This is a genomic window from Xanthomonas arboricola, assembly GCF_002940665.1.
Taxonomy (GTDB): domain Bacteria; phylum Pseudomonadota; class Gammaproteobacteria; order Xanthomonadales; family Xanthomonadaceae; genus Xanthomonas; species Xanthomonas arboricola_B.
This window is the reverse complement of sequence record NZ_MIGY01000003.1, coordinates 392625-450295: the sequence shown is the minus strand read 5'-3', so window position 1 is coordinate 450295 and position 57671 is coordinate 392625. Positions and strand designations below refer to the sequence as shown.

The following is a 57671-nucleotide window of genomic DNA, read 5'->3' as shown; positions in this document are numbered from 1 at the left end:
CGTTCTCCAAGGGCGTCACCGTCATCGTGATCTCGCTGATGGCCGCGGTGCAGATGCTGGTGCACATGGTGTACTTCCTGCACATGGATCGCTCGCCCGAGCAGCGCTCCAACGTGCAGGTGGGCCTGTTCTCGCTGCTGATCATCGGCATCGTGATTGTCGGTTCGCTGTGGGTGCTGCACAACATGAACGTCAACATGATGCATTGAGATGGCGCTGTGCCGGATCACGGCACGCCGGATCGACGCATGCTGGACAAAAAGCCGCCGGGTCACCGGCGGCTTTTTTGTGTGTGAATCGCTGCGCAGCATGACCTATGGCATACGGGGAAGCGCGGGCAGGCGCTTAGCATCGTGGGCTTGCCTGTTCCAGGTCCCTGCGGAGTTGCGATGAAGATCCCCACCTTGTTGTCCGTGTCGTTGCTGGCGGCACTGTCGTTGCCTGCGGCCGCACAAACCGCCGCGCCGCAGGACGTGCCGTTCGACGGCACCTTGAAGATCGACGTCGATGCCACCGATCTGGCCCATCGCATCTTCAAGGTCAAAACCACCATGCCGGCCCGGCCGGGCCCGATGACGCTGCTGTATCCGCAGTGGATTCCCGGCAATCACTCCCCGACCGGGCCGATCGACAAACTCGCCGGTCTGGTGATCAAGGTCGACGGCAAGGTGGTGCCGTGGAAGCGCGACCAGTTCGACGTGTACGCCTTCACCGTGGACGTGCCGCAAGGCGCCACCGAGCTGGTGGCCGAGTTCAAGTTCCTCTCGCCGCAGGCCCCCAACCAGGGCCGGGTGATGATGACCCCGGAGATGCTCAACCTGCAGTGGAACACCACGGCGCTGTATCCGGCCGGCGTGTTCGCGCGCAACATCAAGGCCCAGGCCAGCGTCACGTTGCCGGCCGGCTGGAGCTATGCCACGGCGCTGGAGACCGACCGCCGGGTTGGCGACACGGTGACCTTCAAGCCGATCGATTTCGACGACCTGGTCGACTCGCCGATGTTCGCCGGCAAGTACTACAAGCGCGTGGAGCTGAGCGGCGGCAAGCAGCCGGTCTACCTCAACGTGTTCGCCGATGAGGCCAAGTCGCTGGAGGCCAAGCCCGAGCAAATCAAGGCGCATGCGTCGCTGGTGCAGCAGATGGACAAGCTCTACGGCGCGCGGCACTTCGATCACTACGAATTCCTGCTGGCGCTGACCAAGAAGCTGGGCGGCATCGGCCTGGAGCACCATCGCTCCAGCGAAAACAGCGGCGTGCCGACCTACTTCACCGAGTGGGACAAAAGCTGGACCGGGCGCGACCTGCTTGCGCACGAGTTCAACCATTCCTGGAACGGCAAGTACCGCCGTGGCGCCGACCTGGCCACGCCCAATTTCAATGTGCCGATGGGCGACAGCCTGCTGTGGCTGTACGAGGGCCAGACCCAGTTCTGGGGCGAAGTGATGGCTGCGCGTTCGGGCCTGTGGACGCAGGATCAGGCACGCGAGATGCTGGCCGGCGTGGCGGCGAACTACGAGCGCGGTCGCCCCGGCATGGCCTGGCGCACCGTGCAGGACACCACCAACGACCCGACCATGTCGATGCGCCGGCCCAAGGCCTACCGTAGCTATCAGATGGCCGAAGACTATTACTCCGGCGGCCAGATGATGTGGCTGGAAGTGGACAGCAAGCTGCGCGAGCTGACCAACAACAAGCGTTCCATCGACGATTTCGGCAAGGCCTTCTTCGGCATGAAGAACGGCGATTGGGACGTCAACCCGTACACCTTCGACGACATCGTCGCCACGCTCAATGGCGTGGCCCCCCACGATTGGGCGAGCCTGTTGCGCAGCCGCATGGACGGGCATGGTTCCTTGAACGGCGGTATCGAAGCCAACGGCTGGAAGCTGGTCTACAACGAGGAGCCGAATCTGGCTACCAAGGCCGACGAGAGCGACGACAAGGACGCCAGCCTGACCTATTCGCTTGGCGTGTCCCTGAAGGCCTCTGGCGAGGTCAGCGATGTGCTGTGGGACGGCCCGGCCTTCAATGCCGGCCTGATCGCCGGAAACACCATCGTGGCGGTCAACGGCCGCGCCTTCAGCAGCGAGGTGATCAAGGACGCGATCAAGGCGGCCAAGGGCACCACTGCGCCGATCGAACTGCTGGTCAAGCGCCTGGACCGCTACGACACCGTGCGCATCGACTATCACGGCGGCTTGCTGTATCCGCATCTGGAACGCATCGCCGGCAAGCCGGATCGCCTGAGCGAGTTGTACAAGCCGCGCTGAGTGGCGGCTGCCCGCTCGCAGCTGTTGGAGCGGGCAATGGAAAGACCTGGAGCTGCATGACCGGCGGCGATCGATCACGCCGCTCCAGACGCTGATTTTTGTCGGTACCGATGTCGGTGCCGACCGACCAAAGGACATCGCGCCGGCCAAACGCTCGGCGCCATCGATATCCCAGTGAAAACGCAGCAGCAGGAATGCGCGGTTGCATCCATTCCTGCGACGCCGCAGCCTGGCCGATTCCCGATTCCCGATTCCCGAATCCCGAATCCCGAATCCCGAATCCCGAATCCCGAATCCCGAATCCCGAATCCCGAATCCCGAGCCGGCGTCGCGCATCCTGAGACCGACGCCGACTATCCTGTCGCTCCAGAAGCGATTGGTTAACTGACGATGGCGAAGGCGAAAACAGCCTATGTCTGCGGCGAGTGCGGCGCCGAATACAACAAGTGGCAGGGGCAATGCACCGAGTGCGGGGTGTGGAACACGCTCAGCGAGATCGTGCTCGAAAGCGCCACGCCTGGCGGCAAGGCCTCGCCTGCGGCATCGCGGCGTAGCGGCTGGGCCGGCAAGGCCGAGGCGCCCAAGATCACCGCGCTCAAGGACGTGCAGCAATCCGAGCAGGCGCGCGTGTCCACCGGCATTGGCGAGTTCGATCGGGTGCTGGGCGGCGGCCTGGTCGAAGGCGCGGTGGTGTTGATCGGTGGCGACCCCGGCATCGGCAAGTCGACGCTGTTGCTGCAGGCGCTGGCGAGCATGGCCAGCACGCTGCCGGTGCTGTACGTCACCGGCGAGGAATCGCTGGCGCAGGTGGCCGGGCGCGCGGTGCGGCTGGATCTGCCGTTGGAGGGCCTGAACGCGCTGGCCGAAACCGGCATCGAAAACATCCTGCAGCATGCCAGCGTGGCGCGGCCGAAGCTGATCGTGGCCGACTCGGTACAGACGTTGTGGACCGAGTCGCTGACCGCAGCGCCGGGCTCGGTCAGCCAGGTACGCGAGAGTGCGGCGCGGCTGGTGCGCTATGCCAAGGAGACCGGTACCGCAGTGTTCCTGGTCGGCCATGTGACCAAGGAAGGCGGCATCGCCGGCCCGCGCGTGCTGGAGCATATGGTCGATGCGGTGCTGTACTTCGAAGGTGAGAGTGGCAGCCGGTTCCGGCTGTTGCGCGCGTTCAAGAACCGCTTCGGTGCGGTCAACGAGCTGGGCGTGTTCGCGATGGGCGAGAAGGGCCTCAAGGAGGTCTCCAACCCGTCGGCGATCTTCTTGTCCGGCGGCAGCACCCAGCAGCCGGGCAGCTGCGTGATGGTCACCCGCGAAGGCACCCGGCCGCTGATGGTGGAGGTGCAGGCGCTGGTGGACGCCTCGCCGCTGTCCAATCCGCGGCGCGTGGCGGTAGGTCTGGAGCAGAACCGGCTGGCGATGCTGCTGGCGGTGCTGCACCGCCATGGCGGCATCGTGGTGGGCGACCAGGACGTGTTCGTCAACGTGGTCGGCGGCATCCGTGTGCAGGAAACCGCCGCCGACCTGCCGGTGCTGCTGGCAGTGCTGTCCTCGCTGCGTGACCGGCCGCTGTCCGAGAAGACCATCGCCTTTGGCGAAGTGGGGCTGTCCGGCGAGATCCGGCCGGTGCCCAACGGCGAGGATCGTCTGAAGGAAGCCGCCACCCATGGCTTCAAGCGCGCGATCGTGCCCAAGGCCAACGCGCCCAAGACCACCAGCATCAAGGGTATGGAGATCGTTGCGGTGGAGCGACTGAGCCAGGCACTGGAAGCGGCGGCCGAATGATGCCGGCGGGGTAGCGCGACTGCCTGCACAGGGCAGCGCCCTGCACGCGATGAGCCAATCGCGCGCACCTGCGCAGGGCGGCATCCAGCGCGCTGCACCCTGCCGGAATTTCTTGGGCTGGCCCGCCGCCGGTTCCGGCGACCGTCCGTCGGCCAGCGGGTCGCGATATGCCGCGAGCCGGTAAGAAACCGTTTTCAGCACGAGGCGGCTATGGCACCATGCGCGGCCCGTTGCACTGTGCAGCGGCTCACAGACTCCGCTCACTGCGCGTCACCAGGAGAAACACGATGGAATGGATGTTGCTGCCACTCAAGCGCTATGCCGACTTCAATGGCCGTTCGCGCCGCAAGGAATACTGGATGTTCATGCTGTTGCAGGCGATCGTCCTGCTGGTATTGGGTGGCCTGTTCGGCGTCGCCGCTGCACTGATGGGTGGCGAGAACGGTCCAGGTGCATTGGCGTGGCTGATCGCTGCCATCATGGTGATCGTCGTGCTGGCATTCATTGTGCCCAGCATTGCGGTGACCGTGCGTCGCTTGCATGACCAGGGCAAGTCTGGCTGGTTCTATCTGATCAGCCTTGTGCCTTACGTCGGCGGGTTCATCGTGCTGGTCTTCATGTGCCTGGAAGGCACGCCCGGTGCGAACGAGTACGGCGAAAATCCCAAGCAGTAACTGCGTGCAACGCCTGATCGAACAGTGGCGCGGGGAGTCCTCCGCGCCATTGTCGTTTGTGGAGATCGCCTGCCGGCGGAGGCTGGCCAACGACATGCGCGCGTTCGAGTGCCGAATCGGGCTTGACTGGTGCGTTCTTTAATTGTCGCCAAAAACCTTAGACGTCCTGCCACGGCGTAGGAAGCAGTCGGCCGGCAATGCGCCAGCGGCCGGATTGTGTGGTCACGACATTATTGAACTCTTGAGTGGGTATGTTTCCATCCGACCAGCGCTGGCGAAAAGCTCCGCCAGTCACTGCCTGACCAGATCAACGCGTGGCAGCGGCTGACGTACTGCAACGCGGGCGCCGGTAGCAGGCAGCAAGCGCGGGTCAGATAGCCGCTGCCGCCCTTGCAGGGCTGCATCGGTCAACAGGCCGCAGCACGATGGGCGGTGCCGGGGCTGACCGCCTTGCCGGGCGTCGGTGCGTTGCTGTCCTGCAGGGCGAGTTCCAGCTTGTAGCCGTGCGAATACACGGTTCTGATGCGCACCGCGCCGCTGTGATTGCATAGCTGCAGCTTCTTGCGCAGCTTGTAGATGTGCTGCTCCATCGTGCGGTCGGTGAACTCGGTGTGGCTGCCCCACACCGCCTTGGCCAACTGGCAGCGGCGGAAACACACGCCTGGGCTGGAAAACAACAGCCAGGCGATCGAGAACTCGCGTGCGGTCAACACGATCGGCTTGCCGTGCAGATACACGGTATTTTCGTCGCGGATCAGGTGATAGGGACCAACACTGAGCTGCTGGCTTTCGGAGCACGCCTCGGCCACCGGCGAAAGCGCCAACGCTGCGCGCACATGCAGTTCGTGAGCATTGAACGGCAGGGCGAGCACATCGTGTGCGCCGGCGCGGTACCAGGCCAGAATGTCGTGGGTACAGTCGAACCGCCCCAGCACGATCAGCGGCGTGGGATGACTGCTGTGGCAGCGTTGCCAGGCCAGCAGCGAGCTGTCGTCCGACGCGACGCAAGTCGCGTCGAAGACCAGCAGCTCGCAAGGGGAATGCCGCAGCGAGCGCAGAAGTTCGAGTTCGTCGGAAAACACCGCAAAACTCGGGGCGAGCGGTGCGAGGCTCGCATTGACCTGCGATGCCAGACGCGCGTCCTGCGTCAACAGGAACGCCGGTCCTCGCTTGCAGGAAGGGTTGCCGTGCATCAGCCGGCCTTCCCATGTCTGCATCCGTACCCGTCGTGTCTTCGACGCCTGTTGCGGAGAGCAGGCGCCAATACGAAACCCACGTGTAGAGATAGGTGCATCGTCATCGCCTTCTGCGAGGGGGCCCGATCTGGGGTCGGATCAATGGTATGTACCATTGCCGAGGCAGAAATTTTCACTGCTGCACACTTTCCTTCGGCTTTGAGCAGGCCGGCTTTAACGTACGCTCATCTAAGCGTAACGTCGCTCTTACATTCAGGGCATGGGTGGTCGGTAACTAACAAAATTCCGACGTCGAGCAATGCGCAGGCCGGTCGATGCGGCGAGGCAACAGGCGGAATCGCCGAGCCCTTCAAACGCGCGTCCAGGTCTATACCACGGCATTGCGATCTGCATGCGCTCGAAGTCCATGGGAACTATGTGGCCATCCGTCGATGCAGTAAAACACGGCGGCAGTAATTTGAATCACGGCTTTCATTTGCTGAAAACGCCGCGCACGTAGTCATTGCCACGTCATACCAGGACAACGTTCAAGCCGTGCAGAGGCGGATGTCTGAGTGGTCCTGCAATGCTCTCTGGCTACCGCCCTGTCTTCAACACGGCTTCGCATGACGTGCAATGTCTTATGCACGACAGCGTCGGCGGTATGCAAAAAGTGCCCTTCATCTGCATGCCGCATAACTGGGTTGCCAGGAGACAGAGTGAGGTTTTTTGATTTTCTTCGGGTCTTCTAGTGAGAGATTCCATTGGATCCGCTGCATACAATCGGTTGCGCCAGCCAGACTGGCGCATTGTTGTTTTTGCTCATCCCCCTATGAGAGAGCCCGGCATGATCCTTTCAACCTACTTCGCGGCGATCTCTGCGTTGTCGTACGCAGACCGTTTTCCTACCTATACAAGCAGGATGCTGGTGGGTGCCTGGCCGCAAGGTCTGCAACATCTTCAACAACGCCGCGACGGCCAGGCCACCGCGGATGGTGCCGACGATGAAGTCAGCCTGCTCGGCGCCAGTGGCGATGCCTTGTTGATCCTTGAATACCGGGAGGAAGCCGAAGATGCCTACCGCCACGCCTTGAAGGCGATGCGCGGGCATCAGCGCCAACTACGGCTGCTGTCCTGCCGCAATACCGCCTGGTTGATGCTGAGCCAGCGCCGCCTGAGCGCTGCATTGAACTGCTTCGCGCAGCTGGCGATGGACCGCCAGACGCCGGCCTGCCTGTATGGGGAGAGTCTGCTGGGCAAGGCGCTGATCCACTTCCATCTGGGCCAGAGCACGCTGGCGCTGCAGACGCTGGAGCGTGCCAACGACGTGCTGGCGGAACTGGACAGCGGTGCAGCCGAATGGTTGCGCATCGCCAACGCGCTGCGCCTGGATATGGTTGCGCAGTTGCGCATCCGTCGCGCGGACCGGATGAGCGACCACGTGTTCTGGCAGGCCACGCTGCGCCAGGAGGATGCGGCGCACGCGATCGAACCCAATGAGCTGCGCGCCTGCATCGCCGAGCTGGCCGAGAGCATGCCGGTGCTCGCACAGCGCATGCGTCACGTGCGCAATCTGCTGCGCATTGCCGGTGGCGATACCTTCGGTTTCGATGCGCAGATCGATGCGCTGCCGGCCGCCGCCACCGGCTGCCCGCCCGGCGCCCGGCAGGATGCGCAGGTGGAACTGGCGCTTGCCGCATTGGCGGTGGGGCGTGCCGATCTGGCGGAGCGTGCCCTGGCCGGTGCCGGCAGGCACCACGCGCCGCGCTGGAATCTGGAGTTCGAGTATTGCCAGGCCAAGATCAGCCAGGCGCTGGGCAAGACCGAGCAGGCGCTGTTGCTGTACAACCGCTATGCGCTGGGCGCGGTGCAGTGCCTGCGCAGCGAGGTGCAGGCGCCGCGGCTGCTGGAAAGCGGCACGCCGGCACATGTCAGCGACGACATCTCGGCGCGGCTGCCGTCCAAGTATCGGCGCGCCTACGCCTACATGATCACCAATGCGCATCGCTCGGATCTGTCGATCAACGAGGTGGCCGCGCAAATCGGTGTCACCGGGCGCGCCTTGCAGCAGGCGTTCAAGTCTGCCACCGGGCTGTCGCCGACCCAGGTGCTGCGTCGCTACCGGATGCAGAGCATTCGCGACGAACTGCTGGCCGAAGGCGGCTGCGGCAGCGTGCTGCAGGCGGCGAGCCGCTGGGGCGTGGGCAGCCGCTCGGCCTTGGCCAAGGGCTATCGTCAGCATTTCAACGAGGCACCGATGGAAACCCTGCAGCGGTAAGCCGCTGCGCGCCACGGCCGTGCGTCGACGCGGCCGTGGCGGGTCGCTTCCGAAGGGTGTGCTGCAGTGACGACCGAACGCTAGCCAGGCGCTGGAAGCAGTCAGCGTGTGGCGCGCGTGCGTACGGCGTGGCTTGCGGCTATCCTGTTCGGCTCGCACTGCCACCCAGGAAGGCGCGTCCGAGGATGGGCGTGGCCGCCAAGGAAACGACGAACGATCATGCAAGATCACATCTCCGAGGCGACGGACGCCTCCCAGATCCGCCGCGCAGGCGTCGATCTCAACGGGCTGATGTCCGTCCTCAGCAAGCATCTGTATTCCACGCCGGTGGTCGCGCTGCGCGAACTGGTGCAGAACGCGCACGACTCGATCCTGCGTCGCCGGCTGGAGCAACCCGACTGGCAAGGCCAATCGCGCATCGAAGTGCATGCCGACGCTGCCCAGGGCATCGTGCGCATCATCGACACCGGCGCCGGGCTGACCCAGCAGGAAATCCATGATTATCTGGCCACGGTCGGCGTGGGGTATACGCGCGGCCTGCGTCAGGGCGGGCATGAGGACAGCGGCCTGATCGGCATGTTCGGGCTGGGCTTTCTGTCGGCCTTCGTGCTGGCGCGCCGCGTCACCGTGCGCACCACCTCCTACCAGAGCCCGGCGCTGGGGCATTGCTACATCTCCAGCAATGCCGAGCAATACACGGTGAGTCCGATCCCGGCGCGTGCGCAGGTCGGAACCGAAGTGGTGCTGGAGCTGCACCAGGACTATCTGCCGTTGGCCCAGGAAGCACGGCTGCGCGAGATCCTGTCGCGCTACTGCGCGCTGTTGCGCGAGCCGATCTGGATCGGTGGCGATACCCAGGCGATCAACCCGGAGCCGCCGCCATGGCGCATGCACGATGCGGTGCCGTTGCATCCGGTGCAGGCCTGGCGGCGTCAACGCGAGTTTGCCGCGCGTTTCGAGCGCAACTTCGAACCCTTGTGCTGCATGCCGGTGCGCTCGGAGGAGGGCAGCGATGCGGTCGGTCTGCTGTGGGTGCAGGACGGAGCCACGTATGGCACCAGCGACAACCGCAATCTGTCGGTGTTCCTGCGCGGCATGCTGCTGGACGACAACGCGCGCGAACTGCTGCCGCCATGGGCGGGCTTTATCGGCGGTGTGATCGAATCCAACCGTTTGACGCCCACCGCCAGCCGCGAGGATCTGCAGCGCGATGCCACCTACGCGGCCGTACAGCACGCGCTGTCCGAGGCGCTGGTGCAGGGCCTGGCCGATGTGGCGCGTCAGCAGCCGGAAGCCTGGCGGCGCATTCTGCTGCGGCACAACGAGGCATTGCTGGGCGCGGCGCTGTGCGACGAGCGTTTGTTCGAGTTGCTGATGGAACACGTGCGGGTGCCGACCTCGCAGGGCGATCTGGCGGCGCAGCAGTTGCCGGCGCGTGGCGCGGTGCACGTGATCCTGGACAGCGACAGTGGCTTCGAAGAAATGTTGTTCCGCGCGATGGGCGTGCCGGTGGCCTACGGAAATCGCTATGCGGTGGTGCCGTTCCTGCGGCGCTGGGCGCAGGCCAAGGGCGTGCGCCTGGTCGAGCTGGGTACCGAGCAGGGCAACCGGCAGTTGTTCCAGCTGGACACGCTGCCGGCCGACGAACTGGCCTGGCTGGAACAGCATCTGGGCGATGGCGAAGCACTGGTGCCCGCACGCTTCAGCCCCGAGGCATTGCCGTTGGTGGTGGTGCCCGACCGCGAGGCCGAACTGAAACGCCGCCTGGAGCAGGACGAGAACGACAAGCGCGTGTCCACCGCTGCGTTGCGGCTGGCCCGGCAATTTACTGCGGGGATCCAGGCGCGGCAGACCCAGCGGCTGTATCTGAATCTCGACAATCCGGCGTTGCAGGCGCTGCTGGCGGCGCAGCGCGCCGGCAATCCGCAGGCGGCGGTGGCCGCGCGGCTGCTGCGCTCGCTGAAGGTGATCGTGTCGGCGCAAGGGCGCAGCCAACCGCAGTCCGGTGCCAACGCATCTGGCGGATCGGACTTGAATCGGGCCTTCGGTGATCTTGCCGAGGCCGTGACCCAATTGCTGGCACGCTGAGCGCCGCATCGAAGGAGCACCACGATGGAAATCTGGAACTGGGTAGAAAAGCTGCAGGACGATCTGGGCGAAGCCGGGCAGCCGCAGAATGCGCAGCTGCTGACGCGCCTGACCGACCATGTCTGTGATCTGCAGATCGAACGCGCAGAAGCGCTGTTGCCCGAGGCGCGTGCGCTAGGCAAGACGCTGGCCAATCCGTGGCTGGAGGTGTTCGTCGGGCATTGGGAAATGCGCAACCGGGTCGGCAATCTGTGCGAAGGCGAACGTGCGTTGAGCGATGCGGTGACGTTGTTCGAACGCGCACACCGCGCCGACGCGGTGGAGTGCCCGCAGTCGGTGTGCGTGACCCAGGATCTGGCCGCGTGCTACGCCAATATCGATGGCCCGGGCTGGGTGCAAGAGCGCATCGAGGTGTGCGAGGAAACGCTGGGCCGCATCGATCCGAGCTGGTCGTGCTACCAGTGCCTGAGCTGCGAAAAAGCCGACGCCTTGCTCGACGACGGACGCGGCGAGGCGGCGCTGAGTTATCTGGAAGGGCAGTCGCAGACCATTCTTGCGCATGGCGGGCAGATCTACGACGGCGTGCCGGACATGCGTATCTCGATCCTGCTCTCGCTGGGCCGCGCGGAAGACGCGCTGGCACTGATCGAGCAGCGCGAGCGCGAAGCCGCGCGCGAAGGGGCGGAGTGGGCCAACTGCAGTCAGCCGCGGCGTTTGCAGAAAGCCCGTGCCCTGGCACTGTTGCATCGCGATGACGAAGCACTGGAGGCGTTTCTGCCGTGGCGCGAGGTCGCGCCGCGCTACCGCCTGCACTGGTTGCGTGCGGCGGTGGTGCTGGTATCGCGCCAGCCCGAGCGCAATACCTGGGATCTGGGCAGCCGCCTGCAGGTGATGCTCGACCATTACGCGCAGGTCGGTGCGCATCGCATGCTGATCGAGGCGGCCGAGATGGCGATCGGGCTGGCCTTGCAGCGTGGCGCGGTGTGGACTGCGCGCCGACATCTGGCGCTTGCGCGTGCGCACGTGCCCAAGTTGCGCCAGGACCGTGGCGCCACGCAGCTGCTGGACGGTCTGGCCGTGCACATCGAAACCGCACCGGCCGGCGAGCCGGCGCCGGTGCCCGCCGAACAGTTGCTGGCATGGCTGGATGCGCAGGCCGAAGACGTGGCGCGTAACCCCGAGCGCGAGGCGCAGTGGTTGCTGCAGGCGGTGGCCGAGCGACCCGACGATGCCGAGTTGGTGGACACCACGGCGTCGGCATTGAGCGCGTGTGCGGCCGACGATGAGGCGATCGCGCTGCTGTGGGCATTCGTGCAGCGGCATGCCGATCGCGAAACCAGCCCGACCTTCCGGCTGATGAATCTGCTGCTGGGCCGTGGCGACGAGGCCGGCCTGCGCCGGCTGGCGCAGCTGTACCGCCCGCTGGTGCCGGTGGCGGCGCTGTGGTGCGAGGCGCAGCTGGCCCAGCGACTGGCCGATTGGCCGGCGCTGGAGCAGGCCTGCACCGCGTTGCTGGCACTGTCGCCTGGCTCGCACGGTGCGCGCGGGTTGCTGGGGCGCATGTATCTCAACACCGGCCGCTTCGCCGAAGCGACCGAGGTGTATCGACAGCTGACCGAGTTGATGGAAGAACCGCGCTCCGCGCATTGGGATCACATGACCGCGGCCAGCGCGGCGCAGCAGTGGGACGCGGTGCGCGCCTCGGCGCTGGCGCTCGGCATGGAGCTGAGCAGCACCAGTGGCGTGGTCGAAGAGACCTGGGGTTGGGTGATCGTGCGTTGCGTGGATGACGGCGAGGTAGCCGAGTACTACGCCCGGCGCACCGGCCCGGTCACCGCGCGTATCGTCGAAAATGCACCGGCGCATCGGCGCCAGCATGTCGGCGACTGGGTGGTGTTCGATGCGGAGCTGCTGTATCCGCCGCCGGAGGACGAGGCCGAACGCGAGCGCTTCGTGCCGACCTATGCGCAGGTGCATGTGCTGCAGGCGGGCGGGTACGGCAGCAGCTGGCTGGTGGATGGCGTGCATCCTGGCGAGCAGGCGATCGAGGCCTTGCGCCAGGACATCGAGGCGCGTAGCTGGAAACTGTGGCTGCACAGCCGCGACGAGTATCGCGTGGTCGATCCGGAACACGCGGAGGCGTTCGACCCGGAAGATGCGAACACGGGTCTGCAGGGCGTGCTGTTCACCGTGGCGGTGCCGGAAGCGGTGCTGCCGCTGGAACTGCATCGCGTCCTGCTGGCCACAACCGCGCACTGGGCGCACCCGATGTGCTGGCTGCGCCTGGCCGAGGCCTGCGATCAGGACCCGCGCCCGCATCTGGATGCAGTGGAGCGTTACGGGCTGTAGGGCGGCGATCAAGCTCGTCGCGTAGCCGCTGCTGATGCCGCCGCCGCCGGGATTGGGGATTGGGCATTCGGGATTGGCATGCGTGGTTTGCGTGCCAATTGCTGGCATGTCGTCAGGAATGGTGACGTTCCGAAGGATGGGCCCCCCAATTGCCCATCGGCATTTCTTTCAGCCACCGGCAGCGACTGATGGTGCTTGCGCGGGTGCCGGCGTGGGACCTTGAGCGGCATGGATGCCGCGCCAGAGCCTACAGGGACGTACTTGCGGCGTGTCCCACACCGGCACGCGTGTAAGCGCCCGCAAAAGACCGGAGCATTCGCGTGGAACTCTAGATGTCGTGCACAAGATTGATCGGTGTGCGGAGCTGGTCGGCAGCGCGGCGCCGCATCCGGTGTCGGGACACGCCGTGAATCCGTCCGTGGAGGCTCGGTGGCGGCATCCATGCCGCCACACGGTCCCGCCCCCGGACGCGGCACCACGCTCCCAAGAGTGCTACTGCTGATCGGCAAGCAATGCTTCAAGCAGGTGTTGATGCTTGCGGACTTCGTGGCCGATGTAATCGGTAAGTCATCCATCTGCTGTCACGCCGCCAGGAATGGATGCCCGGAAGAACGTGCAGCTCATCTCGCTGTTCGCATTTCTTTCCGCAACCGACAACAACCGGTGGTGCTTGCGCGGGTGCCGGCGTGGGACCTTGAGCGGCATGGATGCCGCGCCAGAGCCTACATGGACGTACTTGCGGCGTGTCCCACACCGGCACGCGTGCAAGCGCCCGCAGCAGACCGGAGCATTCGCGTGGAACCGGCAGAGGTCTTGCACAAGATTGCCAGGTGTGCGGAGTCGGTCGGCAGCGTGGCGCCGCATCTGGTGTCGGGACACGCCGAGAGTCCATCCCTGGAAACTCGGTGGAAGCGCCCGCAGCAGACCTAGGCATGCACGTCCCGCAATCTCGCAGTGCATCGCATCTGTGCGATCAGCTGCGCTTGCCGTAACGCTCCAGCCAGTGCGCGTACGAGGGCGGCAGCACCCACGATGGGCGTTCTTCGTCCAGTGCCAACGCGGCATGATACGGCCAATGCGGGTTGGCCAGGTGCGCGCGGCCGACCATCACCAGCTCCATCTGCCCGGCGCCGACGACGCGGTCGGCTTCCAGCGGATCGTCGATGTTCCAGGACGAGGCAACCGGCAGCTGCGCCTCGCGGCTGACCCGCTCGGAGTAAGGCGCCAGCAAGGCCGGCCCCCACGGAATCTGCGCAGTCGGGGTGCTGAAGCCGATGCTGACGTTGAGCAGATCCAGGCCGCCTTGCTTGAAGTTGCGCGTCAGTGCGATGGCTTCCTGCAGGGTCTGTTCGTCGCGGCCATCGAATTCGATCACGCCAAAGCGTGCGGTGAGCGGCAGCTGTTCCGGCCAGACTGCCCGCACGGCTTGCAGCGTTTCCAGCAGGAACCGCGCGCGGTTTTCGGCGCTGCCGCCGTAGTGATCCTGGCGATGATTGGCGTGTACCGAGAAGAAGCTCTGCGCCAAATAGCCATGCGCAAAATGCAGCTCCAGCCACTGGAAGCCGGCATCGCGCGCGCGCTGTGCGGCGGCGACAAAATCGCCGCGCACGCGGGCGATGTCGTCCAGCGTCATCTCGCGCGGCACTTTGGGCAGGCCGCCGCCGAAGGCGATGGCCGAGGGCGAGATGGTGTCCCAGCCACGCGGGTCGCCGTCGGCGATGTGGTCGTCACCTTCCCACGGCAGGTTGGCACTGGCCTTGCGGCCGGCGTGGCCGATCTGGATGCCCGGCACGGCGCCGGCAGCGCTGATCGATGCCGCGATGCGTGCCAGCCCCTCGGCCTGGGCGTCGTTCCACAGGCCCAGGCAACCGGGGGTGATGCGTCCTTCCGGCGACACGCCGGTGGCTTCGACGATCACCAGGCCCGCGCCGCCGCGCGCCATGCTGGCGTAATGCACCTGATGCCACGCGTTGCTGAGGCCGTCGACGGCGGTGTACTGGCACATGGGCGGCACCGCGATGCGGTTGCGCAGCGTGACGTCCTTGAGTTGATACGGAGAGAACAGCGATGACATGGAGAGCGACCACCTGAGAAAAAGCAGGCTGCGATCAGACCACGCGCGACCACCGCGCAGACACCCTGCCAATGGCACAGCGCGTTGCATGCGCTGCCAGGTGTGCGGATGCGTACCTAGTCCGGCGTGCGGTCGTGACCGGCGCAGGCGTGGTGGGTGCCGTCACGACATGGACGCCGGGTCAGGGCGGCGCAGCCAGGGCAGGCCAGGTACCGGTCGGAGCGGCCGCTGGACCCTGCGGTGCCGGCCTCGCCGGCCACCATGCCACCGCCAGTGCCGACGCGCCGCACCGGCGCCGGACCCGCGCAGCCGTGCGGCCGCCCTGCACGGTCGCCTGTGCGGCTGCGGCGCGTGCCGCGACCGCCGTTGTCCAGGCGTGGCCGCGCTCACGTTTGCCGCCCACCTTGCGATGTCAAACTGTGTCGGGCACCGCGCATGACCGCTACAGGTTGGTCGCTGGTTGCCGAAACTGAATTGCTTTACTCTGCAGCGCTTCGGCGTTGGGGGCGCCGCGTCGGTCAGGGCGCAGTGCCGCCCGTACGCCCAGCCCTTTCTTCTTCATTCCGGCGGGTGATCTCATGGTGGCATTGCAGCAGCGCTCGATCGATGCGATTCGTGGCCAGGAAACTGCGTTGTTGGCTGCATGGCTGGGCTCCAGCCTGGGCAGCGATGGACGCATTTCCCGGCAGGACGTCGAAACACAAAGTGCAGACTTCTTGCATCTGTTGGTCGCCTCCCTGAAGGACGGCGGCAGTACCCTGGACAGCGCCGACTGGAGCGAGGTGCGTCGCTTCCTGGAAAACCTCTCGCGCGACCGCGCCACCCGCGGCTTCGATTCGCAGGAAACCGCCAACTTCATCTTCTCGCTCAAGCGGGTGCTGTTTGCGCTGATGCAGCGCGAGTATGCCGATACGCCAGAGGAACTGGGCCAGCAGCTGTGGGCGCTGTCCGAGCTGCTGGACCGTCTGGGCCTGTATACCGTCAAGGCGTTCCAGAAGACCCGCGAAGACATCATCGTGCGCCAGCAGGAAGAGATGCTGGAGCTGTCCACCCCGGTGGTCAAATTGTGGGACGGCGTGCTGGCACTGCCGATGATCGGCACGCTGGATTCGCAGCGCACCCAGGTGGTGATGGAGTCGCTGCTGCAGCGCATCGTCGATACCGGCTCGGAAATCGCCATCATCGACATTACCGGCGTGCCCACCGTGGACACGCTGGTGGCGCAGCACCTGCTCAAGACCGTCACTGCGATCCGCTTGATGGGCGCCGATGCCATCATCAGCGGCGTGCGCCCGCAGATTGCGCAGACCATTGTGCACCTGGGGCTGGACCTGCAGGGTATCGTCACCAAGGCCAACCTGTCCGACGCGCTGGCCCTGGCGCTCAAGCGCATCGGCGTGACCGTGAACAAGGCAGGCTGACATGGAGCGCATCCCGATCCTGCGGATGGGCGACCTGCTGCTGGTCACCATCCAGGTGGACATGCACGATCAATTGGCGATGACGTTGCAGGAGGACCTGTCGGAAAAGATCAGCGCCACCTCCGCGCGTGGCGTGCTGATCGACATTTCCGCACTGGACATCGTCGACTCCTTCATCGGCCGCATGATCAGCACCATCTCCGGGCTGGCGGCGATCATGGATGCCAGGACCGTGGTGGTGGGCATGCAGCCGGCCGTGGCGATCACACTGGTCGAGCTGGGGCTGACCCTGCCATCGGTGCGCACCGCGCTCGATGTCGAACGCGGCATGCGCCTGCTGCAGCAGCCCGATCGCACTTCATGACGACCGGTTCGCAATCGGTGCGTACCGAACAGGATGTGGTGCTGGCCCGGCAGACGGTACGCAAGCTGGTGGTGCAGTGCGGCCTGCGTCTGGTCGACCAGACCAAGCTGGTCACCGCAGCCAGCGAACTGGCGCGCAACACCGTGATCTATGGCGGTGGCGGCGAGATGGATTGGGCCCTGGTGGAAAGCGGCATCCGCAAGGGCGTGCAGCTGACCTTCCGCGACGAAGGTCCCGGCATTCCCGACCTGGACCTGGCGCTCACCGATGGCTGGACCTCCGGCAGCGGGCTGGGACTGGGCCTGTCCGGCAGCCGGCGGCTGGTGGATGACTTCGTCCTGGATACCGCAGCCGGCAAGGGCACGCGCATCACCATCACCAAATGGAAGTGACGCTCGCTGGCGAGGTCACGCGCGCGTTTCGTGTCGACGAGACCAGCCAGGTCGGGCAGGCACGCCGCGAGGCAGCGGCATTGGCACAGACGCTGGGCTTCGATGAGGCCGCCTGCGGGCGCGTGGCGCTGGTGGCCACCGAGCTTGCCACCAATATGGTCAAGCACGGACGTGGCGGCTGCCTGCAGTTGTCCACGGTGGCCGCACGCCAGGGCATGGGCGTGGAGATTTGCGCCATCGACGGCGGCCCCGGGTTTGCACTGGCGGACGGCCTGCGCGATGGCTACTCCACCGCCGGGACGCCCGGCACCGGGTTGGGCGCGATCAAGCGCCAGGCGCAGGTGCTGGATGCGTACTCCGACGTCAAGGGCGCGATCGTGATGACACGGCTGTTTGCGCAGCAACGCGCCGAGCTAGACCTGGCGTACGGCGCCATCCGTCTGCCGCTGCACAACGAAACGGTGTGCGGCGATGCCTGGCATCTGGCCATTGGCGAGCAGCGGGCGACCATCACCGTGATCGATGGCCTGGGCCACGGTCCGGGCGCTGCCGACGCTGCCGACGCCGGAACGCGCGCTGCGGCCACGGCCAGCGGCGAGCCCGGCGAGCGCATCGCGCAGCTGCATGCCGGCATGTCCGGCACCCGCGGCGGCGCAGCGGCAGTGATGCAGTTCGACAGCAACGCCGGCCGGGTGCGCTTTGCCGGGGTGGGCAATATCGTCGCGTCGCTGTGCGATGGCGACGGCGTGCGCGGCATGCCGTCGCATCCGGGCATCGTCGGGGTGCAGTTCCGCAAGGCGCAGCCGTTCGATTTTCCGGACGCCGCCGGCAAACTGCTGGTCATGCACAGCGACGGTCTGCAATCACGCTGGAACCTGCGCGACCACCCGGGGCTGCTGTCGCGCCATCCGCGTCTGATTGCCGCAGTGCTGTTGCGCGATTACACACGTGGCCGCGACGATTGCGGCGTGTTTGTCATGCGGCTGGGAGGCCTGCAATGAATGCTTCCGGTGAGACATCGCCCCCCGATCCGCTGGCCGAACTCGACGCGCTGCGGCAGCAGAACCAGGCCCTGCGCGAAGAGTTGGAAGAAACCAACCAGGGCGTGCTGGCGCTGTATGCCGAGCTCGATCAGCAGGCCGAGCAACTGCGCGATGTGTCCGAGCTCAAGAGCCGCTTCCTGTCGTACATGAGCCACGAGTTCCGCACGCCGCTCAGCTCGATCCTGAGCATCACCCGCCTGCTCGAAGATGGCATGGACGGGCCGCTGACCGCCGAGCAGTCCAAGCAGGTGCGCTTCGTCAGCGCCTCGGCGCGCGAGCTCACCGAAATGGTCGACGACCTGCTGGATCTGGCCAAGATCGAGGCCGGGCGCATCACCATCTCGCCGGGCTGGTTCGATCTGATGGACCTGTTTGCGGCCTTGCGCGGCATGTTCCGCCCGCTCACCGATGCCAGCAGCACCACCTTGATCTTCGAAGATCCACCGACGCTGCCGATGCTATACACCGACGACAAGAAGCTGGCGCAGATCCTGCGCAACTTCATCTCAAATGCGCTCAAGTTCACCCCGCAAGGCCATGTGCGCGTGTTCGCACAGCTGGAAGGCGAAACCCATGTGCGCTTCGGCGTGCAGGACACCGGCATCGGCATTCCGGCCGAGCTTCACGATGCCTTGTTCGAAGATTTTGTACAGGTGGACTCGCCGTTGCAGAAACGGCTCACCGGTACCGGTCTGGGGTTGTCGATCTGCAAGCGGTTCGCCGAATTGCTGGGCGGCAGGGTGGGGATCAACAGCGTGGTCGGGCAAGGGTCGGAATTTTTTGTGGTGCTGCCGGTCACGCTGGCACCGGAGGATGCACTTGGGCAGTAAGCCACACATTCTGGTCGTCGACGACAACGCGGTGACGCGTTATTCGGTGCGGCGCGTGCTCGAACATCATCAGTTCGTGGTCGAAGAAGCCGGTACCGGCACCGACGGCCTGACCAAGCTGGCCGGGCAGGCATTCTCTGCGGTGGTACTGGACGTCAATCTGCCGGACATGAGCGGCTTCGACATCGTGCGCACGTTACGCGCCGAGCCGCGCACCGCGTCGCTGCCGGTGGTGCACGTGTCTGCGGCGTCGATCGCCACCGGCGACATGATCACCGGCCTGGAAGCCGGTGCCGATGCCTACCTGATTCACCCGGTCGACCCCAGTGTGCTGGTCGCCACGCTGCGCACCCTGCTGCGCGCGCGCCAGGCCGAGGACGCCTTGCGCATCAGCGAGGCACGCTTCCGCGAGATCTTCGAGCACATCAGCGCGCCGATTGCGGTGGTCGATGCCAGGCTGCACACGCATGAGGCCAATGCGGCGTTCCAGCGCTTGATCGGTGCCGCCACGCCCGGCGAGGTGATTGCCGTGCCCGGCGTGGACCAGGCCGCCACCGTGCACGCGCTGACCAACGCGCTGGCGCAGCGCGAGCGCTGGAGCGGTGCCTTGTCGATCCTGTGCGAGGGCAAGGTGTGCGAGACCGAATGGCGCGTGTCGCCGTATCGCGAACCGGATCTGGGCCTGCTGCTGGTCGAAGACGTCACCGAACAGCGCCTGCGCGAGCGCGAGCAGCGCCAGGAACTGGATACCGCCACCACCGAGCTGGCCCACCAGATCGCCGAGCGCCAGCGCACCGAAATCCAGTTGCTGCAGGCGCAGAAGATGGAGGCGCTGGGCAAGCTCACCGGCGGCATCGCGCACGACTTCAACAATCTGCTGACCAGCATCATTTCCGGCCTGGACATGATCCAGTTGGCGGTCGAGTCCAATCGCATCGAGCGGGTGCCGCGGCTGGCCGAGATCGCCACCGGCTCGGCGCATCGCGCCGCCGCGCTGACCCAGCGCATGCTGGCCTTTGCGCGCAAGCAATCGCTGGATGCGCAGGCCTTCGACATCAACGCGCGGGTGCGCTCGCTGGAAGACATGCTGCACCGCTCGATCGGCGAGAACATCGTGCTGGAAATGGAGCTGGCGGACACGCCGCTGGTGGCGGTGGCCGATGCCAACCAGCTCGAAAACGTGGTGCTCAATCTGGTGATCAATGCGCGCGACGCGTTGAAGGGGCGGGGCACCATCCGCATCCAGAGCGCGGCCTATACCGCGCAGGGCGATCCGGAACTGGACGATGGCGATTACGTGGCGGTGAACGTGATCGACAACGGCAGCGGCATCGAGCCGGCCATCCTCAATCAGGTCTTCGAGCCGTTCTTCACCACCAAGCCGATCGGCGAAGGCACCGGCCTGGGCTTGTCGATGACTTATGGCTTTGCGCGCCAATCCGGCGGCACCGCGCGCATCACCAGTACCGTGGGCCGCGGGACCACGGTGGCCTTGCTGCTGCCGCGCGGACTCACCGCCAGCGCAGTGCCGCCGGCACCGGCACCGAGTTCGCCGCGGACGCGCAGCGAGCGCATCCTGCTGGTGGACGACACCGACGTGGTGCGCATGATGGTGAGCGAGGTGCTCAGCGATGCCGGCTACCACGTGATCGAAGCCGAAGACGCCAATGGCGCACTGGATCAGTTGCGTGCCGGTGTGGAGATCGATCTGGTGGTGTCCGACGTCGGCCTGCCCGGCATGAACGGGCGCGACATGGCCGATGTGGCGCGCGCGCTGCGCCCCGGCCTGCCGATCCTGTTCATCACCGGCTACGCCGAAAACGCCGCCACCCGCCAGGAATTTCTGGCCGACGGCATGGCGCTGCTGCCCAAGCCTTTCAGCCTCAACGATCTGCTCAACATGGTCGGCCAGATGCTCGATAGCAGTGTGCTGGCCGTCCGCGGCTGACGCGATTTGCGCGCGTAGGCGTCAGCCGTCGATGCCGACCTGCCGCGCGACGCTGTCGTGGCGACGCCTTGCGCGTTGAATGCCGTCGGGGCCAACGTCGACCCGCATGTATCAGGTGTGCGCTTCCTGCGCGTGACACGCTACGTTGTACGCGCCTGCCTGTAGCGGGCGGTCGTCCAGTGCGTCGGCAGTGCCGATGTGTCGTTCGCTTGCGCGCGCTCAACGCGAATACGCGTACGGGCCGAACGTGACGCCCAGGAAACCGCCGGCGCTGTCGGTGCTGAGCATGCTCGCATCGCCCTGTTCCAGCAGCGTCTGCCATTGGCCGCTGCCGACCGCGTAATCCACATGCACGCGTGCGCCATCCAGGGCGAAGCGCAGCGTGACCGGTTGGCTTGCATCGGCCAGCGGCGCGCGTGCCAGCACGGTGCCGGTGCCCGGCTCCTGCGTCCCGGCGCGGCGGGACAGCACCACCGACATGCCCGCATCGTCGCGCACCAGCAGTGCGGCCAGGAAATGACTTTCCCTGGCGACGATCGCCAGCCCGGCCTGTTCGCCCGCTGCCAGCGTGCTTCCATCGACGGTCGCCCCCAGCGTGGCGTGGTGATGCTGCAGACGGTGGCCGAGATACGCCGGTTGCCCGCGGCCGATATCGCCCAGCGCCACGGTCGAAGGCGTGATGCGCAGACCCTGTGGGCCGGTGACATACCACGGCGTGGTTGGCGGATGGATGGTCATCCATTGCATCGGCACGTGCGCGTCCTGGAAACGCTCGCTCCACTGCATCGGCCCGCTGGTGGGTGTGTCCTGCGGGCCTGCCGGCAGCGGCGGGCGCGCGGCGACCACAGGCACTGCCGTGCCGTGCGGCACTATCACCGGCCAGCCGTCGCGCCACTGCACCGGCAGCAGGAAGGTTTCGCGGCCCAGGTTGTAGCGGTTGCCTTGATACGGGCGGGTGGCCAGGAACACCGCCCACCAGGAGCCGTCCTGCAATTCGACGAACTGCGCGTGGCCTGCGGAGGTGATCGGCGCGTCGCGGCTTGGGTCCAGATCGCGCTGGGTCAGCACCGGATTGCCGCCCCAGGGCTGGTACGGCCCGGCGATCTGGCGGCTGCGGTAGATCATCTGCGCATGCTGCTCGCCGGTGCCGCCCTCGGCTGCGGTGAGGTAGTAGTAGCCATCGCGGCGGAACAGGTGCGGGCCCTCGATATGCTCGGGGTTGCTGGCTGGCCTGAAGCCCGCATCCACCAGCACCTGGCGCGTGCCGACCAGTTTCATGCGGGTCAGATCCAGCTGCTGCAGCCAGATCGCGCGGTGTCCGTCGTAACGCAGCGTGCCGGCAGGCACATCGTTGTTGACCAGCCAGGCGCTGCCGTCGTCGTCGAAGAACAGCGATGGATCGATGCCCTTGGCATCCAGCCAGATCGGGTCCGACCACGGTCCGGCCGGATCCCTGGCGGTGATCAGGAAATTGCCGCCATCGCAGTAGAAACAGGTGCTGGCGATGTAGAAGATGCCGTCGTGGTGGCTGATGCTGGCGGCGAACAGTCCGCGGGTGAGTTCGTCGCTGCCGTATCTGATCTGGCCGGGGCGATCGATCGCATTGCCGATCTGCGTCCAGTGCACCAGATCGCGGCTCTTGAACACCGGCAGGCCGGGGAAATAGCCGAAGCTGGAGTTGACCAGATAGAAGTCGTCGCCAACGCGGACCGCAGATGGGTCCGGATGGAAGCCGGCCACGACAGGGTTGCGGTACTGCGCTGCGGTCGGCACCGGGCCGCCGTCATCGCCCTGGTAGTCGATCCGGTTGATCACCGCGCTGCCGGCCTGCGCCAGCTGACAGCTCACTGCGGCCAGGAGGCCCGCCATCCATCCAAGTCGTTTCAAGGTCTGTCCCTCTCCGGAGCGCGTCCACATGGCGCCAGCATGACAGCACACCGCTACTGCAGGCATCTGCCATTTCGCCATGGCTGGCGCGCGCCACGCACAGGGCTGTGCGGCGGCAGCCACGTGCGCCACGGCACGCTTGCCATAGAGCTGAAACATTGCTGACATATCGTGCGCGCGGCGCCACGTCGCGCCTTCGGCCGGCACAACCCCGTATCGCCCCTCGCGTCACCTACCCAAGGATCATTTCGCATGCCGTTGTACTCGTCTGTCTCCGCGTCCCTGACGTCCGCCACCACGCACGCACCCGCACGTCGTCGCGCCGCCTTGCAGCGCACGCCGCTGGCGCATGCCTGCGCCGGCCTGCTGCTCGCCTCGCTGGCGGCCGCGGCCTCTGCGCAGCAGGTGCCGACGCGCCAGGGAGAGGGCGAGGGCAGCCCGACCGCGCTGGATACGGTCACCGTCACCGCCGAGCACCGCGAGCAGAACCTGCAGGAAGTGCCGGTGTCGGTGGGCGTGGTGCAGGGCGCGGCGATGCGCGAGTTCACCGCCGGTGGCGACGACACGCTGCTGGCACTGTCCGGCCGCGTACCGGGCTTCTATGCCGAGACCACCACCGGGCGCATCTTCCCGCGCTTCTATATCCGTGGCCTGGGCAATATCGATTTCTATCTTGGCGCTTCGCAGCCGGTGTCCATCATCCAGGGCGACGTGGTGCTGGAACACGTGGTGCTCAAATCCAACCCGGTCTACGACGTGGACCAGGTCGAAGTGCTGCGCGGCCCACAGGGCACCTTGTTCGGCCGCAACACCACCGCCGGTATCGTCAAGTTCGACACGATCAAGCCCGGCGATACCTATACCGGCCGCGTCGATGCCAGCTACGGCAGCTACAACACGGTGTCGCTGGACGGCGGCTTCGGCGGCCCGATCAACGACGTGCTGTCGTTCCGCGTGTCGGCCCTGTATCAACACCGCGACGACTGGGTGGACAACACCTTCGCCGGCAGCAGCGCCGACGGCACGCGCACGCCGCGCAAGGATGCGATGGGCGGCTACAACGACCGCAATGCGCGCCTGCAGGTGCTGCTCAAGCCCAACGACGCGTTCTCGCTGCTGGGTTCGGTGCATACCCGCGACTACGACGGTACCTCCACGTTGTTCCTGCGCAATGCGGTCACCCGTGGTAGCGACAAGGTCGACGTGGCGCGCGATCGCGTGGCCTACGACGAGGCGCACGACAACCCGCAGGCGTATCAGACCGACGGCGGCTCGATCAAGGCAATCTACGATTTCGGCGGCGTGTCGCTGACTTCCATCACCGCTTACGAGACCACCTCCGGCTACAGCCGTGGCGACACCGATGGCGGCGCAGCGGCGAACAACCCGGTCAATGGCGTGCCGAACGGCTTCGGCCAGTCGATGGGGCAGATCCGCGACCTGGACCAGTACACCCAGGAACTGCGTCTGGCCAGCGAAGGCGACGACGCACTGCAGTGGCAGGTGGGCGCGTTCTACTTCGATGGGCGCGACACCACCGATTTCTATCAGCGTGCGTATTTCCTGCAGACCGCGGCGCGCAACCCCAACAACTGGGTACGCCTGCGCAACACCAATACCTCCTGGGCCGGGTTCGGGCAGCTCAGCTACAAGGCCACCGACGCACTCACCTTGACCGCCGGTCTGCGCCAGACCAAGGACAGCAAGGAAACCCGTCTGCTCAAGACCGCCGACACCGCCGCAGGTGCGGTGACCTATCGCGGCCGCCGCGACGTGCGCATGTCCGATACCCAGCCCAGCTGGGACCTCAGCGCGATGTATGAGATCAATCCCGAGCTGAGCGTCTATGCGCGCGTTGCACGCGGCTTCCGCGGTCCGACCATCCAGGGCCGCAGCGCGGTGTTCAATTCGGATTTCACCACCGCCGATTCGGAAACCATCCTGTCGTGGGAAGCCGGCATCAAGAGCAGCCTGTTCGACAACCGTCTGCGTCTGAATGTCAGCGGCTTCACCTATACGGTGAACGACATCCAGCTCAACGGCAACGACTCGGACGGCAACGGTGTGCTGTTCAATGCCGACAAGGGCAAGGCCTACGGCCTGGAAGCGGATCTGGACTGGCGCCCGATCTCCAACCTGTCGCTGACCGCCGGACTGAGCCTGCTGCATAGCGAGATCCGGGACGATCGCGTCTATGCGCAGGCCTGTGCGCTCAACGGCGTGGTGGTGTGCACGGTCAACGACCCGACCATCCGCGTCGGCGCCAACACCTTTGCGCAGATCGACGGCAACCCGTTGCCCAACGCGCCCAAGTACAACCTCAACCTGGCCGCGCGCTACGACATCCCGGTGGGCAACGACGGCGCCTTCTTCGTGTCCACCGACTGGAACAAGCAGGGCGAAACCAGCTTCGTGCTGTACGACTCCACCGAGTTCCGCGCCGACGGTAATTTTGAAGGCGGCCTCAAGCTCGGTTACACCGGCGGCTATGGCGCGTGGGAAGTGGCGGCGTTTGCGCGCAACATCACCAACGAGAAGAACGTCAAGGGCGTGATCGAAAACTACATGGCGGCGGTGTACAACGAGCCGCGAGTGGTGGGCGTGTCGGTCAACGTCAACTGGCAGTAAGCGCGATTGAGACGGTAGCGAGCGGCTGCGCAATGGTCTTGTCGGCCGCTCCCGGTTGCTGATTGATCGGCATCACTGCGCGCGTGGCGCAGCGATGCTGGTCGTAGAACCAGGCCCGCTGCGTGCATCGCGCAGCGGGTTTTTTGTATCAACGGCTGCGCAATACCGACTGCACCCAGCTGACGATCTGCGCGCTGCTCACCGCGCCCGAGTGACGACCCAGCTCGCTGCCGCCGCGGATGGCCAGCAAGGTCGGGATGCTGCGGATGCCAAAGCGCGTGCCCAGCGCCGGATGCAGATCGGTATCGACCTTCGCCAGCCGGACCTGCGGTTCGAGCATTGCCGCGGCTGCGGCAAACTGTGGCGCCATGCTCAGGCATGGTCCGCACCACGGCGCCCAGAAATCCACCACCAACGGCAGCGCGCTGCGCACCGCATGCTTGTCGAAATCGGCCGCCGACAGCGCCACCGGCGTGCCCAGGAACAAGGGCTTGTGGCAACTGCCGCAGTTGGGTGCATCGCGCAGACGCGCAGCTGCGACACGGTTCATCGCAGCGCAGTTCGGGCAGGCGATCAAAAGCGGTGCGTCTGTCATGCGGCGGTCTCCGGTGGCAGGCAATGCAATCGCTGCGCTCGCGCATTATGAGCGGTGAGCGCGGCTGCATGCGGCCAGTGTAACTGCCATCGCCGAAGGCCCGGTGTCGTCGGCCACTGCCGCAACACCGGGTGTGCGGCGCTCATGCGACAGGCCGGCGCACGCGCTGCAGTGCTCAGCCCGACTGCCCCAGGCTCAGGATCGGAACGAAGCCGCCGTAGATCAGGCGCTTGCCATCGAACGGCATCGGGTTGACCGACGGGTCCATGCGCGGGTCGTCCATCATCTTGCGCATGCCCGCATCGCGGGTCGCCTTGTCCGGCCATTCGATCCACGAAAACACCACGGTTTCGTCCTCGCCGGCATCGACCGCGCGATGGAAGTCGGTCAGTTGTCCGTGCTGGACGTCATCGCCCCAGCACTCCACCACGCGCAACGCGCCGTACTCGATGATGACGGCATCGCCCATGCGGGCATGTTCCAGAAACGCGGCCTTGTTGACCGTCGGCACCGCAAGCGCAAACCCATCCACATACGACATGACCACCTCCTCAGACATGGCGCACGGCGTGCGCCTGATGATGACGAACAGATGCTGGTGCGATCGACACAAGCGGCAAAGCAGCGCCAGAGCGTGTGCCGCCCCGCGCATGGAGTGCGAGCATACGGCGCATCTCGCCGGGGAGCACTGGTCGCGCTCGCATGACGTTGATGCACACGTCGTTGTGCCTGGCTTGCATTGCCGGATCGCGCGCGCGGCACGATGCGCGGTGCATTCTGGATGAGTTCGTCAGGGGGCGTTGTCGCCAGGGACTGGCGCTGCGACGGGCGCCAGCATGGGCATCGCGTGGGCTTCGACCAAGCAGCACGCGCTGCCGGGCGCTGTGGCGGACACTCTGATGTCCGACCTGCGATTACCCGGCCAGGTTGTGTCGCCGCAGCACGGCCTCAAACACCACTTCGCCGTCTTCGTTGCGCGCCTGCAGCGTGCCACCGTGCGCCTTGACGAATTGGTCGGCGATGAACAGGCCCAGACCCAGCCCCTGGCTGGCATGGAAGCTGGCCTTGAACGGCTCGAACAGGCGCGGCATCAGACTGTCCGCGATGCGCCCGACGTTGCGTACCGACAGCCGCAGCGTGTCGCGTTCGCGTCCGTCCAGGTGCACCCGCACAGGCTGGTTGCCGCCATGCAGCACCGCGTTGCCGACCAGATTGGACACGACCTGTGCCAGGCGATCGCCATCGCCGTCGCCGTCCAGATCGCCTTCGGTACGCAGGTCGATCGGCGTGTGCGGATTGGCCTGGGCCACCTCGCCCACCACGCTGTGGGTCACTTCGCCCAGATTGCAGGGGCCGAACTGCATCGACAGCCCGTCGCTGCGCAGGCGCGAGAAATCCAGCAACTGTTCGACCATTCGCGCCATGCGCCGCGCGCTGTTTTCCAGGTGATCGAGCGTGCGCGCGGCCGAGCCGTCGGCGTCCACATCCAGGCTGAGCTTGTCGGCGCACAGCAGGATCACCGACAGCGGCGTGCGCAGGTCGTGGGTGAGCACGGCCATCATGGTTTCGTTGAGGGTGAGGGCGCGTTCCAGCGAAGCGTTGCGCGCCTTGAGCAGGCGCCGCTGCTGGTACAACTCGATGAACACATTGACCTTGCTCAGGATCACGTGCGGCTCGATCGGCTTGTGCAGGAAATCCACCGCGCCGGTTTCGTAGCCCTGGAACGCGCGCATCGGATCGTTCGGCGATGCGGTCAGGAAAATGATCGGCACATGCCGGCTACGCTGCGAGCCGCGCATCAGTTCGGCCAGCGAAAAGCCATCCATCTCCGGCATGTGCACATCCAGCAGCGCCAGCGCCACGTCGTGTTCGAGCAGCAGTTCCAGCGCCTGTGCGCCGGACGCGGCGCACAGCACCTGAAGGCCGTCGCGCTGCAGCAGCGCTTCCATCGCCACCAGATTCTGCGGCACGTCGTCGACGATCAGCAGCTTGGCGGGTTCATCGCCGTTGCTGTGCGCAGCCAGGCCGGTCGCGGTGAGGTTCATGGGTGAAAGGCTTCCAGTCGGCTGCAGATCGCCTGCAGGGTGAGCACCGCATCGGCGCCAGCATAGGCGAGAGCGGAGGCGGGCATCAGCGGTGAGGCGGCATCGTCGGGGCGCTGGATCCAGGCGGTGCCGCCGACCGCGCGCACCGCCGCCACCCCGGCGCTGCCGTCGCTGCTGGCGCCGGTGAGCAGAATCGCCAGCAGGCGCTGGCCGAAGACGTCGGCGGCCGATTCGAACAAGGGATCGATCGCCGGGCGCGAGAACAGCACCGGTGCATCCATCGACAACGCCAGGCTGTCGCGTGTTTCCACCAGCAGATGGTAGTCGGGCGGGGCGATGGTGACACTGCCGGCAAGCAGCGGCTGCTTGTCTTCGGCTTCGCGCACCGGCAAGGCGCAGCGTGCATCCATCAATTCGGCAAGATGGCTGGTGCGGTCGCGCGGCAGATGCAACACCACCAGCACCGGCATCGGCAGGTCCGCAGGCAGGCTGGACAACAGTGCCTGCAAGGCCATGACGCCGCCGGCCGAGGCACCGATCACCATCGCGTCGAACTGCGCTGCCGCCGCGTGCATGACATTCATGCCGCCGCCTTGCGGAACAGGCGCTGCTCGCGTGCCACGGTCTCGAATGCCTGCGCATGCGCACCGAACTGCAGCGATTCCTTGCTGCCCAGGCCCAGAAACCCGCGATGCACCAAGGCATCGTAAAACAGGCCCACTGCACGGTCCTGCAGGCTGCGGTTGAAATAGATCAGCACGTTGCGGCACGACACCAGATGCACTTCGGAGAACACCGTGTCGGTGGCCAGGCTGTGATCGGCGAAGACGATATTGCGCTTCAACCGGCGATCGAATACCGCACCATCGTAGGCGGTGGTGTAGTAGTCGGAGAGCGAGCCGCGGCCGCCGGCGTCCAGGTAATTGCGGCTGAACTGCGCAATGCGGTCGATGCCGAACGCACCTGCTTCGGCCATGCCCAGCGCCTCGGGATTGATGTCGGTGGCATAGATCACCGCCTTTTCCAGCAGGCCTTCTTCGTGCAACAGAATGGCCAGCGACCAGACTTCCTCGCCGGTGCTGCAGCCGGCCACCCACAGCTTGATCGACGGATAGGTGCGCAGTACCGGCACCGCATGCTCGCGCAGGACGCGAAAGTAGGCCGGGTCGCGGAACATCTCCGACACCTGCACGGTGAAGAACTGCATCGCCTGCGCAAAGGTGTCCGGTTCGTGCAGCAGACGGTGCTGCAGATCGGCCACGCGCGCGCACTCCAGACGCGCCATCGCGTGGCGCATGCGCCGACGCAGCGACGACACCGCGTAATCGCGGAAGTCGTAGTGGTAGCGCTGGTAGACCGCTTCCAGCAGTACCCGCAGTTCCAGGTCGAAGAGCTCCACCGCGTTCATTGCCGTGAGCACCATACCCGACACAGCGACACCAGCTTGTCCACGTCGATGGGCTTGGCGATGTAGTCGTTGGCGCCGGCTTCGAGACAGCGTTCGCGATCGTCGGCCATGGCCTTGGCGGTCAGCGCGATGATCGGCAGATCCTGCCACTGACGATTGGCGCGGATCTGGCGCATCGCGGTCAGGCCATCCATCTCCGGCATCATGATGTCCATCAACACCAGGTCCACCTCGTGCTTGGCCAGATGTTCCAGCGCCTCGCGGCCATTGCGGGCGATCTGCAGCGTCACGCCCAGCGGCTCGAGCACGCTGGACAGCGCAAAGATGTTGCGCACATCGTCCTCGGCCAGCAGCACGGTGGCGCCGTCCAGCACCGCGTCGCGGCGGCGCGCTTCACGCAGCAGGCGTTGCTGGTCGCTGGGCAGCGAGGCTTCCACGCTGTGCAGGAACAGCGTCACCTCATCGAGCAGGCGCTCGGGCGAGCGCACGCCCTTGATGATGATGCTCTTGGAATAACGGCGCAGGCGTTGTTCCTCGTCGCGGGTGAGCGCGCGCCCGGTGTAGACGATGACCGGCGGAAACGCGACTGCGTCGTTGCCCGCCATGCGCTCGAGCAGGTCGTAGCCGCTGCCGTCGGGCAGCGCCAGATCGGTGACCATGCAATCGAAGGTGGAGCCGGCCAGCTGCTGCATCGCTTCGGCAATGCTGCCCACCGCGACGATGTCCAGTTGATCGCGCGCCAGCAACAATTGCAGATTCGCACGCAGGGCGCTGTCGTCTTCGACGATCAGCAAGCGGCGTACCGCGCGTGCATTGGTGTCTTCCAGTTGGCGGATCGCACCCGCCAGCAGCTCGCGCGTGGCTGGCTTGATCAGATAGCCCACCGCGCCCAGTTCCAGGGCAATCTGGCTGCGCTCCAGCGCGGAAACCACATGCACCGGGATATGGCGCGTGGCCGGGTCGCGCTTGAGGCGTTCGAGCACGCTCAGGCCGGATGCATCCGGCAGGCCGATGTCGAGCAGGATGCCGCTGGGACGCAATTCGGTCGCCAGATGCAGCGCTTCTTCGGCGCTGGGCGCCACCACGCAATCAAAATCCAGTTCGTGGGCCAGGTCGACCAGCGCCTGCGCAAAGCGTGTTTCGTCTTCCACCGCCAGGATCAGCCGGCCGGGACGGGTGCGTTGGTCGCGATCGTCCTCGGCGCGCTGCAGCGGCGGTGTGGCGGTTGCCGGAATCGGCAGCGGCATTTTCGTGGACGCCACCGCAGCGCGCTCGCCAAGGCGCGAAGCCATGGCCATGCCGCTGGCGGGCCGCGACGACGGCGTGGCGCCGATCGCTACTGCGCCCGCGTTGGCCTGCGCTACCGTGACCGGCTCGGCCGGTGCGCCGTCGATCGGCAATTCCAGCGTAAAACAACTGCCGCGTCCCGGCTGGCTGTCCACGCGGATACTGCCGCCCATGCGCTGCGCCAAGTCGCGCGAGATCGACAGCCCCAGGCCGGTGCCGCCATAGCGACGGCGCGTGCTGCCATCGGCCTGACGGAACGCTTCGAAGATGATCTCGGTCTGTTCGTGCGCGATGCCGATGCCGGTGTCGTTGACCTTGAACAGCACCCGGCCCGGCGTGTGCGACTGGATCGACAGGCTGACGTTGCCGTGTTCGGTGAATTTGATCGCGTTGGCCAGCAGGTTCTTGAGGATCTGCTGCAGGCGTTGGCTGTCGATGACCAGTTGCGTCGGTGCGTCGGATTCGGCAGCCAGCTGCAACGCCAGGCCTTTCTGGCGCGCCAGCGGCTCAAAGGTTTCGCGCAGGCGCTGCAGTACCGAGGTGGTGGCGACGGTTTCGTCGGCCAATTCCACGTGCCCGGCCTCGATCTTGGACAGGTCGAGAATGTCGTTGATCAATGCCAGCAGGTCGTTGTTGGACGACAGGATCGCCTGTGCGTATTTCACCTGCTCGGGGCTGAGCGTGCCGTCCTTGTTGTCCGACAACAGCTTGGCCAGGATCAGCGCGCTGTTGAGCGGAGTGCGCAACTCGTGCGACATGTTGGCCAGAAACTCGGACTTGTAGCGCGAGGCAGTGGACAACTCGTTGCTGTTGCGCACCAGCTGGTTCTGCGCAACCAGCAAGGCCTGCTTCTGGGCCTCCAACGCCTGGGTCCGTTCCTCCAGCTGCACATTGGTCTGTTCCAGCTCGGCTTGCTGCAGTTCCAGATCGCTCTGCGATTGCTGCAGGCTGCGGCTTTGCTCCTCCAACTCCTCGTTGGCCACGCGCAGTTCTTCCTGCTGGGTCTGCAGTTCTTCGCTCTGACGCTGGGTTTCTTCCAGCAAGGCCACCAGCTGCGCGCGCAGCAACGCGGTGCGCAAAGCCAGGCCGATGTTTTCGCCGCAGCGTGCGAGCAGTTCTTCTTCGCGCGTGCGGGCAGCGCCCGGCGCAGCGGCGCGGCCCAGCTCGAGAATGCCGATCACCCGCCCATCGGCGACGACCGGTGCCAGCAGCAGCTCCTGGCAAGCGCTCCGGCCCAGGCCCGAGGCGATCTGCAGATGTCCGGCTTCCACACCGCGCACCCGGCGCACCGTGCCGCCACGCAAGGCCTCGCCGAGTTGGCCGGTATCGGTGGGCAGTGTCTTGGATACATCGGCCGGCAGCGCGGCGCCGCCGGTCAGACGCAGGCGTTCGCCCTCGATGCGATACAACGCGCCGACCTGCGCATCCAGCGTGTGGCACAACGCGCGCACGGCGGCATTGGCCAGATCGTCCGGGCTGTGATCGCCGCGCAAGCTGGCTTCGATCGTGTTCTCGGCCTGCTGTAGCCACAGCGCCAGTTCGGCCTGACGGCGCGCACGGATGGCCTGCATCACCACCAGCGCCATCGCCAGGAACGACACCCCGCCAATGCTGCGGTTGACCGAGGAAAAACTCGAATTGGTACTGGCCGGCGCCAGCTGAAAGCCGATTGCGACCAGCACGCACGACAGTGCGGCGACCACCAGCGGTGCCTGCACGCGATTCTGGAACACCGTCACGCCCACGGCGACAAAATAGGTCAACCACACCGCGTAGCCGAGCGGCGTGATCAATTCCACGCCGAGCGTTCCTGCCATCAGGGCCCCCGCGATTCCCCACACCCAGCGGTCGCGTGTGGTCGAGATGTTCTGCATAAAGGCACGGACCGGACTGGAAGGGCGGTCATGGTAGCCGATAATTTTCACGCGCAAATGGCCGGTATCTTGACGCCTGCAGCCGGGTCGGCTTGCACGCGGCCTTCACGCACTCGTCACTATGGTCGCGCGCTTTTCCGGGGGAAAGTCGCGTGATGGATGCGCAAACGGCCGTCGGCAGTGCGGGGCCGCTTTCTCACGACAGCCGGCAGTGCCAGCTGTTGGTGCAGAGCGTGTCCGATTATGCGATCTACATGCTCGATACGGGCGGCCATGTGTGCAGCTGGAATCCCGGGGGCGAGCGCATCAAGGGGTATACCGCTGCCGAGGTCATGGGGATGCATTTCTCGCGCTTCTACCTGCCCGAGGATGTGCAGCGCGGCGAACCGGCCCGCAATCTGGATACCGCCAGACGCGAAGGACGCTTTGCCACCGAAGGCTGGCGGGTGCGCAAGGACGGTCGCCGCTTCTGGGCAAGTGTGGCGATCGAGCCGGTGCTGGAATTTGGCGTGTTGGCCGGGTTTGCCAAGGTCACCTGCGACATCGACCAGCGGCACCAGGCGCAGCAGCTGTTGCAGCAGGCGCAGCACGCCCTGCTGCAGTCGCAGAAGGTGGATGCGCTGGGTCGCCTGACGCTCGGCATGGCGCACGATTTCAATAATCTGCTGACGGTGATGGCGACCAGCCTGGATCTGATCGCGCTGCGCGCCGGCGACGACGCGCGCACGCGCATGCTGGTGGAGGCGGCGCAGACGGCAGTCGATCGTGGCACCTTGCTGACGCGCCAGCTGCTCGCCTTCGCGCGCGGGCAGCGGCTGATTCCCGAGCGCCATGGCGCCAACGCGGTGGTGACACGCTCGCTGGAACTGCTGCGGCGTGCCTGCCCGGCCGGGCTGGCGCTGTCGCTCAAGTTTGCCGAGCAATTGCCCGATATCCGCGTGGATCCCGGCCAACTGGAAGCGGCCTTGCTCAATCTGGTGTTCAACAGCTGCGATGCCATGCCCGGTGGCGGCAACATCGTGCTGGAAACGGCGCGACAGCAGCGTGTTGCGCCATCCGATCCGCATGGCCGGCCGCGCGGCTACGTCAGCATCGCCGTGCGCGATGACGGCCCCGGCATGTCTGCGCATGTGGCGCAATGCGCCAGTGAGCCGTTTTTCACCACCAAGGACGTGGGCAAGGGCTCTGGCCTGGGATTGAGCCAGGTGTATGGCTTTGCGTCCCAATCCGGTGGCTTCGTCGAGCTGGACACCGCTCCGGCTTGCGGTACCAGCGTTACCCTGTTTCTCCCGGCCATCGAGGAGGCTGAGCATGACTGAACCCCTGCGTCTGTTGATGGTGGAAGATCAACAGGAATTGCGCGAACTGATCGGCGAGGCGCTGCGCGATGCAGGCATCGCCGTCGAAACCGCCGACGACGGCCACAGCGCCTTGCGCATGCTGCGCGAGAGCGGCCCCTATGATGTGGTCTTCAGCGACATCCGCATGCCCAACGGCATGTCGGGCATTGAACTGAGCGAACACGTGGCGCAGCTGCTGCCGCAGGCCCGGGTGATCCTGGCCTCGGGGTTTGCAAAGGCGCAATTGCCGCCGCTGCCGGCGCAGGTGGATTTCCTGCCCAAGCCGTATCGCCTGCGTCAGCTGATCGATATGCTCAAAGGCGTTACAGCCAACGCCTGAGCGTTGGCTGCGTGTGTCATGCGCTACACACACCTCTGCACGCAGTTGCGCGGCAGCCGTGCGTCGCGTTGACGGTGCGTCATGCGCCTACGCCGCTCAACGGCTTTGGTAGTACACCTTGTCGATGGCGATCTCCACCGGTGCGGCGGGTGGATCGGCCACCAGCATGAACATCTGTTTGACCGCCTGCAGATCCAGATCGTAGAACGCACTGAAGGGAATGCTCACCTCGTGCCAGGCGCCATCGCGCACCAGGCCGTACTGATTGCCGCCCGCGGCAAAATCCACCCAGCTGTCGCCAAAACTTGTGTTGATGCCGATCTTGAAGGTCGACGGCGTGGTGGTTTTCAGGTGCAGCTTCAGCGCGCCGCCGGCATAGGCGGCCATGTTGCGATAGTCGGTCTGGATGCCCAGGCCATACCAGGCACCAGCGTTGGCGCGGTACGCCATCACGTTGCGGCCTTCGAACGGCGCCTGCGCAATCGGGGCGAGGTTGTTCCACAGATATAACTCGGCATCCTGGCCCAGGTTCAGCCGCCCGCTGGTATCGGTCTGCTCGGTGAACACGCCAAAGCGCCCTGCGGGCGCCGCGTGTTGCGCGCCCACGTACAGCTGCGAACCGGGGTTCTGATACAGGCGGATGTAATCGATCTCCATCCTGCCGGGCAGCGGCGCGGTCACCGCCGCAGGCGAGGTGATGCCGGTATAGGCGCCTCCCACGGCGAGATTGAGCAGTAAGTACTGCTGCTGATGGAATTCGTGCAGCGAGGCGCCCTCGATATTGGAGATCGCAAACTCGAAGTACTGCTGGCCGTCGATCGACACGCGGATGAACTGCGGGTCCCAGCTCATGCGGTACACATGGAAGTCGCCATGCAGATCCACCGGACTGGTGTAGCTGGTGTCGTAGTCGGCCTGCTGGCCGTTGTAGTCCCAGTGCACGGCGGCGCCGATACGGCGATTGGCGCTGCCATTGGCGATCGCCGCTGCCATGCCGGCTTCCATCAGGTCGATCTCGCCGCGACCTGGCCACACGCCGATGGTGCCCAGCATCCAGTACGCCGGCCACAGCCCATTGCCCACCACCGGCGTCTTGATGCGCGCTTCCAGCGTGCCGTACTTGAAATGCATGCGGCCTTCGGTCTTGAGACGCGCCGAGGTGAACGGCATGCCCTGGAACGCTTCGCGCCGCGCTTCGATCACCAGCCGGCCGTTGTCGATGCGCGCGTTTTCGGCGCGGCTGGTGTAGTACTGCATCTCGCCGTTGCCCCAGCCGCACAGGCCGATCTGGCAGCCGTTGCCGACGTCGTAGGTCCACTTGTTGCCGTCGATGCCGGGGCCGTCGAAGTTGTCCTCCCAGACCAGGGTTTGCGCGTGTGCGCCTGGTGTCATCGTCACTGCCCATAGCAGGGCCAACTGTACAGCCACGCTGCGTAGCGTGTTCATTGCGTACGTCTCCGAAAAGTGGACCGACGTCCATGGAGAAGTGACGCTGCGCAGCGGCTACTTTAGTGTCAAAGCAATTGTGTGGCGCGTTTCAGTTCCGTGGCGTCCATTCCGGAATAGTCCAGCATCGGCATGACGGTGGTCGCAGACTGCATGCGGCGGATGTTGCGTGGCAGCAGCTGGCTGCGAATGTTTCGCTGCGGGCGCGATGGCATCTGCGGCGTCCGGAGCAATGCGTTCAAGCCGGGAGATGGTCCCATCGCCGCCGCATACGCACCTTGGCAGGCTTCGGATTGGCTGCTGCGCAGGGGATGCCACCGTGGCAGGCAAGCCGCGTGCTGCTGCACATCGATGACCTTGCAGATGCACCATCACGATGGCCTGCGGCAGCTTGTCGAGCATGCTGGCGCATGCCTGGCTCAATGCCCTGCGTGCACCGTCCACGCCACCAGCCGTATCACCAACGGTCGCACCACCATCACGCAGCAGAACGCGGTGGGCATCGCAATACGGTAGGCGTCCAGCACGCGCCACAGGTAGCCAGGGGCAAGACCGGTATTGGCGCCGGTGATCACCAGGCACATCAGCAAGGCCATGATCGCGGCCATGTAGAACGCAAACACGAACGGGGTGGTGCGCACGCCGAGTTTCCAGCGCGGGCGCACCAATGGGGAGGGGGGAGATGACGACATGCAATGACCTCGGTTGCGGCGAATCGACGCGATGGGCAGCACTGTAGAGAGGCCACCGCTGGCGGGGTAGATCGCGTAGCCTTGCGGCTTACGTAAGAAGAAATTACGAATCGTTCGGCAATACTTGCCTAGCCAATGAACATTCTTCAGTCCATCCGTAGCTTTGTCAGCACTGTCGATGCCGGTAGCATTGCCGGGGGCGCCAAGTTGCTGGGGATCAGTGCGGCCGCGGTCAGCCAGAACATCGCGCGTCTGGAACAGCACCTGGGCGTGCGTCTGCTGCACCGGACCACGCGCAGTATGGCGCTGACCGAGCGCGGTACCTTGTACTTCGAACAGGTGCGGCAACTGGAGCGGGACCTGGAACGCGCGCGGCAATCGGTGGCCGGGCCGCAACAGGCGCCGGCGGGGCGCTTGCGGGTGGCCAGCACTGCGGCCTTTGCGCGGCACGTGCTCGCCCCGATGCTGCCGGCCCTGCGTCAGCAGTACCCGCAGCTGGAGATCGAGCTGTTGTGCACCGACCGGGCCGTGCAGCACGCGCAGGAAAACGTGGATGTCAGCCTGCGCATCGAGGCGCAGCTGGAAGACGGCCTGGTGGCACGTTGCATCGCCCAGGTACCGCTGGTGGTCTGCGCAGCACCCGATTATCTGGCGCGTTGCGGCACACCGCAGACCGCCGACGACTTGAAGTACCACGATTGCCTGCTGCTGCGTTACCCGGTCGACGGGCGCTGCCTGCCGTGGAGTTTCGTACGCAATGGCGTGCGCTTCCAGCCGGAGCTGGGCAAGGCGATGGTCAGCGACGATATTGATGCGCTCGCCACCATGGCCGCTGCCGGCGGCGGTATCGCGCGGCTGGCCGCCTATGTCGTACAGCCTTACCTGCAGCGCGACGAGCTGCAGCCGCTGTTTGTCTCCGATCTCGGCAGCACCGCCCAGGCATTGCCGGAGCCGCTGCGGATCTACCTCTGCGTCGCCGACCGCCGCGACTTCACCCCGAAGGTGCGCGCCTTCATGGAGCACGTGCTCGAACGCCTGCCCGTGCAATGGGGTACTGCCGAGCCCGCGCCGGCGCCGGCTCAGGCAGAAACTGGAGTATAGGCAGCATTCGCCATCTGGACACCGCCTGGTGCCTCGCTCTGGTCCACAAGGCATACGCGGGCGTGACGTGCTGATGCGTGAGGCGTGCCGGGTTGCCTTGGAGCGATCCGTTTCGAACGACTTGCACGCGTGCGCCCTTGTTGCAACGGTGGTCGGGTGGGGGACCATGAGGCGCCGCTGGCCCAGTGTCTGCAACGGCGTGACGTATTGCTGCACCGCGATCAATCAGCCGAGCGCTGGCGCATGCCTTGCCGACATGGTCATCGCATCGCACGCCAGGATGTGCGCCGGGGCATGGTCGTCGACCGCGCTACCCCGCTATGCTCGCCAGCTTCCAGTATCGGCGGGACGATCCATGCAGCGAGTGTTCGGGCAGTTGCCAGGCGGTGTCGACGTCCATGCGCTCACGCTGCGCAGCGATGCCGGCCTGGAGGCGGAAGTACTCACTTACGGCGGCATCCTGCATGCGCTGCGGCTGACCACCGAGCACACGGCGGTGCCGTTGCTGCTGGCATTGCCGGATCTGCCTGCGTACGCCGCCGATGGTGACAGCCTCAACATCCTGGTCGGCCGCTTCGGCAACCGCATCGCCGGTGCGCGCTACACGCTGGATGGCGTCACCCACACGCTGGCGGCCAACGAAGGGCGTAACCAGCTGCACGGCGGCCTGCGCGGCTTCGGGCGGCGCGTGTGGAGCGTGCTGGAGCAGGCGCAGGATCAGGTGCTGCTCGGTTACGACTCGCCCGATGGCGAAGAAGGCTACCCCGGCAATCTGCAGGTGCGCGCGCGGCTGCAGTTGCGAGGACGCAGCCTGCAGCTGGACTTCCAGGCGCAATGCGATGCCGCCACCCCGTTGAACCTCACCCATCACCCGTACTTCAACTTATCCGGCGACCCGCATCAGCGCGCCGCGCTACAAGTTTTGCGGGTGCCGGCCGATCGCTATCTGCCGGTGGATGCCGAATCGATCCCGACCGGCGAGATCGCACCCGTCGCCGGCACGCCGTTCGATTTCCGCCATGCTGCAGCGTTGGCCGAGAACATTGATCCGTCGCACCAACAGGTGGTGCTCGGCAAGGGCTACGACCAATGCTTGGTGCTGGCCGCCGGGGCCGATTGCATTGCCGAGCTGTACTCGCCGCACAGTGGCGTGGCGCTGCGCATCGTCAGCGACGCGCCGGCAGTGCAACTCTACGAAGGCCAGCATCTGGACGACCACCATCCCGGACTCGGCCGTGGCGTCTGCCTGGAGCCGCAGGACTATCCGGATGCGCCCAATCACCCCCACTTCCCGTCGACGATCCTGCGGCCCGGGCAGGTCTATCGCCGCCGCATCGCCTACCACTTCGCCAACCCGGGGCCGGATCAGCCGTGGGCGGCGGTGAGCGCTGCGCTGGACGCCTGAGAGCGGGTATCGCAACGACGGTGAGGCCCGCAGGTTCCTGAAGCCAATGCGGTCAGCGCGGCCCCAGCACCAGTTCGATCACGAACTTGCTGCCGAAGAACGACAACACCAGCAGCGCCATTGCGGTCAGCGTCCAGTGCACCGCCTTGGTGCCGCGCCAGCCGTTGCGCCAGCGGCCGATCAGCAGCGCACCGAACACGATCCACGACAGGATGCTGAGTACGGTCTTGTGCAGCAACCGCTGCGCCAGGAAGTCCTGCACGAACAGCAGGCCGGTCAGCAGGGTCAGGCTCAGCAACACGAAGCCGACCGTGATCGTGCGGAACAGCAGCGTCTCCAGCTCGGTCAACGGCGGCAGCGCGCGCAGCCAGGTGTGGAAGTCGCGCCGGCGCAGGGCACGCTCCTGCAGCCACAGCATGATCGCCAGCAACGCGGCGATGCCCAGCGTGGCGTAGGCCAGCAGCGCCATCCATGCGTGCAGTTCCAGCCGCCAGCCCAGGTCCGAGCTCGGTTCGTGGCCATAAGCGTGATAGCAGGCCAGCAAGACCGCCGACAGCGGGAACACCACCACGCCCACCGCCGCCATGCGCCCGCGCGCGCCGAACACGGCCGTCAGCGCGGCCATGCCCAGGCCGCACAGCGATAGCGCCGCGAAGAAATGCATGTCCGGCCCGCCGGCGGTGCGTAGCGCCACCAGCACGTGATACCCGGCGTGCAGCGCCACGGCCGCCAGCGCCGGGATCAGCCAGCGCGCAGGCGCCTGGTTGCCATCGCGCAGCACCGACCGGGTCAGCAGCGCCGTGGCCAGCAGATACAAGGCGAACGCGATGAGAACGATTGTCATCGTGGAAGTTTCGCATATTGGGGGCCGGGATTCGGGATTCGGGGATCGAGGATCGAGGATCGAGGATCGAGGATCGAGGATCGAGGATCGAGGATCGAGGATCGAGGAAAGCAGGGTTGCGCGCTGCGGGGCTGGAGGAGGGCTGGCGTGCGGGGGCGGCGCGCGAGTCAGCAGGGCTACCCGCTGGCACTGCAGTCGCCGTGCCTGTCCTGGCGCTGCTGCGCTGTCGCGCCGGTTGGATGTGCACATTGCCGCGCGTCGGTGAGGCTGTTTTCCTGCTCTGGCTTCGCCGGTCGGGCGGCGGGCGGCCGCTGGGGCGGCTGGCTGGCCGGTGCCGCTATAATCGACGCCCGTTTCCCCTCACGCGGTCCCTTGCGCATGTTCGAGTCCCTTACCCAACGTCTCTCCGGCACCATGGAGCGCCTGCGCGGCCGCGGCCGCCTGACCGAGGAGAACATCCGCGAAGCCACCCGTGAAGTGCGCATCGCGTTGCTCGAAGCCGACGTGGCGCTGCCGGTGGTGCAGGCGCTGATCGAGCGCATCAAGGTACGCGCGGTCGGTCAGGAAGTGCTCAAGTCGCTGACCCCGGGCCAGGCGCTGATCAAGATCGTCCGCGACGAGCTGACCGCCTTGATGGGCGCGGCCGCTACCGACCTCAACCTCAACGTGCCGGCGCCGGCGATCATCCTGATGGCCGGCCTGCAGGGCGCGGGCAAGACCACCACGGTCGGCAAGCTCGCCAAGCACCTGAAGGAAAAGCGCAAGAAGAAGGTCATGGTGGTCTCGGCCGACGTCTACCGTCCGGCCGCCATCGAGCAGCTCAAGACCCTGGCCGAGCAGGTCGGCGTGCTGTTCTTCCCGTCCGACGCCTCGCAGAAGCCGGTCGACATCGTGCGCGCCGCCATCAGCGATGCGCGCAAGTCGTTCGCCGACGTGCTGCTGGTCGATACCGCCGGCCGCCTGGCGATCGATGCGGCGATGATGGACGAGATCAAGGCGCTGCATGCCGCGGTCAATCCGACCGAAACCCTGTTCGTGGTCGATGCGATGACCGGCCAGGACGCGGCCAACACCGCCAAGGCCTTTGGCGAGGCGCTGCCGCTGACCGGCGTGGTGCTGACCAAGACCGACGGCGACGCCCGTGGCGGTGCCGCGCTGAGCGTGCGTTACATCACCGGCAAGCCGATCAAGTTCGTCGGTACCGGCGAAAAGACCGACGGCCTGGACGTGTTCCATCCCGACCGCGTCGCCAGCCGCATCCTGGACATGGGCGACGTGCTGTCGCTGGTGGAGCAGGTCGAGCACAGCGTCGACCAGGAAAAGGCCGCCAAGCTCGCCGCCAAGGTCGCCAAAGGCAAGAAGTTCGACCTCAACGACATGAAGGAACAGCTCGAGCAGATGCAGAACATGGGCGGCATCCATGGGCTGATGGACAAGCTGCCGGGCATGGGCCAGATCCCGGACAACGTCAAGCAGCAGGTCACCGGCAAGGAAGTGCCGCGCATGATCGCGATCATCAATTCGATGACCAAGAAGGAGCGCCGCAACCCGGCCCTGCTCAACGGCTCGCGCCGCGCCCGCATCGCCCGCGGCTCCGGCATGCAGCCGGCCGATGTCAACAAGCTGATGAAGCAGTATCAGCAGATGGAAAAGATGATGGGCAAGCTGGCCGGCGGCGGCATGAAGGGCCTGATGCGCAACATGAAGGGCATGATGGGCGCCATGGGCGGCCGCGGCGGCATGCCGTTCCGTTGAGTTTCGAGCGGCGACGCGCGCGGTGAGTGTCTCAACAGGCGCGCCTGGCGTTGAACTCGCGCCGGCTGCCATGCCGGCGCTGCAGTCGGGCGCTGGCTGGACGGTGCGAGCGTGGCGCAGCGGTCTGTGATCGCAGGGTCGTTGGATTGATCGCGCATTCCGCCTGCATGCGCCGAGCGGACGTCGGATGCACGCGCGGGTACCATGGCCTGATCATGACTTCAGGGCGCGCACGATGGGTTCGTTTTCGCAGGTCGACGCCTTCCAGCGGCGTTTTGGTTTAGGCCTTCCGATCCTGCTCAGCCCCATGGCCGGTGCCTGCCCGGTGCCGCTGTCGGCGGCCGTTGCCGATGCCGGCGGCATGGGCGCGATGGGCGCCGTGCTGTCGCAGCCGCAGGACATCGTGGCGTGGATGACGGCGTTTCGTGAAGCGAGTGCCGGGCCTGCCCAGGTCAATCTGTGGATTCCCGATCCGGCACCGGTGCGCGACGCCGCTGCGGAGGCGCGCATGCGCGCGTTTCTGTCGCAGTGGGGGCCGCCGGTTCCCGAGGACGCGGGCGATGCAACGCCGGCCGACTTCGATGCCCAGTTCGATGCCTTGCTCGCCGCACGGCCTGCCGTCGCCTCATCGATCATGGGCGTGTTTCGGCCCGATCAGGTTGCGCGGCTGAAAAGCGCCGGCATTGCCTGGTTCGCCTGCGCCACCACGCTGGACGAAGCGCGTGCGGCCCAGGCGGCCGGTGCCGATGCGGTGGTTGCGCAGGGCGCCGAGGCCGGTGGGCATCGTGGTGCATTCGATGCCGGTCGGGCCGAGCGGCAGATGACCGGGTTGTTCGCCTTGCTGCCGCGTTTGGTCGATCACCTAGATCTTCCGGTGATCGCCGCAGGCGGCATCGCCGATGCGCGCGGCATTGCCGCGGCGCTGACGCTGGGCGCGAGCGCCGTGCAGATCGGTACCGGCCTGCTGCGCACGCCCGAGGCGGCGCTGCCCAGTGCCTGGGCCGACGCCCTGGCCAAGGCCGAGCCGGAACAGACCCAACCGACCCGTGCATTTTCCGGTCGGCTGGGGCGTGCACTCGCGACGCCCTATGTGCGTGCTGCCATCGCCGCGGAGGCGCCGGTGCCGGCGCCGTATCCGGTACAGCGCGCGCTGACCGCACCGATGCGTCAGGCCGCCGCGCGCGACAACCGCCTGGACGCCATGCAGGCCTGGGCCGGCCAATCGGCCTGGATGGCACCGGCACAGCCTGCCGCACACCTGGTGACCCGGTGGTGGGCTGAAGCGCAGGCGCTGTTGTGCCGCTGATCTTCTGCAACGGCGCAGTGGCGACAGCGCAGCAGTTGGGCGCGGCCGCATTGGTCAATTACGGCCACTTCACCACGCTGCAGGTGCGCGCCGGTGCGGTACGCGGGCTGGACCTGCATCTGCAGCGGCTGCAACACGACGGCGCTGCCTTGTTCGGTGCATCGATCGATGAGGCATCCCTGCGCGCCCAGTTGCGCGCTGCGTTGTCGGCCGCGAACCGCGAAGACGCCAGCGTGCGCATCACCGTGTTTGCGCAGGATTTCGACCTGCGCGATCCGTCGCGCCAGCTTGCACTCGATGTGCTGATCTCCATCGCGCCTGCAGCCCGAGCGCCGGCCACTGCGCTGCGCGTGCAGCCGGTCCATCATGTGCGCGAGCAACCCCGCCACAAGCATGTCGGCACCTTCGCGCTGCTGCATCTGCGTCGCCAGGCCATGGCGGCCGGCTACGACGATGCATTGCTGATCGACGCGCACGAGCATCTGCTGGAAGGCGCTTTCTGGAATCTGGGCGTGTGGCAGCAGGGCAGGGTGGTGTGGCCGCAAGGGCCGGCGCTGCCCGGCACCCAGCAGCGTCTGCTGCAGGCAGGCCTGCAAGCGCTCGGTATCCAGCAGGAGTTTCGCCCGGTCATGCTGAGCGAACTGGGCAGCTTCGATGGCGCGTTCAGCTGCAACGCGCGCGGTCAGCAGGCGATCGTGCAAGCCGGATCGGCGTCATGGCCGGCGCGGGCCGCGCAGCTGCCATTGCTGGAGCAGGCCCTGCAGACCCAGGCCCGGCAAGTGATCTGAGCGATTCCGGGGTGACTTGGCTTCGCCGCCGGAGCCCGCTATAATCGCCGGCTTACCGCGCCACTCTGGCGACTGGGCAACTCAGGAAAACGACACCATGGTCAAGATTCGACTGACCCGCGGCGGCGCCAAGAAGCGTCCGTTCTACCACATCATCGTGACCGACGTGCGCAGCGCGCGCGACGGCCGCAACATCGAGCGTCTGGGTTACTACAACCCGGTTGCGCAGGGCGCAGAACCGCGCGTCGTGCTGGACGTTGCACGCGTCGACCATTGGGTCGGCCAGGGCGCACAGCTGACCGACAAGGTGCGTAACCTGTATCGCGAAGCATCCAAGTCCCAGGCCGCTGCGGCCTGATTTTGGAGGGCCGGGCGGCATCGCCTGGTCCAGAGTCGACGCAGATGAAGCCGACCGAGCGCCGCATCCTGTTAGGCAGGATTGTCGGCGCTTTTGGTGTCAAGGGCGAGCTCAAGCTCGAATCCTGGACCGAGCCGCGCAGTGCGATCTTCCGGTACCAGCCGTGGATCGTACGGACGCCCTCGGGGCAGGAATCGGTCGTGAGCGGCGTACGTGGACGCGATCAGGGCAAGAATCTGATTGCGGTGTTCCCCGACGTCAGTGACCGCGACACCGTCGAAGCCATGCACGGAACCGAGATTTACGTCGCGCGTAGCGTGCTACCGCCACCCAAGCCCGATGAATATTACTGGGTGGATCTTGAAGAGCTGCAGGTGGAAACCGTCGAAGGCGTCAAGCTCGGCACGGTGTCGCACCTGTTCTCCACCGGCTCCAACGACGTGATGGTGGTGCGCGGCGATCGCGAGCGGCTGGTGCCGTTCGTGCTGCCGGATTTCGTCAAGTCGGTCGACTTCGAAGCCAACCTGATCGTGGTGGACTGGGATCCGGATTTCTGACCGGAACGGCGCGTCGCTCCGCTCTTGCCTTACCCATTCCCCAATCCCGATTTCCGATTTCCGATTTCCAGTGCGCATCGACGTCATCAGCCTGTTCCCCGAGTTCATCGCGCAATGCGCGGCGTTCGGCGTGGTCGGGCGGGCGCAGGAGCGTGGCTTGCTGGAATTGCAGGGCTGGAATCCACGCGAGCATGCGCAGGGCAATTACCGCCGGGTGGACGATCGTCCGTTCGGTGGCGGGCCCGGCATGGTGATGTTGATCGAGCCGTTGCGGGCCTGCCTGGACGCGGTGCAAGCGGCAGACGCGCGTCCGGCGCCGGTGATCTATCTCAGCCCGCAGGGGCGGCCGCTCACCCAGCCGCTCGCTCGCGAGCTGGCGCAGTTGCCACGCATGGTGTTGCTGTGCGGGCGCTACGAAGGCGTGGACGAGCGCTTTCTGGCGCAGGCGGTGGATATGGAAATCTCCATCGGCGACTACGTGTTGTCCGGTGGCGAGCTTGGCGCGGCGGTGCTGGTGGATGTGGTGACGCGGTTGCAGGAGGGTGTGTTGAACGACGCCGAATCCGCAGCCCAGGACAGTTTCGAAGGCCCGCAAGGCCTGCTCGACTGCCCGCACTACAGCCATCCATCGACCCATGACTGGGGCGATGTGCCGGAGGTATTGCGCTCGGGCAATCACGCTGCAATTGCGCGCTGGCGTCGGCAGCAGTCGCTGGGCCGGACCTGGTTGCGTCGCCCGGACCTGCTCGATGAGGCCGGGTTGGACAAGAACGATCGCCGTCTGCTGGACGAGTTTCGCCGCGAACTCGCCCCGGGCGACGAGAAATAAGGGCTCACCCCTAGCTCTTGCACTATCGATTGGGGTACAATATGCGGCTTGCTGGCCAGCCTTGCGTCTGGTCCTCCTACGAACCTCGAGCAATCGCCGTGCGGCGACTGCCGGTCCAATATCACCAGACACGCGGTGCCCATTATGAGCAAACTCAACAAGACCATCCTGGCTGACTTCGAAGCCGCCCAGATTCAGCGCAAGCTTCCCGAGTTCAACCAGGGCGACACCGTCGTGGTGAACGTCAAGGTGAAGGAAGGCAACCGCGAGCGCGTGCAGGCCTATGAGGGCGTCGTGATCGGTACCAAGAACGCCGGCCTGAACTCCGCTTTCACCGTGCGCAAGATCTCGCACGGCTTCGGCGTCGAGCGCGTGTTCCAGACCCACAGCGCCATCATCGACTCGGTCGAAGTGAAGCGTCGCGGTAAGGTGCGCGCCGGCAAGCTGTACTACCTGCGTGGTCTGGAAGGCAAGGCTGCCCGCATCAAGGAAGATCTGGCCGCCGCTGCACAGGCCAAGGCTGCTCGCCAGGCTGCTGCCAAGGCTGAGTAAGTCACTGGCAGGCTTGTCCTGCTGTTGCCAGACGGCCGCCTTCGGGCGGCCGTTTGCGTTGTGGGAATCGGGATTGGGGAATCGGGAATCGAGATTAGCGATTCGCCAGTTGTGCGTACGCGATGCTCATGGGTTTGCACGTGAGCGCGCGGTTGCTGCGCAGTGGGCGGGACCTCCCTGTAGCGCGCCGGTAAGCGGTTGCGCCAGTGGGGCCCGGCCGATTACGCACGAGCGTCCGCGCTGCATCGATCATCTCGACACGGCGTCCGGCTCCTGCTTTCGCGCGTGATGTCGGCCGGTGTGACAGCGCGCTACCCGGCTGGGCCAGCGGACGTCAGTGCCGCCGGGGCTGCGGCGCGCCTGCGATGGGCGCGGTGTCGGCAACCGGCGAGGCCGGATGCGCCTGCACTTCGGCGGCGGCGGCCAGTTCCGCAGGATCTGCCGGCGTGGTCAGCATGCGTGCCTTGCGCCAGCCGCCCCAGCGGTAATACGCCAGCGACAGCAGCATCGAACACAGCGAGCTGATCGGAAGGCTCCACCAGATGCCGTCGGCTCCCAGATGCGGAATCAAGGCGTTTGCCAGCGGCACGCGCACGCCCCACAGACCGAACGCCAGGATAAGCAGCGGCGGGATCACCGCACCGGTGGCCCGCACCACGCCGGAAACCACAAAGCTCACGCCGAACAGCAGGAACGACCAGATACCGATGTGATTGAGATGCCGCGCCACCTCCAGCGTCGGGCTGTCGCTGGGCAGGAACAGCGCCAGCGTCCAGCGATCGAACACGATCAGCAGCCCGATCAGCACGCCGGTCATCAGGAAGTTGGCCACGATGCCGGTGCGTGCGGTTGCATCCACGCGCGTCCACAAGCCGGCGCCCACGTTCTGCGCGGCCATCGTCGAACACGCCGCGCCCAGCGCCATCGCCGGCATCTGCACATACGTCCACAGCTGCAGCGCCGCGCCGTAGGCGGCTGCGGTGTCGGTACCGAAGCCGTTGACCAGCGTCATCATCGCGATCATGGCCAGCGAAATCAGCACCATTTGCAGGCCCATCGGCACGCCTTTGACGATGAGCGCGCGCAGGATCGCCGGCGCGATGCGGAATAGGTGCAGATCGGCGCGCCCCAGCCACAGCACATGGCGTTTGCTGCGCAGATACAGCAGCAAACCGCCCAGTGCCACCGCCTGTGCCAGCAACGTGGCCCAGGCCGCACCGGCGATGCCCAGCGCCGGGAACGGACCCAGACCGAAGATCAGCAGCGGGTTGAACACAATGTCTAGCACCACCGACACCAGCAAGAAGCGGAACGGCGTGCGGGCATCGCCGGTACCGCGCAGTGCCGCCGACAGGAACGCAAACACATAGATCAGCGGCATCGCCAGGAAGATCACCCGCAGGTACTCCTCGGCCAGCGTCTGCGATGCCGGTGGCGTGCCCATGGCGGTCAACAGATGCGGCGCCAGAAACCAGCCGAGCACCGCGATCAGCGCCGACAGCCCGCCGAAGAAACTGGCGCTGGTGCCCATCACCCTGCGCGCCTGTGCGATGTCGCGCGCGCCCATCGCCTGGCCGATCAGGATGGTCGAGGCCATGCCGATGCCGAACACCGAGCCGATCAGGAAGAACATGATGCTGTTGGCATTGGCCGCCGCAGTCAGTGCCGCCTCGCCGAGGTAGCGGCCCACCCAGATCGCATTGATCGAGCCATTGAGCGATTGCGCGATGTTCCCCGCAAGGATCGGCATCGCGAACAGCAGCAGATTCCTGCCGATCGGGCCTTCGGTCAGGACAGCGGATTTGGGCATCGCAGACGGGCCGTGGTGCAGAAGCTGCGAACACTAGCACTGGCAGGTGTGAGGCGCGCTGTCGCCAGGCAAATAGCAACTGCCGCAGGAGCGTGAAGCCGCCAGGCCGATGACCCGACGCACGCTGTGCGGGTCAGTCTGTATGAGTCAGCCAGAGTGTGGAAGGTAGGCTGTACTTAGACGGCAGCGACGCTTGAGTTACAGCGGGCTTGCCCAGATATTTCCCGCTCAACGCAGCCCGTTGCGACGCGCCGATACAGTGGCGATCACGGCAGCGGCCCGCAGCCCTTTGGAACCGACAGCAAGCACAACGCAATGACTCAACTGGTGGAACGAGCGACGACGGTCAGGCTGGATGTCTGGCTGTGGGCGGCGCGCTTCTTCAAGACGCGCAGCCTGGCCAAGACGGCGGTGGACAACGGCAAGGTGGACGTCGCCGGCCAGCGGCCCAAGCCCTCGCGCACGCTGCGCAGCGGCGAGCAGCTGCGCATCGACCGCGGCGGCGAGATCTTCGAAATCACCGTCGCCGCGCTGAGCGATGTGCGTGGCCCGGCGCCGGTCGCACAGATGCTGTACGTGGAAAGCGATGCCTCACGCGAGGCGCGTGCGCAATGGCGGCTGCAGCGCGCCGCCGAACGCACCGGCTATCGCGCACCCGAGGGCAAGCCGGACAAGCGCGCACGCCGGCTGATCAACGCGCTGGGCGATATCGACGCGTTGTAGCACTGCGCGGGCTATTCGCTGCGAATCGACTGACGGAAACAAGAAACGCCTTGGCATCCGTCATGTTGTTCAATCAATAAAAACGGCGCTTCTCCATCGCGGGGGAAGCGCCGTTCGTGATGCTCTGCTCTCAACCATGCACACCGACCATCTCGACGGGTCCTTGTCCGCTCACCGTCGCGGGACCTTACGCGGCATGGATGCCGCGTAAGAGCCTACATGGACGTACTTGCGGCGTGTCCTGCGGTGGTGGGCGGGCAAGGGCCTTGCAGTCAAACCGCAGACCCGCCGCTCCACTGACGTCTTCAGTGCCGAGTCGATCTGTTGCGTGTGGTTCAACACTGCTGCAGGCGCACGCACGAGGGCGTGCGCCTTGCAACTCACGCCAGATCGAAACGATCCAGCTGCATCACCTTGGTCCAGGCGGCGACGAAGTCCTGGACGAACTTCTCCTGTGCATCGGCACTGGCATAGACCTCGGCCACCGCACGCAGGATCGAGTTGGAACCGAACACCAGATCCACGCGCGTGCCGGTCCACTTGGCTTCACCGGTGCTGCGGTCGCGGCCTTCGTAGACCTGCTTCGATTCGGAGGTGGCTTTCCACTCGGTGCGCATGTCGAGCAGGTTGGCGAAGAAGTCGTTGCTCAGCACGCCGGGGCGGGTGGTGAACACGCCATGGCTGGAGTCGCCGACATTGGCGCCGAGCACGCGCAGGCCGCCGACCAGCACGGTCAACTCGGGCGCGGTCAGCGTCAGCAGCTGTGCCTTGTCGATCAGCAATGCCTCCGCGGGCACCGCATAGCGCTGCTTGGCGTAGTTGCGGAAGCCATCGGCCACCGGTTCCAGCACCGCGAACGATTCGACATCGGTCTGCTCCTGCGAGGCATCGGTGCGGCCGGGTGCGAACGGCACGGTGACGCTGTGACCAGCGGCCTGTGCGGCACGTTCGACCGCGGCATTACCGGCCAGCACGATCAGGTCGGCCAGCGAGATCTGCTTGCCGCCCGCCTGCGCGCCGTTGAAGTCGGCCCGGATACGTTCCAGCGTGCCCAGCACCTGTGCAAGCTGCGCGGGCTGGTTGGCCTGCCAATCCTTCTGCGGTGCCAGACGGATGCGTGCGCCGTTGGCGCCGCCACGCTTGTCCGAACCGCGGAAGGTCGATGCCGAGGCCCACGCGGTGGACACCAACTGCGCCACGCTCAGGCCGGAATCGAGGATGGTCTGCTTGAGGGCGGCGGCGTCCTGCGCATCGACCAGCGGGTGGTCGACGGCCGGCACCGGGTCCTGCCACAGCAATTCTTCGCTCGGCACCTCGGCGCCCAGGTAACGCGAGCGCGGGCCCATGTCGCGGTGGGTGAGCTTGAACCAGGCGCGGGCGAAGGCGTCGGCGAACTGGTCCGGGTGTTCGTGGAAGCGACGCGAGATGGCCTCATAGGCCGGGTCGAAACGCAGCGCCAGATCGGTGGTCAGCATGGTCGGCCGATGCGTCTTCGCTGCATCGTGCGCGTCGGGAATGATGGCGTCGGCATTTGTGGCCACCCACTGGTGCGCACCGGCCGGGCTCTTGCTCAGTTCCCACTCAAACTTGAACAGATGGTCGAAGAAGTCGTTGCTCCACTGCGCCGGGGTGGTGGTCCAGGTGACTTCCAGGCCGCTGGTGATGGTGTCGGCGCCCTTGCCGCTGCCGTAGCGGTTGTGCCAGCCCAGGCCCTGGCTCTCCAGCTCGCCGGCTTCCGGCTCGGCACCGACGTTGTCGGCCGGGCCGGCGCCGTGCGTCTTGCCGAAGGTGTGGCCGCCGGCGATCAGCGCCACGGTCTCTTCGTCGTTCATCGCCATGCGCGCGAAGGTGTCGCGGATGTCGCGCGCGGCGGCGACCGGGTCGGGCTTGCCGTCCGGGCCTTCCGGGTTGACGTAGATCAGGCCCATCTGCACGGCCGCCAGCGGATTTTCCAGATCGCGGGTGTGCGGCACTTCGCTGTCGTCGTCCTTCACCAGCACGCCGTGCGCTTCGTCCACGCCCGGCGAGCCGCGCGAGTAGCGCTCGTCGCCGCCCAGCCACTTGGTTTCGCGGCCCCAGTACAGGTCCTGATCCGGTTCCCAGGTGTCTTCGCGGCCACCGGCAAAGCCGAAGGTCTTGAAGCCCATGCTTTCCAGCGCGACGTTGCCGGTGAGGATCATCAGGTCGGCCCAGGAAATCGCCTGGCCGTACTTCTGCTTGATCGGCCACAGCAGCCGGCGCGCCTTGTCCAGGCTGACATTGTCCGGCCAGCTGTTGAGCGGTGCGAAACGCTGCTGGCCACGACCGCCACCGCCACGCCCGTCGCCGATGCGATAAGTGCCGGCGCTATGCCAGGCCATGCGCACGAACAGCGGGCCGTAATGGCCGAAGTCGGCCGGCCACCAGTCCTGCGAGTCGGTCATCAGCGCATGCAGGTCGCGCTTGAGCGCCTCCAGGTCCAGGGCCGCGAAGGCCTTGGCGTAGTCGAACGCCGCATCAAACGGATTGGAGCGCGCGGAGTGCTGGTTCAGCAGGTCGACGCGCAACTGCTGCGGCCACCAGTCCTTGTTGGTGGTGCCGTTGCCGACGACGGTGTGATTGAACGGGCATTTGGCTTCGGTGGTCATCGCTCTCTACCTTCGTTGCGCGGGGCGCGGCCCGGGTAACGGGACGGACGCCGGAAAAAGACTGGCCTGGATTCGCCCGGCGGCTCCCTGCGGCGGCGCCCTGAGGGCGGGACGACGGAGCGGACGTGGAGCGGAACCGGACCGGTTTCGGTAGAGGCAGACTATCGGTAACCAAGCGGTTGATAAAATTGATTGATGAAAATACTGCGATAGATGGCCTCAATCGTCATGCGGCTTGCTTGCGGGGCACTCGGCCTGGCCGCTGCGCATCGATCATGCGACCCTGTCGAACGCTTTCGCGTCGCCGGCATCACGGCCACCGCGCCCCCGATTGCCCCATGGGCAAGCCGAACCGCGCGGCATCGAAAGCGATGCCGCACCCGTCGGCGTGCTGCGGCGAAGCGTCCAGGCAGCGGCGGTGCCTCAGCGCTTGCCGAACAGCCCGCCGCCCAGCTTGAGCAGGTCGCCGACGCCGAGCTTGCCGTCGCCGTCCTGGTCGAACACGCTGCCCAGTAGGTCGGACAGGCCGCTGTCGGCATGGACCTGCTGCCGCTCCTGGCCGAGCGCCTGGCCGAGTTGTCCGGCATCGGCGGTGCCGCCGCCGCCGAGGAAGCGCCGCGCCAGGAACGCCAGCACGATCGGCGCCAGGATCTGCAGCAGCTGGCCGGAGCGCTGGGGTGTCCAGGCCGGTAGCCTGGCCGAGCCCGGCACTGGCCTGCGGCGCCTGGCCGCCGAAGACGTGGCCGAGGATGCCGGCGCCATCGGCCTGCGCGCCACCGCCGCCGAGCACGCTCCCGAGCAGGCCGCCGAGCCCGTTGCCGGCGGCGGCGGCCGGTGCGTGGTCGCGCTGCAGCGCGCCTAGCAGGGCCTGGGCGCCTTCCGGTTGCTGCGCGTTGCGGCCCAGCGCCGCCAGCAGCAGCGGCAGGGCGGTGGCGACCGCGCGTTGCGCCTGCGCCGGGTCGACGCCGAGGCGATCGGCGATCTGCTGCACCGGCGCGCCCTGCAGCTGCGTGCTCAGTTCCTGGGTCAGAGAGGTGCTCATGGAAACCATTCCTGGGTCTGGGGTCGTTCGTGCGCACACTACGCCGCCGCCGGTTAGGAAGGGAGCAAAAGCCCTTATGCTGTCGCGATGACTGTGCGCGCCACCCGTCTGCTGCACCTGCTCGATGCCCTGCGCGGGCGCCGCCGGCCGGTCGTTGGCGCGGATCTGGCCGATGCGCTCGGGGTCAGCCTGCGTACGCTCTACCGCGACATCGCGACCCTGCGTGCGCAGGGCGCCGACATCCTCGGCGACCCCGGGGTGGGCTATACGCTGCGCCCCGGCTTCCTGCTGCCGGCGCTGAACTTCACCGCCGACGAGCTGGAAGCGCTCACGCTGGGCGCACGCTGGGTCGCGCGCCAGGCCGATCCGGAACTGGCGCAGGCGGCGCAGCGTGCGACCGCGCGGATCGCCGCCACGCTGCCGGCCGACCTGCGGCTGGCGATCGAGACCAGCGGCCTGCTGGTGCCGGACCTCGGGGACGCGCCGCCGCCGGCACCGTGGTTGCCGGTCCTGCGCCGTGGCATACGGCGCGAACACGTGCTGCGGATGAAGTATGTCGATGTCGGTGGCCAGGTGTCGCAGCGGCAGATCTGGCCATTCGCGATGGCCTTTCTGGGCGGCCACGGCATGATCGCCGCCTGGTGCGAGCTGCGCGGCGATTTCCGCCACTTCCGCGCCGACCGGGTGCGGGCGCTGGCCGACGGCGGCGAGCGCTATCCCTCGCGCCGCCCGCTGCTGATCCAGCGCTGGCGCGCGGCAACCGGCCACGGCGTCGGCTGCTGACAGCGGGTGTCAGCAAGGGTCGCCCACACTGGCGTCCCTTCCCAGCGGAACCCGGCCATGGCCATCGATTACGTGCTGTACACCCACCCCCTGTCGCGCGGCCGCGTTGCGCGCTGGATGCTGGAGGAAACCGGTCTGCCGTACCGGCACGAGATCCTCGACTACGGCGCGGACATGAAGACGCCGGCCTATCGGGCGATCAATCCGATGGGCAAGGTGCCTGCGCTGGTGCACGGCGACACCGTGGTGACCGAGAACGCCGCGATCTGCGCCTACCTGGCCGAGCAGGTGCCGGAGCGGCAGCTGGCGCCGCCGCCCGGATCGGCCGCGCGCGGGCCGTACTACCGCTGGCTGATGTTCATGGCCGGCCCGTTCGAGGCGCTGCTGACCGCCCGGCAGAGCGGCACCCTGGCGCCGTCGCACAGTGCCGGTTACGGCAACGAGGCGGATCTGCTGCACACGCTCGAAACCGCACTCGAGGGCCGCGAACACCTGGCCGGCGAGCATTTCACCGCGGTCGATCTGTATGTCGCCGCCTGCCTGGGTTTCTACCTGCGCATCGGCGCGCTGGCCCCGCGCCCGGCCTTCATGGCCTTCGCACAGCGCCACGGCACGCGGCCGGCGGCGCGGCGCGCCCAGGCCATCGACGACGGCCTGCTCGCCGCGCATCCGAACCCGCACCTGCCGGTCGCCCCGGTGTGAGCGGCCGGCCTGCGCGGACCGCAGGCCGGGGTGTCACAGCAGCGCCTTGAGCCGGTATAGCGCCTCCAGCGCCTGCTTGGGGCTCAGCTCGTCGGGGTCCAGCGCCGCGAGCGCTTCCTGCGCGGCGCTGGCCTGCGGCGCGAACAGCCCGAACTGCTGCGGCGCGTCCAGCGCCTGCGGCGCCATCTCCGAGGCATGGCTCTCGCCGCCGCGCTGCTCCAGCTCGGCCAGGCGCCGCCGCGCCTGTGCCACCGTCGCCTTGGGCAGGCCGGCCAGCGCGGCCACCTGCAGGCCGAAGCTGCGGTTGGCCGGGCCGTCCTTGACCGCATGCATGAACACCAGCCGCTCGCCGTGCTCGACCGCGTCCAGGTGCACGTTGGCGATGCCGCTGGCCCGCCGGCATGCGATTCGTCGGCCAGCGCGGTGAGCTCGAAATAGTGCGTGGCGAACAGCGTGTAGCAACGGTTGCTGTGCGCCAGGTGGCGCGCCACCGCATCGGCCAGCGCCAGGCCGTCGTAGGTGGAGGTGCCGCGGCCGATCTCGTCCATCAACACCAGCGACTGCGCGCTGGCGTGGTGCAGGATGTAGCTGGTCTCGGCCATCTCGACCATAAAGGTGGACTGGCCCCGGGCCAGGTCGTCGCCGGCGCCGATGCGGGTGAGGATGCGGTCGATCGGGCCGATCACCGCGCGCGCGGCCGGCACGAAGCTGCCGATGTGCGCCAGCAGCACGATCAGCGCGTTCTGGCGCATGTAGGTGGACTTGCCGCCCATGTTGGGGCCGGTGATGACCAGCATGCGACGGTCGGCATGCAACTCCAGATCGTTGGGTTCGAACGGTTGGTCGCGCACCGCCTCCACCACCGGGTGGCGGCCGCGTTCGATACGCAGGCAGGCTGTGCTGTCCAGTTCCGGACGTGACCAATCCAGTGCCTGCGCGCGTTCTGCAAATCCGGCCAGCACGTCGAGCTCGCTCAATGCACTCGCGCAACGCTTGAGGCCTTCCAGCTCGTCGCCGAGTGCGTCGAGCAGGCCTTCATACAGCAGCTTTTCGCGTGACAACGAGCGCTCGCGCGCCGACAGCACCTTGTCCTCGAAGCTCTTGAGTTCTTCGGTGATGTAGCGCTCGGCGTTGGTCAGCGTCTGCCGGCGGCTGTAGTGCAGCGGGGCCTTCTCGGCCTGGCCCTTGCTGATCTCGATGTAGTAGCCATGCACGCGGTTGTAGCCGACCTTGAGCGTGGCGATGCCGCTGCTGGCGCGTTCGCGCTGTTCCAGGTCGATCAGGAATTGATCGGCATTGGTGGACAGGCGGCGCAACTCGTCCAGATCGGCGTCGTAGCCGGTGGCGATCACGCCACCGTCGCTGAGCTTGAGCGGTGGCTGTTCGGCCACCGCGCTGATCAACAGGTGCGCGGTGGCATCGTGCTCGCCGAGTTCGGCACACAGCGTCTGCAGGCGCGGCGAATCCAGTGGCGCGAGGATCGCGCGCACCTTCGGCAACAGCGCCAGGCCATCGCGCAAGGTGGAAAAATCCCGTGGGCGCGCCGAGCGCAGGGCCACGCGGGTCAGGATGCGTTCCAGATCGCCGAGCGCGCGGAAGGCCTCGCGCACGTCGGTATCGGCGCCGCTGTCGATCAGGCTGCCGACCGCGTGGTGGCGCTGTACCAGCACCTCGCGCAGCCGCAGTGGGCGGTGCAGCCAGCGCCGCAGCAGGCGCCCGCCCATCGGCGTGACCGTGCTGTCCAGCACCCCGAGCAAGGTGTTGCGGGTGTCGCCATCGACGCGTGTGTCCAGCTCCAGATGCCGGCGCGTGGCCGCGTTCATCGAGATCGCCTCGCTGGCCACTTCCATGGCGATGGAGGTCAGATGCGGCAGTCGCTGTTTCTGGGTTTCCTCGACATAGCCCAGCAGCGCGCCAGCCGCCGCGGTGGCGCAGGGCTTGTCGTCGATGCCGAAGCCGGACAGGTCATGCAACTTGAAGAACGCCAGCAGCTGGCGCCGGCCGCTGTCGGCGTCGAACAACCACGGCGGCCGCCGCCGCACGCCGACGCGGCCGCGCAGGAACTCCGGCCAGTTGTCTTCGTCGGGCACCAGCAGCTCGGCCGGTTCCAGGCGTGCGATTTCCGCTTCCAGCGCGTCCACGCTGTCCACTTCGTTGACCAGAAAACGCCCGCCGGCCAGATCGGCCCAGGCCAGGCCATAGCCTTGCTTGCTGCGCGCGATCGCCATCAGCAAGGTGTCGCGGCGCTCGTCCAGCAGCGCCTCGTCGGTGACCGTTCCCGGGGTGACGATGCGCACCACCTTGCGCTCGACCAGGCCCTTGGCCAGCGCCGGGTCGCCGATCTGTTCGCAGATCGCCACCGACTCGCCCAACGCCACCAGCCGCGCCAGATAGCCCTCGTAGGCATGCACCGGCACGCCCGCCATCGGGATCGGCGCACCGCCGGAACTGCCGCGCTGGGTCAGGGTGATGTCGAGCAGCCGTGCGGCCTTGCGCGCATCGTCGTAGAACAGCTCGTAGAAATCGCCCATGCGGAAGAACAGCAGCAGGTCGGGGTAGTCCGACTTGGCGGCGAAAAATTGCTTCATCAGGGGTGTGTGCTCTACAGCCCCGCTCGCGTTCTTGGTTTTTTCTTTTGTGTCAGTGTTTTGCAAGAAATGTTCTTCCGGGATGTGGCGGTCGATCAGGGTCGGTAGCGGCGAGTAACGGTAAATTGTGTTGCGGCGCTGGTGCGACGACCCTCTAAACGAGTGAAGCGATGTTGCGACGAAACGGACGAGGCGTTGGAATGGAACAGGATGTTGCGACGCAACCAGGGGCTGCCTCAAGTCGGCGCGGACTCAAGTTTAAGCTCACCCACCGGCAAATCCTTGAGCTGTCCGTCGAGAGGGTGCCGGCCATGGGGCCCAGTGGGCGCTTGGCCATCGGGTCGAGGCCATGAAGAAGCAGTGGGCTGCAGTCACGGGCGCGTGCGTCCTGGCAGCAAGCATGGCAGTGCAAGCGCAGGACAGGGGAAATCTTCTTCAGCAGATTGGGCGGCCATCATCGGGGCTCCGCGGGCATCAAGGGAAAGGGCCAAGAGCCTGTATCTCGACCCGGCTTGCACTTACTGGGAGCTCGATAAGGACGAGCTGGCGGGCGCGTAACACATCCGCGCCGGGTTGGCGTCCACGGCCTCGGCGGCTACCACACCTGCGACGCGAGGCTGACTGCGTCGACGCGGTCCAGCTACCGGTTGAGCAAGACCGAGCGAGAGCAGCGCTTGATATGGCGAGTGGCTGATCGATACGAAGCGGAACGGCCCCAACGGCATCACCGCTCAACAGCCTGAGGCCATTGAGCGCAAGTATGAGGCGGCCCTCGATGCAAGGGCGCAGCGCTTCCGTGGCATTCAGCGTTTTGCCGTTCGCCCCACCATCGTGGATCAGCCGTCCTATGACCGGCAACGCGGCATCTTGGACATCTACATGCCGATTCCGTGGATCACCGGATTCCAGGTAGAGGGCATCACGGGCGAGGGGTCTGTCCCGACCGGTGCTAGCAATGAGCGATCTGTTTTGACACCCCGGCATGCCGGGCACTTTCATCTTTCGATCCGCATGAGCGAAAGCGAGGCAACCGGACAAAAGAAGGGGAATCGTGATGCGGACTAGCAAGTTGGGTTGGGTTTCGGAATGCGTCCTAGTGCTGGCGTTGTCGTCCTCGTCGAGTCGCGCCAGGAGAGTGCCCCATGACGCGTTTGTAGGCGCGACTAAATGCTGCCTGCGACGCATAGCCGAGACGCTCTGCCACTACCTCTATGGACAGGCTTTGCTGAGTCAACCATTGACTCGCCAACTGCATTCGCAGCTCAGTCACGTAACGCAGGGGCGCGGTTCCAATGACGGTCTGGAACCGGTCTGCAAAGACAGAACGTGAAATGTTTGACTCTGCAGCCAGTGCGTCGACGGTCCAATCGCGTCCGGGGTCTTTGTGTAGGGCAAGCAACGACGGCGATAGACGAGGGTCGCGCATGGCCATGACCAGGCCTGAGGCTCCTTCGCAACCGCGCTCGACCCAGTCACGGACGATCATGGCGGCGACTGCATCCGCCAGCCGGGCGAGTATTCCAGCAAATCCAATACGTCCTGAGCACACCTCGCGCTTCATCGCGTCGACCAGCGGCAACAGCCCAGGAAACCGAGCGGCGTTGCCATCGGCCAACATCACGGTCGGCATCAACGTGCTTAACCCATGCATGCCACCTAGATCGAACACCA

The 57671-nt window shown here is 66.2% G+C and carries 44 protein-coding genes and 2 pseudogenes (2 of these 46 cut by a window edge); 28 read left to right on the top strand and 18 right to left on the bottom strand.

Features of this window, described 5'->3' with window-relative positions; all coding sequences use genetic code 11:
* From cyoD to XarjCFBP7645_RS15525, 4 genes are all read left to right on the top strand, one after another.
* Nucleotides 1-209, top strand: the 3' portion of a protein-coding gene (gene cyoD / locus XarjCFBP7645_RS15540; RefSeq protein WP_006450195.1) for a cytochrome o ubiquinol oxidase subunit IV. The gene continues 127 nt to the left of window position 1, outside the view; the window shows 209 of its 336 coding nt (coding positions 128-336); its start codon lies off the left edge, out of view; it ends in the stop codon at nt 207-209.
* Nucleotides 210-389: 180 nt separating this feature from the next.
* The gene (locus XarjCFBP7645_RS15535) at nt 390-2270 is read left to right on the top strand and encodes a M61 family metallopeptidase (RefSeq protein ID WP_181126356.1); all 1881 of its coding nucleotides are present in this window, start codon (nt 390-392) and stop codon (nt 2268-2270) included.
* Nucleotides 2271-2660: 390 nt separating this feature from the next.
* A complete protein-coding gene (radA, locus tag XarjCFBP7645_RS15530; RefSeq protein ID WP_016901522.1) occupies nt 2661-4052 on the top strand; it encodes a DNA repair protein RadA in 1392 nt (463 codons plus the stop codon).
* Between the two features lie 287 nt (nt 4053-4339).
* Nucleotides 4340-4726, top strand: coding sequence for a DUF805 domain-containing protein (locus XarjCFBP7645_RS15525; protein ID WP_104538242.1), 387 nt, complete (start codon nt 4340-4342; stop codon nt 4724-4726).
* Nucleotides 4727-5133: 407 nt separating this feature from the next.
* Here XarjCFBP7645_RS15525 and XarjCFBP7645_RS15520 read toward each other — a convergent pair whose 3' ends face one another.
* Nucleotides 5134-5919 carry a winged helix-turn-helix domain-containing protein gene (locus XarjCFBP7645_RS15520; RefSeq protein ID WP_104538241.1) on the bottom strand — a complete coding sequence of 262 codons (786 nt, stop codon included), beginning with the start codon at nt 5917-5919 and terminating at the stop codon, nt 5134-5136.
* 904 nt (nt 5920-6823) lie between these two features.
* Here XarjCFBP7645_RS15520 and XarjCFBP7645_RS15515 point away from each other — a divergent pair.
* The 3 genes from XarjCFBP7645_RS15515 (at nt 6824) to XarjCFBP7645_RS15505 (ending at nt 12616) form a co-directional block, all read left to right on the top strand.
* A complete protein-coding gene (locus XarjCFBP7645_RS15515) occupies nt 6824-8179 on the top strand; it encodes a helix-turn-helix transcriptional regulator (RefSeq protein WP_181126406.1) in 1356 nt (451 codons plus the stop codon).
* 219 nt (nt 8180-8398) lie between these two features.
* Nucleotides 8399-10267 (top strand): ATP-binding protein, encoded by a 1869-nt coding sequence (locus XarjCFBP7645_RS15510; protein WP_181126355.1) that lies wholly within the window; start codon nt 8399-8401, stop codon nt 10265-10267.
* Nucleotides 10268-10291: 24 nt separating this feature from the next.
* Nucleotides 10292-12616 carry a hypothetical protein gene (locus XarjCFBP7645_RS15505; protein WP_104538239.1) on the top strand — a complete coding sequence of 775 codons (2325 nt, stop codon included), beginning with the start codon at nt 10292-10294 and terminating at the stop codon, nt 12614-12616.
* Nucleotides 12617-13589: 973 nt separating this feature from the next.
* Here XarjCFBP7645_RS15505 and XarjCFBP7645_RS15495 read toward each other — a convergent pair.
* Nucleotides 13590-14690, bottom strand: a complete 1101-nt coding sequence (locus XarjCFBP7645_RS15495; RefSeq protein WP_104538237.1) for an NADH:flavin oxidoreductase/NADH oxidase — start codon at nt 14688-14690, stop codon at nt 13590-13592.
* Between the two features lie 578 nt (nt 14691-15268).
* On the opposite strand from XarjCFBP7645_RS15495, the gene XarjCFBP7645_RS15490 reads away from it, so the two are divergent.
* Genes XarjCFBP7645_RS15490 through XarjCFBP7645_RS15465 form a run of 6 tightly spaced genes read left to right on the top strand, consistent with a single transcriptional unit; the run spans nt 15269 to nt 20688 of the window.
* Nucleotides 15269-16111: an STAS domain-containing protein gene (locus XarjCFBP7645_RS15490; RefSeq protein ID WP_104538236.1), complete on the top strand. Its 843-nt coding sequence runs from the start codon at nt 15269-15271 to the stop codon at nt 16109-16111.
* A 1-nt stretch (nt 16112) separates the two neighbouring features.
* A complete protein-coding gene (locus XarjCFBP7645_RS15485) occupies nt 16113-16475 on the top strand; it encodes an STAS domain-containing protein (protein WP_104538235.1) in 363 nt (120 codons plus the stop codon).
* On the top strand, nt 16472-16867 hold the full coding sequence (locus tag XarjCFBP7645_RS15480; protein ID WP_104538234.1) for an ATP-binding protein: 396 nt from the start codon (nt 16472-16474) through the stop codon (nt 16865-16867). Before XarjCFBP7645_RS15485 ends, XarjCFBP7645_RS15480 begins: the two co-directional genes overlap by 4 nt.
* On the top strand, nt 16858-17868 hold the full coding sequence (locus XarjCFBP7645_RS15475; protein ID WP_104538233.1) for an ATP-binding protein: 1011 nt from the start codon (nt 16858-16860) through the stop codon (nt 17866-17868). The genes XarjCFBP7645_RS15480 and XarjCFBP7645_RS15475 overlap by 10 nt, the downstream gene beginning before the upstream one ends.
* The gene (locus tag XarjCFBP7645_RS15470) at nt 17865-18740 is read left to right on the top strand and encodes a sensor histidine kinase (protein ID WP_104538232.1); all 876 of its coding nucleotides are present in this window, start codon (nt 17865-17867) and stop codon (nt 18738-18740) included. Before XarjCFBP7645_RS15475 ends, XarjCFBP7645_RS15470 begins: the two co-directional genes overlap by 4 nt.
* Nucleotides 18730-20688, top strand: a complete 1959-nt coding sequence (locus XarjCFBP7645_RS15465; protein ID WP_181126354.1) for a response regulator — start codon at nt 18730-18732, stop codon at nt 20686-20688. Before XarjCFBP7645_RS15470 ends, XarjCFBP7645_RS15465 begins: the two co-directional genes overlap by 11 nt.
* 219 nt (nt 20689-20907) lie before the next feature.
* Here the strand turns inward: XarjCFBP7645_RS15465 and XarjCFBP7645_RS15460 are convergent, their stop codons facing one another.
* On the bottom strand, nt 20908-22557 hold the full coding sequence (locus tag XarjCFBP7645_RS15460) for a glycoside hydrolase family 43 protein (RefSeq protein ID WP_104538230.1): 1650 nt from the start codon (nt 22555-22557) through the stop codon (nt 20908-20910).
* A 270-nt stretch (nt 22558-22827) separates the two neighbouring features.
* On the opposite strand from XarjCFBP7645_RS15460, the gene XarjCFBP7645_RS15455 reads away from it, so the two are divergent.
* Nucleotides 22828-25203 (top strand): TonB-dependent receptor, encoded by a 2376-nt coding sequence (locus XarjCFBP7645_RS15455; protein ID WP_104538229.1) that lies wholly within the window; start codon nt 22828-22830, stop codon nt 25201-25203.
* A gap of 148 nt (nt 25204-25351) precedes the next feature.
* Here XarjCFBP7645_RS15455 and trxC read toward each other — a convergent pair whose 3' ends face one another.
* The 6 genes from trxC to XarjCFBP7645_RS15425 form a co-directional block, all read right to left on the bottom strand.
* Entirely contained in the window at nt 25352-25798 is a 447-nt protein-coding gene (gene trxC, locus XarjCFBP7645_RS15450) for a thioredoxin TrxC (protein ID WP_104538228.1), read from the bottom strand.
* Between the two features lie 175 nt (nt 25799-25973).
* A complete protein-coding gene (locus XarjCFBP7645_RS15445) occupies nt 25974-26339 on the bottom strand; it encodes a DUF1428 domain-containing protein (protein ID WP_104538814.1) in 366 nt (121 codons plus the stop codon).
* A gap of 373 nt (nt 26340-26712) precedes the next feature.
* Nucleotides 26713-27843, bottom strand: coding sequence for a hybrid sensor histidine kinase/response regulator (locus tag XarjCFBP7645_RS15440; RefSeq protein ID WP_104538227.1), 1131 nt, complete (start codon nt 27841-27843; stop codon nt 26713-26715).
* On the bottom strand, nt 27840-28418 hold the full coding sequence (locus XarjCFBP7645_RS15435; RefSeq protein ID WP_024938076.1) for a chemotaxis protein CheB: 579 nt from the start codon (nt 28416-28418) through the stop codon (nt 27840-27842). The genes XarjCFBP7645_RS15440 and XarjCFBP7645_RS15435 overlap by 4 nt, the downstream gene beginning before the upstream one ends.
* Before the next feature lie 5 nt (nt 28419-28423).
* Nucleotides 28424-29251, bottom strand: a complete 828-nt coding sequence (locus tag XarjCFBP7645_RS15430; RefSeq protein ID WP_104538226.1) for a CheR family methyltransferase — start codon at nt 29249-29251, stop codon at nt 28424-28426.
* A complete protein-coding gene (locus XarjCFBP7645_RS15425; RefSeq protein ID WP_104538225.1) occupies nt 29248-32412 on the bottom strand; it encodes a response regulator in 3165 nt (1054 codons plus the stop codon). Before XarjCFBP7645_RS15425 ends, XarjCFBP7645_RS15430 begins: the two co-directional genes overlap by 4 nt.
* Before the next feature lie 155 nt (nt 32413-32567).
* Between XarjCFBP7645_RS15425 and XarjCFBP7645_RS15420 the strand changes: the two genes are divergently transcribed.
* On the top strand, nt 32568-33731 hold the full coding sequence (locus tag XarjCFBP7645_RS15420; RefSeq protein WP_104538224.1) for a PAS domain-containing sensor histidine kinase: 1164 nt from the start codon (nt 32568-32570) through the stop codon (nt 33729-33731).
* Entirely contained in the window at nt 33724-34092 is a 369-nt protein-coding gene (locus tag XarjCFBP7645_RS15415) for a response regulator (RefSeq protein ID WP_104538223.1), read from the top strand. Before XarjCFBP7645_RS15420 ends, XarjCFBP7645_RS15415 begins: the two co-directional genes overlap by 8 nt.
* 96 nt (nt 34093-34188) lie before the next feature.
* Here XarjCFBP7645_RS15415 and XarjCFBP7645_RS15410 read toward each other — a convergent pair whose 3' ends face one another.
* From XarjCFBP7645_RS15410 to XarjCFBP7645_RS15405, 3 genes are all read right to left on the bottom strand, one after another.
* Nucleotides 34189-35538: a glycoside hydrolase family 16 protein gene (locus XarjCFBP7645_RS15410; RefSeq protein ID WP_104538222.1), complete on the bottom strand. Its 1350-nt coding sequence runs from the start codon at nt 35536-35538 to the stop codon at nt 34189-34191.
* A gap of 68 nt (nt 35539-35606) precedes the next feature.
* Complete coding sequence (locus XarjCFBP7645_RS21740) at nt 35607-35780, bottom strand: hypothetical protein (protein ID WP_181126425.1); 174 nt, start codon at nt 35778-35780, stop codon at nt 35607-35609.
* A 177-nt stretch (nt 35781-35957) separates the two neighbouring features.
* The gene (locus tag XarjCFBP7645_RS15405) at nt 35958-36230 is read right to left on the bottom strand and encodes a DUF2798 domain-containing protein (protein ID WP_104538221.1); all 273 of its coding nucleotides are present in this window, start codon (nt 36228-36230) and stop codon (nt 35958-35960) included.
* Nucleotides 36231-36365: 135 nt separating this feature from the next.
* Here XarjCFBP7645_RS15405 and XarjCFBP7645_RS15400 point away from each other — a divergent pair, with 135 nt between their 5' ends.
* Together XarjCFBP7645_RS15400 and XarjCFBP7645_RS15395 are read left to right on the top strand one after the other, a co-directional pair.
* On the top strand, nt 36366-37331 hold the full coding sequence (locus XarjCFBP7645_RS15400) for a LysR family transcriptional regulator (protein WP_104538220.1): 966 nt from the start codon (nt 36366-36368) through the stop codon (nt 37329-37331).
* A 355-nt stretch (nt 37332-37686) separates the two neighbouring features.
* Nucleotides 37687-38736 (top strand): aldose epimerase family protein, encoded by a 1050-nt coding sequence (locus XarjCFBP7645_RS15395; protein WP_104538219.1) that lies wholly within the window; start codon nt 37687-37689, stop codon nt 38734-38736.
* A gap of 52 nt (nt 38737-38788) precedes the next feature.
* Here the strand turns inward: XarjCFBP7645_RS15395 and XarjCFBP7645_RS15390 are convergent, their stop codons facing one another.
* Nucleotides 38789-39580: a cytochrome C assembly family protein gene (locus tag XarjCFBP7645_RS15390; protein ID WP_104538218.1), complete on the bottom strand. Its 792-nt coding sequence runs from the start codon at nt 39578-39580 to the stop codon at nt 38789-38791.
* Nucleotides 39581-39958: 378 nt separating this feature from the next.
* Here XarjCFBP7645_RS15390 and ffh point away from each other — a divergent pair, with 378 nt between their 5' ends.
* From ffh to rplS, 7 genes are all read left to right on the top strand, one after another.
* Nucleotides 39959-41335 carry a signal recognition particle protein gene (gene ffh / locus XarjCFBP7645_RS15385; protein WP_104538217.1) on the top strand — a complete coding sequence of 459 codons (1377 nt, stop codon included), beginning with the start codon at nt 39959-39961 and terminating at the stop codon, nt 41333-41335.
* A gap of 235 nt (nt 41336-41570) precedes the next feature.
* Complete coding sequence (locus tag XarjCFBP7645_RS15380; protein ID WP_104538216.1) at nt 41571-42641, top strand: NAD(P)H-dependent flavin oxidoreductase; 1071 nt, start codon at nt 41571-41573, stop codon at nt 42639-42641.
* Complete coding sequence (locus tag XarjCFBP7645_RS15375; protein ID WP_104538215.1) at nt 42632-43429, top strand: aminotransferase class IV family protein; 798 nt, start codon at nt 42632-42634, stop codon at nt 43427-43429. The genes XarjCFBP7645_RS15380 and XarjCFBP7645_RS15375 overlap by 10 nt, the downstream gene beginning before the upstream one ends.
* 97 nt (nt 43430-43526) lie before the next feature.
* Nucleotides 43527-43787, top strand: a complete 261-nt coding sequence (gene rpsP, locus XarjCFBP7645_RS15370; protein ID WP_011036396.1) for a 30S ribosomal protein S16 — start codon at nt 43527-43529, stop codon at nt 43785-43787.
* Between the two features lie 44 nt (nt 43788-43831).
* A complete protein-coding gene (rimM, locus tag XarjCFBP7645_RS15365) occupies nt 43832-44344 on the top strand; it encodes a ribosome maturation factor RimM (protein WP_104538214.1) in 513 nt (170 codons plus the stop codon).
* A gap of 70 nt (nt 44345-44414) precedes the next feature.
* Entirely contained in the window at nt 44415-45173 is a 759-nt protein-coding gene (gene trmD / locus XarjCFBP7645_RS15360) for a tRNA (guanosine(37)-N1)-methyltransferase TrmD (RefSeq protein WP_039520068.1), read from the top strand.
* A 144-nt stretch (nt 45174-45317) separates the two neighbouring features.
* Entirely contained in the window at nt 45318-45725 is a 408-nt protein-coding gene (rplS, locus tag XarjCFBP7645_RS15355; protein ID WP_005989873.1) for a 50S ribosomal protein L19, read from the top strand.
* A 334-nt stretch (nt 45726-46059) separates the two neighbouring features.
* Here the strand turns inward: rplS and XarjCFBP7645_RS15350 are convergent, their stop codons facing one another.
* Nucleotides 46060-47535 (bottom strand): MATE family efflux transporter, encoded by a 1476-nt coding sequence (locus tag XarjCFBP7645_RS15350; protein ID WP_104538213.1) that lies wholly within the window; start codon nt 47533-47535, stop codon nt 46060-46062.
* Between the two features lie 315 nt (nt 47536-47850).
* On the opposite strand from XarjCFBP7645_RS15350, the gene XarjCFBP7645_RS15345 reads away from it, so the two are divergent.
* On the top strand, nt 47851-48258 hold the full coding sequence (locus tag XarjCFBP7645_RS15345; protein WP_104538212.1) for an RNA-binding S4 domain-containing protein: 408 nt from the start codon (nt 47851-47853) through the stop codon (nt 48256-48258).
* 380 nt (nt 48259-48638) lie between these two features.
* Here the strand turns inward: XarjCFBP7645_RS15345 and katG are convergent, their stop codons facing one another.
* Complete coding sequence (gene katG / locus XarjCFBP7645_RS15340; RefSeq protein WP_104538211.1) at nt 48639-50885, bottom strand: catalase/peroxidase HPI; 2247 nt, start codon at nt 50883-50885, stop codon at nt 48639-48641.
* 423 nt (nt 50886-51308) lie between these two features.
* Nucleotides 51309-51936: pseudogene (locus XarjCFBP7645_RS15335) on the bottom strand (DUF937 domain-containing protein).
* A gap of 78 nt (nt 51937-52014) precedes the next feature.
* On the opposite strand from XarjCFBP7645_RS15335, the gene XarjCFBP7645_RS15330 reads away from it, so the two are divergent.
* Together XarjCFBP7645_RS15330 and XarjCFBP7645_RS15325 are read left to right on the top strand one after the other, a co-directional pair.
* Nucleotides 52015-52710, top strand: a complete 696-nt coding sequence (locus tag XarjCFBP7645_RS15330) for a helix-turn-helix transcriptional regulator (protein WP_104538210.1) — start codon at nt 52015-52017, stop codon at nt 52708-52710.
* A gap of 57 nt (nt 52711-52767) precedes the next feature.
* Nucleotides 52768-53412 carry a glutathione S-transferase family protein gene (locus XarjCFBP7645_RS15325; protein WP_104538209.1) on the top strand — a complete coding sequence of 215 codons (645 nt, stop codon included), beginning with the start codon at nt 52768-52770 and terminating at the stop codon, nt 53410-53412.
* Between the two features lie 33 nt (nt 53413-53445).
* Here the strand turns inward: XarjCFBP7645_RS15325 and mutS are convergent.
* Both mutS and XarjCFBP7645_RS15310 read right to left on the bottom strand, forming a co-directional pair.
* A pseudogene (gene mutS, locus XarjCFBP7645_RS15320) lies at nt 53446-56000 on the bottom strand (DNA mismatch repair protein MutS).
* 1093 nt (nt 56001-57093) lie between these two features.
* Nucleotides 57094-57671 carry the 3' portion of an AraC family transcriptional regulator gene (locus XarjCFBP7645_RS15310; protein ID WP_258079591.1) on the bottom strand. The gene runs 352 nt beyond the window's last position, so 578 of the gene's 930 nt are visible here — the last part of the coding sequence; its start codon lies beyond the right edge, outside the window; its stop codon occupies nt 57094-57096.

Bases quoted from the DNA above. Each gene is read 5' to 3' on its own strand.
- XarjCFBP7645_RS15480 (WP_104538234.1), top strand. From the start codon at position 16,472: ATGACGACCGGTTCGCAATCGGTGCGTACCGAACAGGATGTGGTGCTG.
- XarjCFBP7645_RS15520 (WP_104538241.1), bottom strand. From the start codon at position 5,919: ATGCACGGCAACCCTTCCTGCAAGCGAGGACCGGCGTTCCTGTTGACG.
- XarjCFBP7645_RS15525 (WP_104538242.1), top strand. From the start codon at position 4,340: ATGGAATGGATGTTGCTGCCACTCAAGCGCTATGCCGACTTCAATGGC.
- trxC (WP_104538228.1), bottom strand. From the start codon at position 25,798: ATGACAGACGCACCGCTTTTGATCGCCTGCCCGAACTGCGCTGCGATG.
- radA (WP_016901522.1), top strand. From the start codon at position 2,661: ATGGCGAAGGCGAAAACAGCCTATGTCTGCGGCGAGTGCGGCGCCGAA.
- XarjCFBP7645_RS15415 (WP_104538223.1), top strand. From the start codon at position 33,724: ATGACTGAACCCCTGCGTCTGTTGATGGTGGAAGATCAACAGGAATTG.
- XarjCFBP7645_RS15485 (WP_104538235.1), top strand. From the start codon at position 16,113: ATGGAGCGCATCCCGATCCTGCGGATGGGCGACCTGCTGCTGGTCACC.
- XarjCFBP7645_RS15515 (WP_181126406.1), top strand. From the start codon at position 6,824: ATGCTGGTGGGTGCCTGGCCGCAAGGTCTGCAACATCTTCAACAACGC.
- XarjCFBP7645_RS15460 (WP_104538230.1), bottom strand. From the start codon at position 22,557: ATGGCGGGCCTCCTGGCCGCAGTGAGCTGTCAGCTGGCGCAGGCCGGC.
- XarjCFBP7645_RS15470 (WP_104538232.1), top strand. From the start codon at position 17,865: ATGAATGCTTCCGGTGAGACATCGCCCCCCGATCCGCTGGCCGAACTC.
- XarjCFBP7645_RS15440 (WP_104538227.1), bottom strand. From the start codon at position 27,843: ATGAACCTCACCGCGACCGGCCTGGCTGCGCACAGCAACGGCGATGAA.
- XarjCFBP7645_RS15330 (WP_104538210.1), top strand. From the start codon at position 52,015: ATGACTGTGCGCGCCACCCGTCTGCTGCACCTGCTCGATGCCCTGCGC.
- XarjCFBP7645_RS15455 (WP_104538229.1), top strand. From the start codon at position 22,828: ATGCCGTTGTACTCGTCTGTCTCCGCGTCCCTGACGTCCGCCACCACG.
- XarjCFBP7645_RS15345 (WP_104538212.1), top strand. From the start codon at position 47,851: ATGACTCAACTGGTGGAACGAGCGACGACGGTCAGGCTGGATGTCTGG.
- XarjCFBP7645_RS15395 (WP_104538219.1), top strand. From the start codon at position 37,687: ATGCAGCGAGTGTTCGGGCAGTTGCCAGGCGGTGTCGACGTCCATGCG.
- katG (WP_104538211.1), bottom strand. From the start codon at position 50,885: ATGACCACCGAAGCCAAATGCCCGTTCAATCACACCGTCGTCGGCAAC.
- rplS (WP_005989873.1), top strand. From the start codon at position 45,318: ATGAGCAAACTCAACAAGACCATCCTGGCTGACTTCGAAGCCGCCCAG.
- XarjCFBP7645_RS15410 (WP_104538222.1), bottom strand. From the start codon at position 35,538: ATGAACACGCTACGCAGCGTGGCTGTACAGTTGGCCCTGCTATGGGCA.
- XarjCFBP7645_RS15505 (WP_104538239.1), top strand. From the start codon at position 10,292: ATGGAAATCTGGAACTGGGTAGAAAAGCTGCAGGACGATCTGGGCGAA.
- XarjCFBP7645_RS15390 (WP_104538218.1), bottom strand. From the start codon at position 39,580: ATGACAATCGTTCTCATCGCGTTCGCCTTGTATCTGCTGGCCACGGCG.
- XarjCFBP7645_RS15405 (WP_104538221.1), bottom strand. From the start codon at position 36,230: ATGTCGTCATCTCCCCCCTCCCCATTGGTGCGCCCGCGCTGGAAACTC.
- XarjCFBP7645_RS15445 (WP_104538814.1), bottom strand. From the start codon at position 26,339: ATGTCGTATGTGGATGGGTTTGCGCTTGCGGTGCCGACGGTCAACAAG.
- XarjCFBP7645_RS15325 (WP_104538209.1), top strand. From the start codon at position 52,768: ATGGCCATCGATTACGTGCTGTACACCCACCCCCTGTCGCGCGGCCGC.
- XarjCFBP7645_RS15475 (WP_104538233.1), top strand. From the start codon at position 16,858: ATGGAAGTGACGCTCGCTGGCGAGGTCACGCGCGCGTTTCGTGTCGAC.
- rpsP (WP_011036396.1), top strand. From the start codon at position 43,527: ATGGTCAAGATTCGACTGACCCGCGGCGGCGCCAAGAAGCGTCCGTTC.
- rimM (WP_104538214.1), top strand. From the start codon at position 43,832: ATGAAGCCGACCGAGCGCCGCATCCTGTTAGGCAGGATTGTCGGCGCT.
- XarjCFBP7645_RS15430 (WP_104538226.1), bottom strand. From the start codon at position 29,251: ATGAACGCGGTGGAGCTCTTCGACCTGGAACTGCGGGTACTGCTGGAA.
- XarjCFBP7645_RS15490 (WP_104538236.1), top strand. From the start codon at position 15,269: ATGGTGGCATTGCAGCAGCGCTCGATCGATGCGATTCGTGGCCAGGAA.
- XarjCFBP7645_RS15380 (WP_104538216.1), top strand. From the start codon at position 41,571: ATGGGTTCGTTTTCGCAGGTCGACGCCTTCCAGCGGCGTTTTGGTTTA.
- XarjCFBP7645_RS15350 (WP_104538213.1), bottom strand. From the start codon at position 47,535: ATGCCCAAATCCGCTGTCCTGACCGAAGGCCCGATCGGCAGGAATCTG.
- XarjCFBP7645_RS15435 (WP_024938076.1), bottom strand. From the start codon at position 28,418: ATGCACGCGGCGGCAGCGCAGTTCGACGCGATGGTGATCGGTGCCTCG.
- ffh (WP_104538217.1), top strand. From the start codon at position 39,959: ATGTTCGAGTCCCTTACCCAACGTCTCTCCGGCACCATGGAGCGCCTG.
- XarjCFBP7645_RS15510 (WP_181126355.1), top strand. From the start codon at position 8,399: ATGCAAGATCACATCTCCGAGGCGACGGACGCCTCCCAGATCCGCCGC.
- XarjCFBP7645_RS15400 (WP_104538220.1), top strand. From the start codon at position 36,366: ATGAACATTCTTCAGTCCATCCGTAGCTTTGTCAGCACTGTCGATGCC.
- XarjCFBP7645_RS15425 (WP_104538225.1), bottom strand. From the start codon at position 32,412: ATGCAGAACATCTCGACCACACGCGACCGCTGGGTGTGGGGAATCGCG.
- XarjCFBP7645_RS15535 (WP_181126356.1), top strand. From the start codon at position 390: ATGAAGATCCCCACCTTGTTGTCCGTGTCGTTGCTGGCGGCACTGTCG.
- XarjCFBP7645_RS15495 (WP_104538237.1), bottom strand. From the start codon at position 14,690: ATGTCATCGCTGTTCTCTCCGTATCAACTCAAGGACGTCACGCTGCGC.
- XarjCFBP7645_RS15420 (WP_104538224.1), top strand. From the start codon at position 32,568: ATGGATGCGCAAACGGCCGTCGGCAGTGCGGGGCCGCTTTCTCACGAC.